The following is a 55,317-nucleotide window of genomic DNA, read 5'->3' as shown; positions in this document are numbered from 1 at the left end:
GGCCACCGCCGCCAAGGTCCGATCCAGCCGGGCCGGATCCCGAGGCCACGCCTGGATTTCCAGCAGATTGTCCGCCGGCAGCAAGCCGACGGCACCCCGCAGGGCTTCGCTTAATTCCGGGGGCAGACCATCGAGCTTCTGCTTTTCAAACTCCCGGGCACGCCGGAGAACGGACTGGATATCCCGGTTGCTTTCGTCCCACTTCTGCCGGACTTCCCGAAGATCGAGGGTCAACCGGTCTTTTTTGAGCGTGACATCGAGGTTTTCCTTCTCGTATCTTTTGGCGGACAGGATGTCCCGGCACCCTTGCTGGTCGTCGAGCAGGGTCTTCCGCTGGGTCTCCAACGTCAATAGCGTCTCTTCGTTGGTCTGGATGCGCTCCCGCAAAGGATCGGCTTTTTCGATCTCCGTTTCCTGCCGGGCACTCAGGGAAACCCATTCGAGCAGGCGCATCCGTTCCTGGGCTGATTCGATCTTCGCGCACAGCCCATCGATCTCGGTCAACTCGCCGATGCGTTCCTTGACGGATCGGGTTTTTTCTTCGATATCCCGGTAATTCTGCAAGGACGCCCGCAGCTCCTGAACCTGCAAGTCGTCCCGCTCCAGCATGTAGGTGCGAATGAACTCACTCGGATCGCTGATTTTCTCCAGCCGCAGGGCGGCGCGGAGAGCTTTGATGACGTCCCGGTGGTTGTTCGGGACCGTCGGATCGGCGCTCAGGACGGCGCAGACATCGCGCACGAAGCTGTCGGCCGAGTGGGCGAAACGAACATCCGGACAAGCCCTTTCCAACCGGTCCTTGACCTGATTCCACGGCAGGGATACCAGTCCACCGGGGCCGGGTCCAAGAAACAAGTCCTTGCCGCCGACCAAACCGGGCGCGATGAAACGGCCCTCGATCCGATCATCCGGCTCGGAAAGCGAAGCCGAAATCGCCACGCCGATACAGGTGGTCTCCTGTCTCTCGTCATCGTAGAAATTCAGGGCCAGGTAGCAGTTGGCCGATGGGCGGGGCGGGACATTGGGATCGCCGAGAAACCCGAGAACATATTCCCGGAGCTTCCGGGACGACTGCTCGTTGCTCCCCCGGTTCAGAACCAGCAGGTTTTTGTTCCCGCCGGTCAAGACGGTCTGGACGGCATCAAGGAAAGCCGATTTCCCGGCACCGTTTTCGCCGACCACCGCCACGTTCCCGAGGATAGGAACATCCTCGGCTTCAAACCGATACCACTGGACCAGAACCACCCTACTCAGTTTCTTCATCATCCCCCCCGGCAGTCAGGGTTTCCGGCTCTTCCGGCCCCCCGTGCGCATAGTCTTCCAACGCTTCGAGATACCCCGCCGAAACGATCTCACGGATCGCCGGGCGCACCGTAATCAGGACTTCCCGGTCATCCGTCGTGGTGAAATCCACGAGTCCTTGCCGGGAAAACCCTGAAAGCATCTCCTTGAGTTTCCCTAACGGCGGCAGGGGAACCCCCGCATGTTGTTGGTAAAAATCATCCAGTTGCCGGTTGTCGATCTGGGCTTGTCCCCCTTCCTCCACCCGGAACTCCCGCAAGGCGTTTTCGTAGATGACCCGCAGGGAAAGCAACAGCACCGTATTGGCGGCGTCCAGCACCGCCGGCAGGGCGTTCCCCCGAGGGAGTATCCCCACGAAACCGGTACGGACATCCACCAGAAAATCCAGGTTCAGGGCGTCGAACAGATTGCGGAAATATTCCTGACAGCGCACCGCCAGGGTGTACGCCCCCTTGTCGCGGGTCCTGTCCGCATACAGGAACTGGCGTTTCAGTAAGACTTCCGCGGCCCGCCGGAGTTCATCCGGCTCTGGGCCACCTTCCTTGCCGGTCAGTTTTTCAAGTTCATGAAGCATCGGTCCCTCACTTTTTTGCGATCACGAAGTCCGGCCCTTCGAGCCAGTCGTTTTCCAAGGTCTCGCCGGTCAACCGGACCTCGAATTTTTTCAGCACCCCCTTATGCCGGGTCATCAGGGGGATGAAGGTAAACGCCACGGCATCTTCCACGGTTTCGATCCGGAGTTCCCCGGCAGTCACCCGGTCCTTCCCGTCCATCTGGGCTTCCAAATATTTCCGGACACCCTCGGGAGACATCCGGCGGCGCCGGAGATAGGTCATCCGCGCCTCCCGGAGTTTCTTGGCTTCCTCGCTGACCTCGGCCTTTTCCGGGATGTCCACGGGAGCCGGCACCCGCCGTTTTTTGCGTTTGTGCAAGCTCTTGAGGCTCAAAAGCTTGACCTGGACACACCGGGTCGCCGGGGTTTCTTCCGTCTCCATCGCCGCCAGCCGGCGAATCAGATCGAGGCTGCGCGTGGTGATCTCGGGGACCGAACAGTCAAGATACCGAACCATCTCGGCCACCCGAGATTCCAGGCGGCTCCGGTAGCTGTCGATCGCCGCCAGCCGTCGGTCGACCGATTCGAATATTCGCTGGACCACCCGGATATCGTGCTGGACCACATCGGCGGCCTTGGCCGACGAAAGGTTTTTATCTTCGGCATACACCTTCGCCAACGCCTCCCGACAGGCGGGGGAGTGTTCGATCATCACCAGATTGCGAATCACGTTCGCTCGATGCCGGAAGGGGTTATCCTCGGATTGCAGGGTCTTGTAGTCGGAGATCAGCAGGTTTTCGACAAAATCATCGAAAAAGGAGGTCAGGGCAACCCGGGGATCGCGGTGCCGGGCGATGGTTTCCTGAAAACCCCGCATCCCGGCCAACATGTTCCGCAGGTGCCGGGTAAAATCCCGGGCGGCCCGGACCACTTCGATAAAAGCGCGGGCATGATCGTTCGGCGCATTGGCGATCGCCTCAAGTTGCAAATTGATCGACGCCACGGCGCCGCCGTAGTTCTTCCGCTCGCCCAGGGTGATTACCATCAGGGCATCCAGCAGGGTGCTGGCGTCCGGCGGCATCTGGACATTGATGTTATATCCGTCCGGCTCCTCTTCGAGCCAGCCGGTGTCCCGCAACCGCCGATAGACGTAGTTCGCCGCCCGCTGCGGGCTGTCGGCGTCCCCTTCCTCGCTATCCTCATCCGCCCGGAGAACCCGGCCTTTCCGGGCCAGCAGTTCTTCGATCTCCCCGATCACCAGCTTGCGCCGGGGAGACAGGCCTTCGTTGGACAGCTCCTCATCCGAGAAGAAGACGTGGAGCATCCGCAGGACGTCCTCGAACACCCGGGCGTTCGGGCCGGCCAGGGGCTTGAAAATGTCGTCGGGAAGATGTTCAAACAGCATGGGCGTTTATCCTTGAAACTGTACCGTACACCTTCTGAGCGATGGTGGTACCAAGGGCATACCAGGTTCGATCCGCCGAATGGATGTCGAACCAATAACATTCCCCCGCTAGGAGGTTCTCACCCGTCAACAGAGAGGGGAATGAGCGAAACCCGACCATCAGATTGCGTTTGGTGAGCGTTTCCAGAAGTTCAATCGCGGTCCCGGTACAATTCACACAATACGAAAAGGCCGGACAATTCGTAATGACCTCGGCAGGCAGGCTGGCAAGCCGATCGAGAACCGGAACCTTGGCGGCACCGGACCCTTCGGAAATCCCGATCACCGACGTCACCTGCCCGTTCTCGCAACAGACGATTTCGGCGGCATATTTCCCGGCGTGTCGCCGGCGATATTCGTCTTCAGCGGCTTGCACGGTGTGGACGTAATCACTCCATATATCCAAAAAATAGATGCGTGCTTCGCGTCGTCCCCACCGGTACATGGTGACGATATAGATTTTGTTCGGCATAGCGATTTGTCCCTTCTAATTTTGCAGACCGGGAGACATAGGGAGACCTTTAGCAAAGGTGCCGGTGACGCTTCCGGTGACGGCGTTTTGGTTCGTCCGTTCAAGCGATAAAGACCCGCGTCCCTCGCGCCTGAAACCAACTCGCGAAGATGCGAATGAAGGGAGTTTCCACGGCAACATTCTCCCCGGCTAATCGACCTTTTCAGACAGGGGAATTCCCAGGGACCGTGCCATTTTTTCGAGCGTTTCCAGTGCCCCTTTGAAGTTGTAGATGAGCAGATTTTCCTCGAAAGCCACCGTCATGTCCGGGCAGAGGCGGTTCAGAATCTCCCGGATCGACGTGAAAAGGGTTTCGGCATCGGTATCGTTCTGGCGCAGATAGTCAGCCAGGGTCTCTATATCCCGGGTCAGTGCCGGGAAATCAATCTCGCCGTGGGCATGAGCGGCGTTTTGCGGAACTTCCTCGGGCAAGGTGGCCAAGGTCTCCAGAACCGGCGCCAGATTTTTTTCCAGCTCACGCAGCGGCGTTTCGATCCCCTCTCCCCCGGCGATCACGGCCAGTTCCAGTTCGCGGGCCGCTTCGCTCACCCCCTTGGCTCCAATATTCCCCGCCACCCCCTTTAAGGTATGGATCAGACGTTGTGCCGTCATGCGTTCCCCGGCATTCAGCGTTTCCCGGATTTTTTCCGCGATCGTGCGATTGTCCCGGTAAAAGTCGTGGAGCAGGGTCCGGTACAGACGCCGTTTGCCAGCTACGCAGCGCAGCCCGGCGGCGGTATCGATATGAACCGAGTCCGGAAGGACGACGGCATCGTCGCTCAGCGTCGCCATGGGTAAGGCTCCCCGCCAGCGATTTCCCAGCCAGGCCGTTAACACCCTGTAGAATTGTTCGGGGTCAATGGGTTTACTGACATGGTCGTTCATTCCGGCGGCCAGGCTCTTTTCCCTGTCGCCGGCCATGGCATGGGCGGTCATGGCGATAATCGGCAGATTGCGCAGAGCGTGGTTGAGGGCGGACCGGTCGCGGATCTGACGGGTGCACTCCAGCCCATCCATCTCCGGCATCTGGATGTCCATGAGAACCAGGTCGAAACTTTCCTGGTCGAGTCGTTCCAGGGCCTAGACGCCGTTATCCGCTACTTCCACTTCCACTCCCGCCGTCGTCAGCAGTTCCCGAGCCACCTGCTGGTTGATGGCGTTGTCCTCGACGACCAGCACCCGGGCGCCGCCCAGGGGAAAACGTCGGGTTTGGGGCGCGGCCGATTCCCGTGGCGAGACCCGGGCGAAGGCATTCATGATGACGTCGAAGAGGGCGGAACGGTTGACCGGTTTAAAGACCAGCCAGTTGATGCCAGCGTGCAAGGCGCGGGCGCGAATATCGTCCCCCTCGCTTGTCGAGGCGAGCAGAACGATCCGCTGTTCCCCGGAAGCTTCCTTGATGTGTCGGGCCAGCTCCAAGCCGTCCATTTCCGGCAGGCTTTCGTCGATCAGGATCAGTTTCGGCGCCGGACTTTCGGCGAAACGGTCCAAGGCCTCGTCGGCCGATGCCGCTTCGTTCACCTCGAAGGTCAGGGATTCGAGAATGAGGCGCAGGGCGTGACGACTGGAGGCGTTGTCGTCGACGAGCAGAATCCGCAATCCTCGCAGATCGGGATCGGGGGAGGTTTTCGGTTCAGCGGCCACCACTCCGAAACTCGCGGTGAAATAGAAGCGGCTGCCTTTGCCCTCTTCGCTTTCGGCGGCGATTTCCCCGCCCATCATCTCCACCAGGCGGCGACTGATGGCCAAGCCCAGACCGGTGCCGCCGAAACGGCGGGTGGTGGTGTTGTCGGCCTGGCTGAAGGGGCGGAAGAGACGGGAAATCTGATCGGCACTCAACCCGATGCCCGTATCCTGTACGGTAAAGCAAAGCACCATATTATCCGCTTCGGCGGAGAGTCGGTCCACGGTCAGCACCACTTCTCCCGACGGAGTGAACTTGACGGCGTTGTCCACCAGGTTGAGCAACACCTGTTCAAGGCGCAACGGGTCGCCGAGAAGATATCGAGGAATTTCTGGAGCGGCGGTAAAGACCAGTTCCAGGCCCTTGCGCTGGGCCTTGGCCGCGGTCAGATCGGCGAGATGTTTGAGAACGTCGTCGAGGGCAAAGGCAACTTGTTCCATGTCGAGCCGACCTGCCTCGATCTTGGAAAAATCGAGAATATCGTCGATTACCCGCATCAGCATCCGTCCTGAGATTTCGATTTTTTCGAGATAATCCCGCTGCCGGATGTCGAGGGGGGTCTGCAGGGTGAGATGGGTCATGCCGAGAATGGCGTTCATCGGCGTGCGGATTTCGTGGCTCATGTTCGCCAGAAATTCCGATTTCGCCTCATTGGCCGCCTCGGCCCGGCGCTCAGCGGCCAGGCGTTCTTCGATCTCGGCGCTGAGGCGAGCGTTCCAGCGTTGCAGGTAGCGGTTGCGCAACAGAAAAAGGGCGATCAGCAGGGTCGTCAGCAGCACGGCGTAGGTTCCCCAGCGGCGGACCTCGGCGGGGCTGATGCCGTAATCGTAGCGCACCGAAAGCCATTTTTGCCGAATCGCATTGTGTTCTTCGGCCGTGATGCTTGCCAAACCCTTATTGAGAATAGTCACGAGTTCCGGCCAGTCCGACCGCACTCCCAGACGCAGATCGTCGCTCCATTGGGAGGCCGGGGCGGCGATTTTGAGGTTGGTCAGGTGGTTGTTTCGGATCAGGTGAGTGGCGACGGCGAGATTGTCGATATAGGCATCGGCCTGGCCCAAGGAAATCATGCGCAAGCCATCGAGCGGGGCGCTGACGGTCCTGACCCTCATTTCGGGGGTCTTTTCGCGTAGATACTGATGAATGGCATAGCTCTCGACGACCACGATCTCCTTATCCCGCAGATCCGCGACCTCGGTGATCAACGGAGCTTCGTCGCGCATGATGACGACCATGGGGAAGGAAAGATAGGGTTGGGTGAAAAGGAGCGCTTCGCGGCGCCGAGGCGTTTCGGCCAGGCAGGAGAGGACATCGAGGGAGCGTTCGCGGGCGCCCGCTTCGACCTGAGCCCAGGTCAGGCCGTAAACGGCATTCATCGAGAGGCCGAGGCGCTCGTTGAGAAGGGCGATGTAGTCCGCCGCTATTCCCCGGTATTCCCCTTGGTCGTCAAAATATTCGAAGGGGAGCCAGGTTGGATCGACCCCCAGACGCAGGTTGCGATGTTCGGCGATCCAGGCCTGTTCGGCGGCGGTCAGACGGATTTCGGGGATGGCTTTGGGGGCGGAAGCGCCATCCTTCGGGGCAATCCAGCCGGTTTCGATCCTCGACAGTTCCCACTCTTCGATCCTGTCGAATCCGGCGTCGACAACTTCCAGCAGCGGCGATCCCTTGACGACTCCGGCGTGCCGGGAATGCGGGTCCATCACCCCGCCCAGGTGCCGAAAGCTGCCCCGTTCCCCCATCCGGTCGAGAAGGGCCATAACGATCGGTGTTTCGTCGAGGAAAAGATCGATCTCCCCTTTGGACACGGCCGCGATCAGGGCTTCGCTATCGGTGTATTCGAATACCTGAAGCGCGGGAAAATGGGTGCGCAGGTGGGATCCGTAGACCGTTCCGGAAATGACCCCGGCCTTGAAGCCCTTGAGATCCTCGCTCCCCTTGAGTCGTCCTAGCCGTTCAGGGTAGAAGATTTCCGCGGTAACCTTGTAAAAAGGCTGGGAAAAATCAATCCAGCGCCCGCGCTCGGACGAGGTGAACAAGCCGCCGTGGATGTCGATCTCTCCCTGTTTCAACGCCTCGAAAAGCTGGGGCCAGGAAGCGAGGCGAAAATCGATGTCGCGGCCGCTCTTTTCCGCCCAGAGCTTCCAGATGTCGACGAACATCCCCGCCGGTTCACCCCGGAAGTTCCGCCCGGAAAAGGGGAGGGCGTCATCCGGCAGGCCGACGATCAGCCAGTCGTCCCCGGTTTCGCCCGGCTCGCTCATCCAGCGCCGAACCACGGCGGCCCGCTCCTGCGGGGTGATGCGCCGCAACCCCTCGTTCACCTGTTGCAGCAGCTCGGTCTTGCCTTGACCCACAGCGGCGCGGAAGTGATTGCTGTACAGGGGAGATGCGGGGTGATGTTCGAACTGGGAGAGCAGCCCGAGGCGACGCAGATGGTGCAGGGCGATGGGCGTATCCTTGATGAAGACGCGGATTTCTCCCCGCGCCGCCGCGTCGAAGAGAGCCTGGTTATCAGAATAGATCGCCAAGGTCACCTCGGGCAGATGCTTGCGCAGGTAGCCGACGGCGAGATCGCCGGCGATGACGCCGACGCGGAAGCCGCTCAGATCCTCAAGAGAAGCGACCTGGGAAACGCTGTGATGGTGAAAGATGTGGGTTTCACTTTCATAGAGCTGATCGGCATAATCAAGGTAGGCGTCCCGCTCTTCACTGTAAAAGACCCCGGCGTGAATATCCGCCTTCCCCTCACGCATCAGGCGCAGGCTGTCATCCCAGCTGGTGATACGGAAATCCACCTTGATGCCGGTTTTTCCTGACCACAGTCGCCAGAAATCGACGAACATGCCGGCGGGTTCTCCCCGTTCGTCCCGAAAGTAGAACGGGGCCGATTCGGCGGTGCAGGCGATGACCAGCGGCTTCGGCACGCCGGCGGCGAAGGCAGACACCCCCTGGATCAGCAGGCAAAAGAGCAGGATACCCCAAAGCCGAATCATCCGCCGTTCTCCGTTCCGGCATCCGGATGCCTGAGGCAGTCCCTGATCTTGGCTTGCAGTTTCTCGGGATCGATCGGTTTCGCGATAAAGTCGGCCGCGCCCGCTTCCAGGCTCTGCGGGCGTTCTTCCTCCGCCGTCAGGCCGGTAATGAAGATCACCGGAATCTGCCGGGTCGCGGGGAACGCCTTGAGCCGGCGGCAGACCTCGTAACCGTCCATTTCGGGCATGACCACGTCCAGCAGGATGAGGTCATGCGGCCGCTCGGCGGCAAGGGCCAGCGCCTCGCGGCCGGAAACGGCGACGCTGATCCGGTATGTGCCACGCAGAAGGCCGCTGAGATGGCGCAGGTTCTGTGGGGCGTCGTCAACGATGAGAATCCTCGGCCGTTCCCCCGGCTCAGAAAACATCACCCGTTTCCGTCGGCGGGGGATTCAGGATCAACCGCTCAATCTTGTCCAAAAGCGTCTGGGCGCGGAAGGGCTTGGCGAGATAATCGTTCATTCCGGCGTCAAGATAAAACTGCCGGTCCCCCACTTGGCCGTGGGCGGTCAGGGCGATGATCGCAACGGCGGGATTCCATTGCTCCCCGGTTGCGGCGCGAATCCGTCGGGTGGCTTCCAGACCGTCCATCTCCGGCATCTGGATATCTATGAGGATCAGATCGAAAGGTTCTTTTTCGAGAATATCCAGAGCCTTGCGGCCATTTTCGGCGACGCGCACGAAACATTTCTGGGATTCCAGAAGAATCTGGAAGAAGCGCCGGTTGGCTTCGTTATCCTCGACGACAAGCACCCGCAAGTCTCTCCAGTTCTTGGCGGGAAGGACAGTGGCGACAGCTCTATCCCGTTCTCTTTCCAGGGGCACGGTGAAGGTGAAACGGCTGCCCCCGGCGGGGACCGACTCCGCCCGGATGCTTCCGCCCATCATCTCCACCAGGCGGCGGGTCATGGCCAACCCGATACCGGTTCCGGCATAACGCCGCGAAAGACTGCTGTCAATCTGGTAAAAGGGTTCAAAAATCTTCTCTCTCTCTTCATCGGGAATCCCGATGCCGGTATCCGTCAGCGAAAAGCGCAGCAGCACCGGTGAGCCGGGCGCCCCGTTGTCGTCGCGCAGGCATTTCAGGTCGATGGCGCCGGCGGGGGTAAATTTCAGGGCGTTGTCGAGGAGATGCGCCAGAATCTGTTTCAGTCGTTCGGCATCCCCGAGAAGCGTCGCCGGGATGCGCGGGTCGATCTTCCAGAAGAAGGAAAGCCCGCGCTTTTCAGCCTTGGCCAGAAACTCCAGACAGAGGGGGAGAAAGATCTTGTGCGGTTCGAACGGAGCCTTTTCCATGGCGATTTTGCCCGTTTCGAAACCGGAGAAATCGAGCAGATCGTTCAACAGCCGCATCAGCTGGGTCGCCGACTCGGAGATGGTTCCCAGGTATTCCCGCTGCCGGGGAGTCGGTTCGCTTTCCAGCAACAGATCGGTCATGCCGAGGATGCTGCTCATCGGCGTCCGAATTTCATGGCTGATATTGGTGATGAACTCCCCTTGGGCGCGGTTTGCCTCCTCGGCCCGGGCGCGGGCCTCGTCCAGTTCCCGGGTCCGTTCGCGAACCAGTTCTTCGAGATGATCCTGATGCCGTTTGAGGCGCAGATGCGTCCGTACCCGGGCCTGGACGACGGCGGGGGCAATCGGCTTGGTGATATAGTCGACAGCGCCCAATTCCAGCCCCTTGGCTTCGTCCTCCGTGTCGTTCAGCACGGTGACGAAGAGAATGGGGATGTCGCACGTTTCGGGAGATTGTTTCAAGCGGCGACAGACCTCGTAACCGTCCATGTCGGGCATCTTGATATCGAGCAGAATCAGGTCGGGATGCTGCGCGGCGGCGACGTCCAGGGCGTCCCTACCGCTGGTGGTGACACTGATCTGGTAGTCGTCGTGCAAGGCATCATTGAGGATTTTCAGAATCGAAGGGCTATCGTCGACAATGAGAATGCGTTGATCCATACGGAAACCTTTTGGGTGTAAAACGACGATTGCGACCAGGACGGAGGTATCTATAAGAAAAGATTAAAGCATCGGGCAAGAAATAGGCAATGTAAAAAAATACGGTAGCAGGCGGCCGGTGCCGCGGAAAAGGGCGGGGATGATGCGGGGAAGGGGAAACTGCCTAGACCCAGGCCCGTGGTGCCGTTCCCGGGCCTGGTCGAAGCTCAGAAATATTCCTGAAGTCCTTGGGCGATCTCTTCGTAGCGGCGGATGTTGGCGAAGAGTTCGTCTTGCGGCAGGGGGCTTCCGCCGGCAAGAACCGCCGTGAATGCGGCGGCGACCTCCCCCGGCACTTCGATATCACGGCAGACCTGACGTTTTTCGATGACCAGCTTCTGGGTGGGGGTCAACTTGACCTCGACGAAAGGATGACGATAGGAGACCGCCGACATCTGCGCCGCTTCACCGTAGCCAACCAGCAGGCGAAACGCCCCCCAGGCGATCAGTGGCAGCAGGTTGGCGCTGAAACTCAGGCGATCCCTGGTGCTGCCAAAGGTCCAGTGTTCGGCGGCGGTGCCCGCCTGCCGAAAGCGTTCGACCTGAGCGGCGATCTCCCCGGCATCGCCCATCAGGGTTAGGGTGCGCAGATAGCCGTTCTCCGTCAGATCCTCGAAGCCCTTCTTGATGAAAAGGGCGTTGCGGCGACGCGCGGCGGCTTTCTGGAAGCGGTTTTTGTAGACAAAGGAGCAATAGTTGACCGACAGATCAATGCCCTGCTCCAAACCATGGCGGAGCAGGCGCAGGGCGGTCAGTTCCGATTCGAGCACCGTCACCTTTTCGCCGTGCAGATAGGTATAGTCGTGCTGGATGAGCTTATTAAAGTTGTAAGGGGTCAGCCGCAGCTGATGCAGGTTGAGATGGCTGACGCCGACCCCCCGCATTTCCACCAGCTTTCCCTTCATCAGGGAAAGCTCCTCAGGGATGGCGGGAACCTCCACCGTCACGTTAGGGATGAATTCCGCCGCCAGGGCCGCTTTTTTCAGCGAATAGTCGGTGGCGCCAATATCGAAACGAATCTCATCGAGACCGACCTCGCGCAACCGTTTCAGCATCTCCCCGTCGAGCAGGGTGCCGTTGGTGTAAAGCCAGATATACAGCCCCGCACCGAAATGGGCACGAGCGGCGGCGATAAAGGATAGGGTGCGGCCGGGGGTCAGCAAGGGTTCGCCGCCGCTGATGCTCATCCCGCGAAAGCCGAAACACTCCAGATAGGCCACGTAATCGCTGGGCCGGCGAAAGCTGACGGTGTTGGTGGTCGGTAGGCCGATTTCGTCTTGGGCGGTCGGGCAGTAGAAACAGTCGCGGTTGCACTTTCCGCTGATAAAAAGGCATGACCAGGTTCCGGCGCCGCACTCGATACAGCCGGGAGAAAGACGGCGGCAGTCGAGCTTGGTCCCCCCGTAACCGCACACCGCGCCGAGTTCCTTCAGTTCGGTCAGCAGGTGCTCGCGCTCGGCGGTGGCGGCGGCGAGTCGGTCCGGGTCGGCGAAGCGCAGCAGGTCATAGCCCTCGCCGTATTCCGCGCGATTTTCTTCGATAAGCTGTCCTTTGCGTTCCTGTGAAAGCCCCATGGAAAAACCCCGAAAGAAAAAGCTGCGGACCAAAAAACCGCCTGCCGGTAGAGCCGGGCAGACGGTTGAAAATCTGATAAACATTAGCATGCTTTCGGTGCGATGGAATAGGAGGAATTCGTTGGAAATGATGTTTTTTATCGTTTCATAAAAGAAATTCCGGAGTCTGTTCAAAACGATCGGTAAACGGATCGTTCCTGTGAAAGAGAACGGACAGGTCGCCGGCCATGCGATGTCTTAAAAAAAATCCGAAGAGACGGCAAAAACTCTTGCCCGTTTGATATTTTGTGTTTATAAATCGAAAAAATAATATATATGGAGGTTCTGCTATGATGATTCGGGTTGTCTATCACGATGGCCGCTATGACATGGTCAAGCGCTGGGCTTTCGAAACCCTGCTGGCGCAGCGGAAAATCCAGGGGTTTCGTCGTGCCGACGGGTGGGTGCGGATTGATCGGGATCCCCTGCGCGGCTTCTCTCGGGGGCATGACTACCAGGGGGAAGAACGTCGTGTGCCGGTGGAATTTCCGGCCTCCATGAGCCGGTGATCATTTCATAAAAAAAGAGAGTTTTCCGCGCCGGAGAGATTTGATCATTCCCCTCCCAGCCTTTGAGAACCCCTCTTTTTCTTTCCTTCAACCGATAATAATCTCGACAAGTTAGGGAGTTACCTCGCTTTCTGGTTGTTTTTGGGGTTGTCAGCGACCTCCGGGCTCTGCTATAAAGTCGCAGTCTCGACTGAAGAGAGGTTCAAAAATAACCGAAAAGAGAGATCGTAGCTGATGACCGACATCCTGTTGCCAGGGTCTCCGAACAACAGTATTTCGCGCCGCATCCTGCTAAAATCCGGATTGATTCTGCTGGCCGGCGCGGCCCTACCCACCGAATCCCTGGCCCGACTGGCCAAAAAATCCCTTCCCGAACGTTCCATTTCCTTCTACAACACGCATACCGGCGAACAGCTCAAGCGCGTGGCCTATTGGGCCGATGGCCGTTATGTTCCCGAAAGTTTGCGGCGAATCAACCACATCTTGCGCGACCACCGTACCGGTGAGGTGCGTAAGATCGATGTCGAACTGCTCGATATGCTCTTTACCATACAGAGCCGTTTGCAGGTTCGGGAACCGTTGCATATCATCTCCGGATACCGCTCCCAGAAGAGCAATGCCCAGTTGCGAAAGAAGTCGAAAGGGGTGGCCAAGAAGAGTTTCCACACCAAGGGTCAGGCTATCGATTTACGTATCCCGGGACGGGATCTGCGCGACGTGCGCAAGGTCGCCCTGGCGATGAAGCAGGGTGGGGTCGGTTTCTACCCCGGCTCGGAGTTCGTCCACATCGATACCGGTCCGTTCCGTTCCTGGTGATTTTCTTTCCATCGTAGAAACAGAACCGCCCGCGTCAGTATTCGACGCGGGCGGTTCTGTTTCATGGCCGAGGATTATCCGGCCGCCGTCGTGCCGAGGTCGAAACGGGCGGTTGGCGTTCGGAAATTTCAGCGGATGTAGGCTTCGGTTACATAGCGACGCATCATGACGTGAGTGTTGAAATAGTAGGCATTCTTGCCGATGGCGTTTTTCATGACCCGAATCCAGCCCGGGCGGTCCTGATAATAGAGGGGCATGATGACCTTTTCAAGTTTGTTGTAGAGGTTTTCCATGTCGTCGGCGCTGTGATTCTCGGTAACCGAGGTTTCCGTCGCCGGCGGGCCGATGGACCAGCCGGTGACCCCTTCGATGTGCCCTTCGATCCACCAGCCGTCGAGGACGCTGAAATTGGGAACGCCGTTGAGCGCCGCCTTCATACCGCTGGTTCCCGAAGCTTCGAGGGGGCGGATCGGGGTATTGAGCCAGAGATCGACCCCGGGGATGAGCTGGAAGGCGACTTCCATGTTGTAATTGGGCAGATAGACGACCTCGATCTTGCCGCGCAACTGCTCGCCGTCGTGGATGATGTGCTCGATCATGCGCTTGCCTGGTTCGTCTTGGGGATGGGCCTTGCCGCCGAAAATCAGCTGGAGCTTGCCGCCGCCGATACGTACCAGCCGCTCCAGATCGCTGAAAATCAGATCGCCCCGCTTGTAGGTGGCCGCGCGCCGGGCAAAGCCGATGGTCAGCAGATCGGGGTTGAGACGGCGCCCGGTCGTCTCTTCAATATACTGGAAGAGAAAGGCTTTGGCACCGCAGTGAGCGTCCCAGACCTCCTCGTCGGGGATGTTGTCGACTCGCACCAGCAGTTCCGGCTCATGCGCCCAGCTGGGGATGTACTTGTTGAAGAGGCTGACGAAGAAGGGCGACGCCCAAGTAAAGGCGTGAATGCCGTTGTTGATGGCGTGGATCTCGAAACCGGGAAAGAGGTTCTGGGAAATCTGCCCGTGTTTTTTCGCTACGCCGTTGACGTAGCTGCTCAGATTGAGGGCGAGCATGGTCATGTTGAGCTCGTTCGCTCCAGCCAGCTCCTTCAGCAGCCCCATGGGCACCGGTTCCCCCAGCACCCGCCGGGCCAGATCATAGGAGAAACGGTCGTGTCCGGCCGCTACCGGCGTGTGGGTGGTAAAGACGCATTGCTCGATGACCCGATGGGTATCCCAGGCGGCGCGCTCGTCCCAGGTACTTTCCAGGGGGTGACGGGCGCGGTCAAGCAGTTCCAGGGTCAGAAAGGCGGCATGCCCTTCGTTCATGTGATATTTCTTGATGGTAAAACCGAGAGCGTCGAGGATGCGGGCGCCGCCGATGCCGAGGACGATCTCCTGTTTGAGCCGGTAGGCGAGGTCGCCGCCGTAGAGATCGTCGGTGATATGGCGGTCGGTTTCGACGTTGCCGGGGATGTCGGTGTCGAGAAAGAGTACGGGAACGACGCCACCGGTGGGGCTTGTGACCCGGTAGAGCCAGGCCTGAACCTTGACATCACGATCCTCGATGGTCACCAGGGTTTTTGCCGGCAGCAGTTCCATGACCGCGCCGGGGTTCCAGACGACCGGGTCTTCATGTTGCCGACCCGCTTCATCCAGGCTCTGGCGAAAATAGCCGTGACGGCTGACCAGGGTCACCGCCACCAGCGGCAGTTTTAAATCGGCGGCGCTTTTGATGGTGTCGCCGGCGAGCACACCGAGCCCGCCGCTATAAGTCGGAATATCGGCGGAGATTCCGATTTCCATGGAAAAATAGGCGATGCGCGGTTCCTGGGTGAAACGCTTCCACGTGTGCATGAGTCCTCCCATCCGTCTGGTCGATAACACTATAATGCTAGCAAAAATCGCCGCCGATGCCAGGTTTTCCCCAGTCTTTTCCAGCGACTTTGGTCTTGAAAAAGGGCGCCGCCTGTGGGAGAGTTCTGCGACGTGCCTCGCTCACCCCGGCCCCGGAGCTCGCGAACCGATTCATGTATCTGGATTTTTACGGCTTTCAGGAAAAACCTTTCACCCTCACGCCGAATCCCCGGTTCGTCTATCTGAGCCGGAATCACCGGGAAGTTCTCGCCCATCTGCTCTATGGCATCGAGGACGGCTGCGGCTTCATCGCTATCACCGGCGAGGTCGGCACCGGCAAGACCACGGTGCTGCGGGCCCTCCTTGAAGATCTCGATAACGACCGCCATCGCCTGGCCTTCATCTTCAATCCCAGCGTCAGCGCCCTCGATCTGCTGCGGGCGATTCAGCGTGAATTCGCCATCGAAGGTCCGGCCGCTGAAGCCGGGGATCTGCTCCATCTGCTCAACGAGTTTCTGCTGCGGCAGCGACGGGAAGGGCGTACCGTGGTTCTGGTCATCGACGAGGCCCAGCATCTCGATCCGGCGGTCCTAGAACAGATCCGCCTTCTTTCCAATCTCGAAACCCAGACCGACAAGCTTATTCAGATCGTCCTCGTCGGCCAGCCCGAACTTGGGGCACTGCTCAGGCGACGCACCATGCGTCAACTCAATCAACGCATCTGTGTGCGCTATCATCTTGGCACCATGGATCTGAAGGACACCTGCGAATATGTGCGTCATCGCCTGCGCGTTGCCGGCGGCGACGAGGAGATCTTCACTCCTGCCGCGCTCAGGAAGATCTACCGCTTTTCGGGGGGATTGCCGCGCCTCATTAACCTGGCCTGCGGCCGAGCACTGCTTTTGGGCTATGCCCGAGAACAGCGGATGATTACTGCGAAGATGGCGGACCAGGCCATCGGCGAGTTGAGCGAGCCGGGGCAGCGTGGGTGGCGGCGACTATGTTTCTGGAGATGGTAAGGCGGCTTTTTGCGGCGGGGTTTTTCAGGAAATCTTGAGCAGAGATAAAAGCGATGAGTTCGATTCTGAAAGCGTTGAAAAAACTTGAAAACGAACGGCATAAGCCGCCGGTCGGGCAGAGCCCTCTATCGCGGGAAATTTTCGAGGGAATGTCTCGGGCGGAAGTGTCCAGTCGTTCCCGTTCACCCTTGCTGCTGGTTCTTATCGCCCTGCTCCTTGCGGGGAGCGGATTGGCTGTGTGGCTGGGGCGGCAGAACCTGCCGGCAGAGCAGCGCATCGTCGAACATGTGCAAACGCCGGTGCCTATGCCCTCCGGCTCTAAAGGATCTTTACCCAGTTTCTTCTCCCCCCTTGAACCGATCAAGGATCCCGAACCGCCTGTTGTCCCGCTCTCACACGAACTTGCGGAGTCATTCCCGTCGGTTCCGCCCAAGGAGGCTTCCGCGCCAGTCCTCGAGGCTTTGCCCCCTGCCGTGGTGAAGTCCTCCGTCCCGCAGCTCCGAACCAAGGAACCGGTCGCAAAAGCCGTGACGACGGCCAAGGCTCCCGTTGTTGAACCACCGCAGGAGGCGGTTTCTTCAGTGGGAAAATCCTCGGTCAGAAACGCTCCTCTAGCAACTCTCGTTGTCAAGGCAAAGCCGGTGCGTCCGGTCGTCCGACAACTCCCGTTTCCCACTCCCGTCCGTGCCACCTCAGCCCCGGTCGCCATCGCTTCCCGCACTCCCGGCTGGGTTCTGCCCGGCGCTGAAAAAGCCCTTCCGCCGGAATTGCGGGTCAGCGAAATTCACTACAAACCTGCCGCCCAGGACCGTCTCGCGGTGGTCAACGACCTGCCGGTGCTCGAAGGGGTAGATATCGACGGCGCGCGGGTCGACCGCATTTTCAAAGATCGCATCCGTTTCGTCTGCAACGGTCGCTATCTCGAAGTCAAAGTAGCGGCGCCCCAACCCTGACTCAACCAACCCCGTTCCCAGCTTCCCTCCACCTCGTTCAGTTACAATTTCTCTGAAAACAGAAAGGGGAGCCGATTGCAGGCTCCCCTTTCTGTTTTCAGACTGAACTGCTTAAAAAAACTACTTGATGTGGCACTCGGAGCACTTGACCGGGCCGGCACCTTTTTCCTGATGGCAGCCTTTGCAGGTGGCATGGGCTTTGTCCTTGCCCATATCGAGGGCGCCGGGCTCGCTTTCGCCGTGGCAGAGGGCACAGTCGAAGGCTTCGGAGTGAACTTTGTGATTGAAAGTGACCTTGCCGTAGGTATTTTCAATGACAATGCTGTCACCGGAAGCGGCTTCGGTAACGGCGGCGGCGGTTTCTGCGGCGGCCTGGGTGGCTTCTGCGGCTTTCTCCTCGACGGCGGTGGCGACTTCGGCAGCCTTTTCCTCGGTGGCGGCTACCGCGCCGGCAACGGCAGCGGCGCCGGCGGCGACGACTTCCTTGCCCGCTTCGGCGGCCTGCTCAACAGCAGCGGCGGGAGCCTCGGCGACTTCGGCGGCCTGCTCGGTCACCGCTTGAGCGGCTTCTTCAGTCGCGGTGGCGACTTCGGCGACTTTTTCCTCGGCCTGGGCGACAACTTCGGCAGTTTTTTCTTCCGCCTGGGCGACAACTTGGGCGGCTTTCTCGGTTACGGCTTCAGTGGCCGGTTCGGCAGCTTTTTCAGGAGCGGCTACCGCAGCCGTTTCCGGTGCCGGCGTTTGGGCCTCCTCTTTTTTACTACAGGCCACAAATGACATGGACGCAACCAATAAACCGACAAGCAGGGCAGTTCTTTTCATCTACTCTCTCCTTTTTTGTCTTGTTAGGGTTGATTTGCAATGGTAGGCATTCTACCATTAAATTTTTTTTGGACAACCGTTTCTTGTCTTGCCAGGGAGAAGCTTAGATCATGGAAATTTTATCGGACGATCAGTGTTTTGTTTGCGGACCTGCCAACTCACATGGGTTGCACGCGGATTTTATCGTGGATAAAGAAGAACATCGCGCTCATTGCACGCTACCTATCCCCAGCAGATTTCAAGGGTGGCAGGGGCTGGTTCATGGGGGAATTCTCGCGGCGCTTCTGGACGAAGCCGGTATATATGCCTGCCGCGCAACCGGCGAGCATTTTGTCACAGCAGAACTGACAGTCAAGTATAAATTACCCGTTCCGGTTGAGACCGAACTTCTTATTTCCGCCGAAGTTCTTGAACAAAAAAGAAAAATCTATTTCGTCCAGGCCCGGATCGAAGCCGGAGGCAAAGTCTTGGCCGAATCGACTTCACGAATTTTTGAGATCTCATCCAAAGGTTGAACCCCTTTTTCAGCCTAGAATAGGAGCCTGCGAGCCGGGATTCATCGTGAAGAGGATCCTTTCGAAAAAAATCCGGCATTTTTTCTTGACTGCCCCGGGCTTCTCTGTTAAAAACAGCTTCCGTTCTTGGGGTGTCGCCAAGCGGTAAGGCAACGGACTCTGACTCCGTCATCCCTAGGTTCGAATCCTAGCACCCCAGCCAAGGATATTCAGCGGTTACCGCTCGAAACAATTTATGCGCTCATCGTCTAGCCCGGCCTAGGACACCGGCCTTTCACGCCGGCGACAGGGGTTCGAATCCCCTTGGGCGTACCACCCTGGAGGTGGAGCTTGTCAAAAGCTCCACCTCTCATTTTTTTTAAGGAGGTAGCCTTGACCGTTGAGGAAGCGGAATGGGAAGCCCGGTGCCGCCGTTGCGGTCGCTGCTGTTTCGAAAAGATCGAATACGAGGGGGTGATCTACTACACGGATATTCCCTGTGAGAAACTCGATCTGCAGACCCGCCTTTGTACCGTTTACCCCGACCGTATCCATGCCCGCCCCGGCTGTACTCCCCTGACCCCCGAAATCGTCCAACTTGGAGTCCTCCCAGCCGACTGCCCCTATGTGGAAGGCGTGAAGGACTATATTGCCCCCAAACTCTTCGGCGAAGCCGAATTGCCCGATCTGGATGGGGAATAGGCACAGATGGAAAAGGCCGGATCGACAAAGATCCGGCCTTTTCCTTTTTTATCCTACCTCGTTGTATTCCCTTTCGCGAAACTTCACTCCCAATTCCTTGGCGATGGCACGGCAGGCGGCGACGTCGATCCCCGGCAGCGTCACCACCGTGGCGATGACCTCGGGGATGTGTGCCGACGCCCGCCGCAAGAACTCTTTGACCCCTGGGTAGGCCCGTTCCCCGAAGGGGGAACGGCAGATCCGCAGATAGGTTTCGCTGTCGGCGGCGTTGAGGGAGACGGAGATCGTGTCGACCAGTCCGGCGAGTTCCGGCAGGATGTCGCGCCCATACACGAGATTGGCCTGACCGTCGCTGTTGACACGGACCTTCACTCCTTGCTGGTGCAGCCAGGCGGCGACTTCCTTGACCAGATCAAGACGCAGCAGGGGCTCGCCGTAACCGCAGAATACCACCTCCGAATATCGGGTTGGATCGCCGATCGCTCGGATGACCTCGGTGAAGTCGGGTTCGTGATCGAGCTTCAGGGCATGTCCCTTGACCACGAATTCCTTGAATTTAGCGCAGAAGGTACAGGCATTGGAACAGCGGTTGGTCAGGTTGAGATAGAGAGAATCGCGGATACGGTAGGCGATCTTGCCGCTCTGGTCGATATCGCCGATGCCGAAGAGCTTGCAGGCGTTGCGACTGGTGATGCGGGCGACATCTTCAAGGCTTAAGCCTTTGATTTCGGCGATCATCGCTGCCGTGTGACGGATGTAGGCCGGTTCATTGCGTTTGCCGCGAAAGGCCTGCGGGGCGAGATAGGGGCAGTCGGTTTCCACCAGCAGATGATCGATGGGGATGGCGCGCACCACCTCGCGAGCCGCATCATTTTTCGGATAGGTGATGGTTCCGGGAAAGGAAAGATAGAAGCCGAGATCGAGACAGGCGCGGGCCATGGTCGTATCGCCGCTGAAACAATGCAGTACGCCGCCCACCTCGGCGGCCCCTTCCTCGCGCAGGATCGCCAGAACTTCGTCGTGGGCATCCCGGTCGTGAACGATGATCGGCTTTTTCACGTGCCGGGCCAAGGCGATCTGGCGGCGGAAGGCAAGGCGCTGCGTATCCCGGGGGGCGCGGTCGCGATAGAAGTCGAGACCGATTTCGCCGACGGCGACAACCTTTTCCGATTGTTGCAACAGCTTCGCCAGGAAGGCGAGTCCCGCGTCATCCGCTTGGGGGGCGTCGTGGGGATGAATGCCTACGGCGGCAAAGACCTGGGCATGGGCCGCGGATAAACGGACGTTGGCCGCGGAGCTCTCCAGGTCGCAGCCGACGCTGAGAATTCGGGAAATGCCCTGCTCTAAGGCGCGCGCTATGACTGCATCCCGGTCCTCGTCGAACTGGGCGTGATCAAGATGGGCGTGGGTGTCGATCAGCAGGGGCAGGGGCTCTGGCATGGTTCTTCTCCAAAAAAGGAATGGGGCGCGGCGCGCCCCATTCCGGACAAGGGGATGGCTGGAACCGGGATTATTCCGTCACGATGCGCGGGAAGAGGGGAGCAGCTTTGGCGACCTGGGTTCCTGGCACCAGTTGTCCCCAGGCGTCGTTACCGTCAAGTCGCAGCTCCTGCCGGGGGATGCCCAGGGTGGCGAGGATCGAGGCACCGGTTTCGGGCATGAAAGGAGCAACCAGCAGGGCAATGATCCGGGTGCCTTCGAGTAGGTTGTACATGACCGTGGCCAGGCGCGGACGCAGGCTCTCCTCCTTGGCCAGGGCCCAGGGGGCGGTTTCGTCGATATACTTGTTGGCGGCGCCGACCAGTTCCCAGATGGCCTGCAAAGCCTTGTTGAAAGCCAGTTCGTTCATCAGTTCGTCGACGGCGGTGATGGCGGCGGGAAAGCGCCGGATGAAGGCATCGTCCACCGCGTCGTCGGTTGCCGGCGCCGGCAGGGTTCCCCCGAAATATTTGCCGAGCATGGCCGTGGAGCGGCTGACCAGATTGCCGAGGTCGTTGGCCAGGTCGGAGTTGATGCGGTTGACCAGGGCGGCGTGGGAAAAGTCGCCGTCGAGGCCGAAGGGGACTTCCCGCAGCAGGAAGTAGCGGATGGCGTCGACACCATACTTGTCGATGAGCATGTTCGGCTCGACGACGTTGCGCAGGCTCTTGCTCATCTTCTGCCCCTCCACCGTCCACCAGCCGTGGGCGAAGACCTTCTTCGGCAGGGGCAACCCGGCGGCGAGGAGGAAGGTCGGCCAGTAGACGGTATGGAAACGGAGAATGTCCTTGCCGATGACATGGGCATCCGCCGGCCAGAACTTGGCGAAATTTCCCTCGGCGTCGTCGGGGAAGCCGAGGGCGGTGATGTAGTTGGTCAGGGCATCGAACCAGACGTAGATGACGTGACGATCGTTGCCCGGCACCGGGATTCCCCAGGAGAAGGTGGTGCGGGAGATGGAAAGATCGCGCAGTCCTTCCTTGAGAAAGCTGATGATCTCATTGCGCCGTCCCCGTGGCTGGATGAAGTCGGGATTGGCCTCAATGTGGTCAAGAAGCGCCTGCTGATATTTGCTCATGCGAAAAAAGTACGATTCTTCCTTGAGCTTTTCCGTGGGACGCCCGCAGTCGGGGCAGGCGCCGTTGATCAGCTGGGTTTCGGTCCAGAAGGTTTCGCAGGGGGTACAGTACCAGTCCTCGTATTCACCGAGAAAGATATCCCCCTTGGCCTCGATGCGCCGGAAGAGTTCGGAAACCCCCTTTTTGTGCCGTTCCTGGGTGGTACGGATGAAGTCGGTGTTGGAGATATTCAGTTTCTCCCACAGGGCCTGAAAGCGTTTGACCACCCGGTCGGCCAACTCCAGCGGCGTTTCCCCGGCGGCGATGGCGGCTTTTTCAACCTTCTGGCCATGTTCGTCGGTGCCGGTGAGAAAAAAGACCTCATAGTTGCGCGCCCGCTTGTAACGGGCAAGAACGTCGCAGGCCAGGGTCGTGTAGGCATGCCCGATATGCGGAACATCGTTCACATAGTAAATGGGCGTGGTAATGTAGAAACGTCTGTCCATGAGGCGTTCTCCTTGGCTTATTTGCGACGGGGGCGGCGCCGGCTGCGACTCCGCTTGCGACTGGTTTTCGCGGCTTCTTCGCCTTCGGCCGGCGGATCCTGGGGCTTGACTTCGGCGGGCGGGGCCGGTTTGGCGGGCTTGGGCGGCGGATTCGCCGGCGCGGCGGCGGATGGGGGGTGACTTTCGCCACGTCCCGACCGGCTGCGTCCCGAGGGGGCCGGGCGATTGCGACGCGAGGTTTCCTCACCCAGAACCGGAGTCGGACCCTTACCCTGTTCAATCTGGTCGGCGGTGACGGAGACGCTGCGGCCATCTTCGAGGCGCACGAGCACCTTCTGGCGCAGCACATCCTGATTGACGACCTCGCCCTTGATCCCGTCGAGCTGAACTTTACGGCCGCACTTGGGCAGGCTTTTCTTGAGTCCGCAGTAGGTATCGAATTCGTAGCTCAGACAGCAGAGCAATCGGCCGCACTGACCGGAAATCTTGGTCGGATTGAGGGCCAGTCCCTGCTCCTTGGCCATGCGCACCGAAACCGGCGTGAATTCGGTGAGAAAAGTACAGCAGCAGAGCTCCCGGCCGCAGATGCCGATACCGCCGATCAACTTGGCCTCGTCGCGTACGCCGATCTGGCGCATCTCGATGCGGGTGTGGAAATGATGCGCCAGATCCTTGACCAGCTCACGGAAGTCGACACGGCCATCGGCGGTAAAATAAAAGATGATTTTCGAACCGTCAAAGAGATACTCGGCTCGCACCAGTTTCATCTCCATGGTCCGCTTCTGGATGCGTTCCTGACAGAAGATGTAAGCCTCCCGCTCCCGGGCGACGTTGGCCTGGGCCATGGCCAGATCGTCGTCGCCGGCGATCCGGATCACGTTTTTGAGATCGGCGGGAAGCTGGTCTTCAGGGCGTTCTTCCGGCGGAGCCACCACCGTGGCCAATGCCCGCCCCCGGTCGGTTTCGACCACAACTCGATCACCCTTGGCCAGTTCGAGATCAAGGGGGTTGAAGAAGTAATGTTTTCCGGCATCGCGGAATTTCAGGGAAACGATTCTCGGCATGGGGTATGCGAACCTTCCGGTTGAATTTTGATCAGGCGGCCAGCCGCATCAGCAGCACTTCCACGGCCAGCTGGCGATTGACGTTGCGTTCCAGGTGACGACGGCCGGCTTCGATGGCGTCGAGCTTGGTCAGGAGTGAGGGGAGACTCTCCCGGGATGCGACTCGCCGGATTTTTTCAGCCAGGTCGATGTTGACCAGTTCATCTTCCGGTCGACCTTGCCGGTAAAGGAGCAGATCCCGGTAAAAGGCCTGAAAGATATCGAGAATCTCGAAGAGCCGGTCCTTTTCCTCGGCCAGGGTGTTCGCCAGTTCGAAGAGGGGGAGAACCCGGCTGGGCGCCAGAGCGGTCAGGGACTTGAGCAGTTCGCGACGCTTTTCCAGGTAGAGATCGCGATCCTTGCCTAGGGCCTTCTTGAAACTCCCCTCGGATAAAGCCGCCAGGATGTGCCCCTGGGTGGGATCGAGTTCCATGCGTTCCAGCAGTACCTCTTTGATCCGTGCCTGGGGCAGGCGGGTAAAAGGGAGACGCTGGCAACGGGAACGGATGGTACTCAGGATGCTTTCGGGGCGGCTGCTGAGCAAGATTAGCAGGGCGTCGCCGCTCGGTTCTTCCAGAGTCTTGAGCAGGGAGTTGGCCGCCGCCGCGTTCATCCGTTCGGCGCCGTCGATCAGGCAGACCTTGCGCGGCCCTTCCAGGGGGCGGAAGGTCAGTTCTTTCTGCAGGGCCCGCACCTGCTCAATCTTGATCGTCTGGCCATCGGCTTCGAGAATATGCAGGTCGGGGTGGTTATGATGGTCAATTTTGCGGCAGGCCGGGCAACGGCCGCAGCCTGTTCCCTCGGCACAAAAGAGGGCGCGGACGAGAGCGGTGGCCATGAGCCGCTTGCCGACCCCCTCGGGTCCTTCGAAGAGATAAGCATGGGCGAGGCGACCGTGAGCAAGAGCCCGCCGGAGAATATCCTTTTGCCGCTCGTGGCCGATAATCTGGCTGAAGGTCATGGTTTCTCGCCCCGTTTCACCAAAAAAGCGTCGAGCATCCCATCGATCCGCTCCGTCACGATTTCGATTTTCCCCGAAGCGTCGACGATACGAAAGCGCTCCTGCTCTTCGGCGAGTTTCCGGTAAGCGGCGCGCACCCGCTCGTGAAAGGCCAGGGTTTCCGCCTCAAAACGTCCTTCGTGGGCGGTTCCGTGCTGATGATTGCGGCCGATAGCGCGGCGCAGTCCTTCTTCCACCGGCAGGTCGAGAAGGAAGGTGAGATCGGGCTGAAGGCCGGCGGTAGCGATCCGGTTTAAGGGTTCGATGATGGCCATCGGCAACTCCCGTCCTCCTCCCTGGTAGGCAAGGGTGGCGTCGCTGAAACGGTCGCAGAGCACCCAGGTGCCCCGACGCAGGGCCGGAAGGATGACTTCCTCCACATGCTGGGCGCGGGCCGCCGCGTAGAGGAGGAGTTCCGCCCGGGGAACCAAGGCGGCGTTGGCCGGATTGAGGAGAATCCGGCGAATGGCGTCGGAAATGGCGCAACCGCCCGGCTCACGGGTCGCCAGTACCGGGATCCTCCGGGCGGCCAGACGCGCCGTCAGGGCCGCGATCTGGGTCGATTTGCCGCAGCCTTCGCCGCCCTCGAACGTGATAAAAAAGGCCATCGATTCCAATCTTCCCGTAAAATCGCCGTATTATAGAAAGCTGCCGGGGAAGAATCAAGGGAAACCTGTATTCACGCGGTTTTCCGGAGAATCCCGGGTTGACCTTTGCAAGCGCCCGGTGTAAAACAGCCGCATGCCGAAAACAGTTGCCAATTCAGACTCTTGGGCGCTGATTTATTCCCGCCGTTTTGATGACTTCAGTTTTGGGGAAGACCATCCCTTCAAGGTCGCGCGCTACCGACTGACCTATGAACTCATGCGCATCCTCGGCCTGCTGGAGTTGCCTGGCGTGCGCCAAGTCGAGTGCCCCTTCGCACCGGAGGAGTTGCTGAGCGGTTTTCACGCGCCCGGCTATCTGGCGACACTCAAGGAATTCAGCCGTGACAGCACCCCCCGGGCAAATTTTCGCTATGGTCTGGGAGATGTGGAAAATCCTGTTTTCCAGGGCGTTTACGAGTGGTCGCTGCTCGGTTGCGGCGGGACTCTGGAGGCCGCCCGTCAGGTCGTTGACGAGGGCTGCCGGGTCGCGTTTTCCCTGGCCGGCGGCTATCATCATGCCCACGCCGCCCGCGCTTCCGGATTCAGCTATCTCAACGACGCGGTGATCGCCATTCAGCAACTGGTGCACCGGGGACTGCGGGTTGCCTATGTGGATATAGACGCCCATCATGGCGACGGTGTGCAGGAGGCCTTTTATACCAGTAACCGGGTGCTGACCATCTCTCTGCACGAGTCCGGCGAGAACTTCTTCCCCCAGACCGGCTTCCCTCAGGAACTTGGGGAAGGGGAGGGATACGGCTATTCGGTGAATCTCCCCTTTCGCGCCCACTCCGATGACTTGATTTTCGAACAGGGCTTTCGCAGTGTGGTACTCCCGATGCTGAAGGCTTTTGCCCCCGACGTGCTGGTGACCCAGATGGGCGTCGATACCCTGCGCACCGATCCTCTCAGCCGCCTGGAAATGACCACCGGGGTCATCGAATACGCCGCCCGGGAGTTTCTCGCCACCGGCCTGCCCTGGGTCTGCATCGGCGGCGGCGGCTACGAAAAGCTCAATGTGGCCCGTGCCTGGGCACTGCTCTGGGCCACTATCGTCGGCGTCGAGGTTCCCGACCATCTTCCTGAAGACTTCGTCGCCCTGATTCGTGATCTGGGCTACGCCGACACGCGCTTGCGCGATCTGCCGCACTTGGCCCAACCCAATGATTTCGCCCGCGCCCAAGAGGCTCTGGAAAAGAATCTGCGGATACTTGAACGCAAGCTCTTTCCCCTGCACAGCATTCCCTCTGGAGGTGGGCGATGAATGCCGCTGGCGGCCATCTGCTCGATCCCGACGGCTTTCCCCTTTTCAGCCTGAAGGACATCAACCGCCTTCCTTTCGAGGTGAAGGAGGGGATCTATCGCCGCCTCGTTCCCGAGGCGGTCTTCGAGCGCTTCCCTATCGACCGGGCGACGGGAGCCGGTCCCGACGGACGGAGATCCATCACCACCATCTGTCCCGACGGCATCGGCCTGTTGCGCATCGAGGTCCGACGCGACCCCGGGGACCGCGATTGCCTCTTTTTCGTGGAGGTCGCGGATACTCCTTTCCGGCAGATCGAGCTGAGTTTCTGCCTAATCAACGACCCCGACGGACCCCGCTTCGACATCGACCGCGACGAGCAGGGGCGGGACAACTGTTTCGGCACCTTGCGCCGCAATCGCGACGAAGAGATCAAAGCCATGACCGCCGGCCTTTCTCCCAATCAGGTGCGGCGCGGACTCAAGATGTTTTCCGGTTTTTTTCGCCAATTCGAGGCCTTCGTCGCTTCCCTGGGCGTCGACATCATCGTCGCCGAACCCCTCTCCTACAGCAATGCCATTCGCTATGAACGCTACGGTTTCGACTACGTCACCGGCAAGCAACTGATGCTCTGGATCAATCAGGAATTCCACCCTGGCGGCGAGCTCTTCCGGCGCCTCGACGGCTCGACCCCCTTCCGGCAACCGGGTATGGAAAAGACTGTGCGCGGTCGCAGCTGGGCAATTCACGACGGCATTCTCCCTTGTCCCTGGGATGAGGTAAAAATCTACAAGACCGTCGGCGTGAACGCGGGAATCGACACCTTTCCGGAACGTTTGTTCTGATCGAAAATCTCTCATTCACCACTTTAAGGATTTAGGCCATGTCACCTTATTCCAAAGAACTTTCCCTCGACCCTCAACACTTCACCCTGTGGGCTCCCGAGCGGGGCATGACCGTGCCGGTGGGCCCCGAGCAGACCCCCGTCCCGCTGCCGGTGATTCCGCTGCCGATTCATCCCGAAGCCCTCAAAGAGGGCAATCCTTCCGCCAATGCCATGGGCGAAGGGGTTAACGACTATCTGCGTCAGTTTCCCGACTGCCTGCGCAACCGCCAATACGCTGAACTGTTGCGCGACGCCTATCCTCACTACCTCGCCGACCTCGGCGCACAGATCCTCCTGATCGATCACCGGGAAGTTGACAGTGAATCCATTCGGCAAAAGATTTCCTACATGAAGATTTTGGCCTTGCTCGACCCGGGGAATTCCGGTCTGCGCCTGCGCCTGGGCATCGAATATTACCAGCTTTCCCAGATGTTCAGCGAGTTTGCCGACGCTCGGTCTTCTCTGCTTAAGGCCATGGGCTATCTTCAGGAGGTCCTCAAGGCGGACCCGGAAAATCTTCAGGCGCTTAACGTGCTTGGGCGCATTGATTATCTCTTCGGCGATTATCCCTCAGCCGTCGCCCGCTGGCGGCAGGTTGTCGATAAGCTTCCCCCAGGGGAGGCCCGCGATTCCTTAAGCGAAATGGCGGCGCGCCTGCAGGGTCAAGAGCCGCCGGAAACGCCGCTGATCGACGATTACGAATATATCGGCGCGGCGATGGATTCGTACGGTCAGGGGCATTACGAGGAGGCGGTCACCACCCTCGACATCATCGAAGAACGGGGCCAGTTTACCGCCGAGATTCCCTGCTGCGAGTTCTATCATTTCCTCGGAATGTGCCGCAGTCGGATGGGCAATACCGGCGGCGCCTTCGAGGCGCTGGAAAAGGCGCTGGAGCTCAATCCCGATTATACCGAGGCCCGGGAAGCCATGGACCGGCTGCTGGAGACGGGAAAATCACACTGATCAGTCCCCGCGGCCGGTGTAACCGTCACCGGGGCCGCTTTGAGTTTCAACCCGCCCCATACTGGGATCGGCGCACTTTTTCATTGAAGTGTCTTTGAGTTTGCGAGGAAGCTTTGGGTAACATTCTGCTGTCGCGCCGCCTGCTGGTACTGCTGTGCTTCTTGCTGCTCTGGCCTTGGGGAGTGGCGGCCGAAAAGGGCGGCCGGATCGTGACTCTCTGGCCCCTGCTCGATTATCGCTCTTCCGTCGAGACCGATTATCAGGTCACCCATCTTCTCGGCCCCCTCATCAAGCTGGAGAAGAAAGGCACGGAAGCGGAATTTGCCCTGCGCCCCTTCTTTTATCGTGCCGCCGAGGGGCCGGTCGAGAGTTTTTCGGAGTTGCTCTATCCGCTGCTGACCACGTCCCGTTCGGACGCGGAAACAAACTGGCGCGGCCTGCAGTTTCTCAACTATCGCCGGGCCCCCCAGGCGGAGGAGCAAGCGAGTTCATTGACGTTGTTCCCCTTCCTCTTTTCCCGGCGGGGAGATACCGAGAAGCCGGATTATTTCGCTTTTTTCCCTTTCGGCGGCACCCTGCTGGAACGCTTTGGACGGGATGAAATTCACTTCACGCTTTTTCCCCTCCATGCCCGGACGAAAAAAGACGAAACCTCGACCGAGCATTGGCTGTGGCCTTTTTTTTCCCGCATTCACGGTCCCGACGAGTCGGGCTTCGACTTCTGGCCCCTGTGGGGGGGCAGCCGCAAGGAAGGGGTCTATCGCAAGAGCTACCTGCTCTGGCCGATCTTCTTTTCCGAAGATCTTCATCTCGACGGAGACAACCCTCGGCGGATTCGCGCCGCGTTTCCATTCTATCTTGAAGATGAGTCGCCGGAATTTACCCGGCATACCGTCCTCTGGCCCTTCTTCGGCCATGTTGTTGACCGGCGGCGGAACTACGAGCAATGGGATCTACCCATGCCCCTGGTGCGTATTACCCGGGGGAAGGATCGCCAGGGGCTGCGCCTGCTCCCCTTCTTTGCTGACGAACGCAGTGGCGACCGGCGTAAGCGCTGGTTTCTCTGGCCGCTTTATAAAATCGAAGAAAACCGCTCTGATAACTACCGTTTCCGGCGAGATCAGGTGCTCTTTTTTCTTTATTCCCAACAACAGAAAACCCTGGCTGCCGAGTCCATCCCCGATCGCCGGCGCATCGATCTCTGGCCGCTTGTCTCCTTTCGCCGCGCGAACAACGTCAATCATCTGCATCTGCTTTCCCTGCTGGAGCCGATCTTTCCTGAGCAGCCGGGCATCGAACGGAACTGGGCGCCGCTCTGGCGGCTCTATCAGCGCAAGTGGGATGATTCGGGCAACAGCGTCTCCAGCTTTCTCTGGAATCTCTACTGGCACGAACGGCGCGGCGAGGATCGGGCCATGGAACTCTTTCCCCTCTTTCGCTACACCCGCCAGAGCGACTCGGGGACAGACCTGAGCCTGCTCAAGGGTCTTTTTCGCTACCGCCACGCCGGCGACGGCAAACGCATCAACTTGTTCTATCTCCCCTGGCCCCTGGCCTGGGGGGACAGGATGGAAGCCGGGGTGGGGATATGATCGAGGCGATCGGCCGACAACTGCTGAATCTGGCCCAGACCACCGGCGAGATGGTGCGGCTCTTTGCCCAGACCGTCTATTTCTTTCGCGAGGCGCCCCGTAATCTGCCGGCAATCTTCCGGCAGACCGCCGAAGTCGGCATCGGCACCCTGCCGGTGGCTCTGGTGCTGGCCCTGTTTGTGGGCATGGTGCTGGCGTTGCAGACCGGATCGGAGTTGGCCCTCTACGGTACCCAAGAGGTCATTGGAGCGATTGTCGGTCTTTCCATGGTCAAGGAGCTGGGGCCGGTGATGACCAGTTTGCTGGTCGCCGGGCGGGTCGGCTCGGCGATGGCCGCCGAGGTGGGAGCGATGCAGGTTTACGAGGAGATCGATGCCCTGCGCACCCTGGAAATCAGCCCGGTGCGCTATCTGGCCATGCCCCGTCTGCTTGCCTGCCTGGTGGCGGTCCCTTGCCTGGTGATCTTTGCCATGCTTGTCGGCATCGCCGGAGGGGCCTTCATCAGTGACGTCAATCCCCTGATCAATGTGCCCTACAACGTCTATTACGAAAACATGATCCGGGCCATCGGTTACGAAGAGATTCTCAAGGGGTTGACTAAGGCCACGGTCTTCGGCGGGATTGTCGCTCATGTCGGCTGCTATGTCGGTTTCAAGACCAAAGGCGGGGCACGCGGCATCGGCCAGTCGACGACACGTGCCGTGGTCATGTCCTTTGTCATGATTCTGGTGGCCGATTACTTCCTCAGCCGGCTGATGATGTGAGGTGCCAAGAGATGTTCAGCGGACTGTTCGCCGACTGGTTTGTTCCCGAGCCGCACGGAGTTGCCAACTATGCCGAGCCGCGCGGGGTTGCCCTACGCATCGAGGGGCTGAGCAAAGCCTTCGACGGCCAAGTGGTGTTGCGCGACATCAGCCTCGATATCGCGGCGGGAGAGACCTTTTCCATCATCGGCCCTTCGGGCACCGGCAAGAGCGTGCTGCTCAAACATATCGTGCGCCTGATCGAGCCCGATACGGGGAGTATCCGCATCGACGGCGAGGATATTTACGACGCCGGTAAAGGCGCTTTGAGTTATCGCTACAGCATGGTCTTCCAGACCTCGGCGCTCTTCAATTCCTTGACCGTGGGGGAGAATGTCGGGCTCTGGTTGCGGGAGAAGCGGGTCTGCCCGGAGGAGCGCATCCGCGCCATCGTCGCCGAAAAACTCGCCCTGGTCGGACTGGAAGGCCATGAGGACAAATCCATATCGGAGCTTTCCGGGGGGATGAAAAAACGGGTGGCCATCGCTCGTTCCCTGGCGATGAATCCCGATCTGATTCTTTACGACGAGCCGACCGCCGAACTCGATCCGGTCACTTCCGACGAACTGGCCCAGGTGATCATGGACCTCAAGGTCAAAGTCAACCTCACCACGGTCATCGTCACCCACGACCTGAGCTTCGCTCTCTACCTTTCCGACCGCATCGCCATGATCGACGGGGGGGAGATCGTTGCGGTCGGTACGCCGGATGAAATCAAAAACAGTCAAAACCCCGTGGTGCGGAAATTTCTCTACACCACCACCAAGGGAATCAAAGGGGAATTCTGATCATGGCTATGTCGACGGAAAAACGGGTAGGAATCTTCTTTCTGCTGACCCTCTGCGTTCTCGCGGTGATGATCGAGCTGGCCGAGGACTGGCGCCCTTTCAGTAAGCAGAAGGAATATCACACCTTTTTTCGCACGGCGGTGGGTCTCAAGCTGGGTGATCCGGTGCGTATGGCCGGCGTCGAAGTCGGTAAAATCCTTAACATTTCCCTCGCCGACTCGCGGGTGCGCATCGATTTCTTCGTTACCGAAGCAACCGATCTGCGCGAGGATTCCGTCGCCGAAATCCGCCAGACCAATCTCTTGGGCGGACAGTTTCTCGGCCTGGAATTCGGCTCGCCGCAGAGTTCCGCCCTGCCCGAGGGCAGTGCCTTGCCTTCGGTGGAACGGGCCAATATCGACCAGTTGATTACCAGTTTCGACCGCAATCAGGAACGGGTTTTCGGCCAGATCGGCTCCCTGATGGAACAGAGCCGCGATTCCATCGTCAACGCCTCGAACCGGCTGGAAAGCATCTTGATGAAAATCGACGAGGGAAGCGGCAGCCTCGGCCGCATGGTCAATCACCCCGGGCTCTATGACGATTTCAGCGGCTCGTTGAGCGAACTCAAGACGCTTCTTGAAGGGTTGCGCAACGGTGAAGGCACCTTTGGGCGGCTCCTTACCGATGCGACCCTGCACGATGACGCGGTTCGGGTGGTGGCTGACTTGCGCGAAATCACCGACGGTCTGAAAAACGGGGAAGGGACACTTGGCCGCCTGCTCACCGACAAGCAGCTCTATGAACGAGCCAACGCCGCCGTCGCTGATCTCGGCGAGGTCGCGAAAAAGGCCAACAACGGCACCGGTTCCCTGGGCAAACTGGTCAATGACGAGGCCCTCTACCAGGAAGTTCTGGCGAGCGTCGAGCGCATCAACAGCATTGCCGCCAAGATCGATCGCGGCGAGGGGAGCCTGGGGCGGCTGGTTAACGAGGATAGCCTCTACCGGGATGCCGTCACCACCTTGCGCAAGGTGGAAAAAGCCATGGACGGCATGAGTGACGCGGGGCCGGTGTCCGCTCTGGGAACGGTGGTCGGTACCTTGTTCTAAACTGAGTAAAAATGCCCAGGCGCTTTGTGCCTGGGCATTTTTACTCAGTTTGGGGAATGATCTACGGCGAAAGGTTTCTTTCGGCTGTGTCAGTCGCGGCGCAGCTCGGTTATATCCCCCGAAGCGGTTGCGCGAAATGGCGGACCCGTTTTACCGGTGCGGGGTCAGGCCGATGGAAGTCCCCGGGCTTTAGCCTTTTACGCAAGGGGGGTGAGTTTTCATGTTTCTTGCATAAACAAAATTTTTTTGCTGTTCCCGTTTATTGGAGATTCCATCGTGATCGCTCGATTGCTGCTGCCGGCCTGTCTGCTCGGTATTGTCGGATGTTCCGATCTGCACCACCTGCGGAACGACAATCCGCTGCTGCCCGTTCGCGAATACGAACAGATGATCGTCGGTCGCCTCGACGCCGATTACGTCGGGGATGAAAACTGCCTCGGAAAATGTCATTCCCATCAGCCGATCCACGACGATTTCCGCCGGTCCGTGCATGGCGAACAGATTGCCAGCGATACCGGCCTGCCGCTGGTCAACTGCGAGTCCTGCCACGGGCCGGGGAGCCTGACGATCAAGAATGTCGGCTCGAACAAAAAGGACAAGTGCAAATTCGACACCCTGTTGCAACTGGATCAGCTCCCCGCCCAAGCCCAGTCCCTCATCTGCCTCAAGTGCCACTCGGCATCTTCGACTCCGGTTCTTACCTACTGGAACGCCGGCCCTCACGCTAATAACGATGTCAGTTGCTTCGACTGCCACGCCCTGCATCTCGGACCCCAGCAAAAGGTTGGCCGCAAGGAGATGGACGCCATGTGCTTCACATGCCATCCCGAGGTACGGGCGGAATTCGCCCAGTTTTCCCACCATCCGGTTCCCGAGCACAGGATGGCCTGCATCGATTGCCATGAACCCCATGGCTCGGCTCAGGATCACCTGCTGCGCGGCCTCACCCGCAAGGACACCTGCACCCGCTGCCACATGGAATATCAAGGCCCCTTCGTCTTTGAACATGCCGATCTCAACGAAAACTGCGGCAACTGTCACGTATCTCACGGCTCTCCGAATCGGCCGTTGCTGAAGAGTTCCCAGCCCTTTCTCTGTATGCAATGTCATTCCGGCCATCTTGGCGAGTACATGCCGACCCTGGAAGAGGGGAATACCGCCATGAAAGGGGCCTTTTACACCCGCTGTACCGATTGTCATTCGTCCATTCACGGCACCGATGTCCCGTCGTCCCGGGGCCGGGGCACCTTCATCGCCCGCTGATCGAGAATGCGACAGGAGTTTGTTGTGAAGATCATCAGATCAGTTTTTCTTCTGACCTGGAGCCTTCTGTTCTGCTGCCTTGCCGAGCAGCCGACTTTGGCGGCAGAAGCCGGAGGGAGCAACCTGACCTTACGCTCCTCACGGATTTCTCTGGGCTATCGCGCGGTCGATGTCCAGGATCATGCCCGCCGTGCCGCCCAATACACCCTCTTCGATTCGGGCGCGACGGTGGCGACGGAGTTCAAGTATCTCAATCCCAGCCTGCGTTTTATGATCGAAGGGGAGTACATCAACGACAGCGATTATCGGCTGGAAACCGATCTCGATTATCGCGGACTGGTGCGGCTGGATGCGTCCACGGAAAAGCTCTACCATCACCTCGACTATTTCTCCTACGATCGCCCCGATGCCGTCGGCACCACCCAGAGCGCAGCGGGCCTTGATCAGGTTGAGGTCCGCTTCAACGACCGTTCCCCCGGGGAGCAGGCCGCCCTCGAAGTCGGCATCGACAAGGTCCATCTCCGGGCCAAGCTTCCCCTTTATTCCTTACACATGAACCTCGGTTACTGGCGTTTGCAACGCTCCGGGCACAAGCAGCTCCGTTATCTGAACGAAGACTGCAGCGCCTGCCATCTGGAAACCAAGAGGCAGCAGGTCGACCGGGTCACCGAGGAAGTCACCCTGGGGCTGGATGCCCATGCCGGTTATGTCAATGTCGCTGTCGAGCAGCTCTTTCGCGAGTTTCGCGATCGTGAATCCGCTCCCTTCGATAGCTTCGGCGTCATCGGGGAAGACGGTGACGATTACCGTCTCGCCGGGAACTATCGGCACGATGCCGTTCCCGACTCCCGCCTGACCGCGACAACCCTTAAAGTCAGCACCTCCCCGGCGGGCGGCTTCAACGCCGCAGCCGGCTACACCATCGGCAAAAAGGAAAATCTCTCCCGCCTGGCCGATGTCTCACCGGTGGAGGCGGAAACGGATTTCCACAAGGCTTCAGCCGATCTCACTCTGGTTCCCCGACCCGAACTCACCCTCAATTTCCGTTACCGCATGCTTGACCAGGAAAGCAGCAGTTCCACGCAACTTTTGGTCGGAGGAGTGCCCGGGACCGATACCGTCGCCACCCGCCAGAATATGGATCTGGATCGGGCGAGTTATTTCGGCAAGCTCGCCTGGCGCCCCTTCAGCCTGGTGACGCTGATGGGAGAATTTGAACATCGCGATGTCCATCGCGACCGCACCGGAGAGTTTGCTGATTCCACCGATCCTTATTACGATCCCCTGTGGGAATTGCCCGAAGACGAAGGGGTCAACCGCTTCCGCGCCAGTCTTATCACCCGCCCCCTCGGCGACCCGCGACTGAAGTTCACCGGCTGGTATGAGTTTCAGACCTCCGATGCTCCTGCCTACGGCGCTTCCCTGGAAGAACGCCATCGTTTCTACGCCGGAGCCGCCTGGAATCCTTCGGAGCGCTTCGGCGCCACCGCCAACATCCGTCTGACCGACGGCCACAGCAGCAACTTCGAACGCTCCAACTGGAACAATTTTCTCGATCGCCGGGAAAGACAGGAAACGGTCACCGCCGGGTTCTGGACTCAGCTCACCGATACCGTCAACGCCAATCTGTATTACGGATTTCTCCGTTCCGAACTGCGCCAGGATCTGACCTACGGATTCGGCGCCGAGGACGACAACAGCCTTTGGGATACCAATATCGATTATCGGCAGCGCGTTCACACTCTGACCTTGTCCACCAACTGGCAGCTGCGCGAGTGTCTGCGCACTCTGTTTGAGGCCCGCTATATTCGTTCCCGGGCCTATTTCACGCCCGGATTCCCGCCGGAAACCCTCCCCCAAGTCGGCGATGTCGATGCCGCCGACCTGCGTTCGTTAAGCGAACTGGACATTGTGCAGATGGGTTTGGGACTGGAGCTGGAATGGACCCCGGCGGCGGGCTGGAACTGTTCGGCCCATTTTTCTCATGATGATTATGAAGACCGGAACAGCAACAATTTTGATGGAGCGGCGCAGTTGTATATGGTCAGCGTCGCCCGCTCCTGGTAGGCCACGACCCTGATCAAGGTCTTTTTTGTGCGGATAACTTACGCTTTTTCACGATTGTTCCTCTGTTGCCTGCTGCTGGCTCCGGCGCTTTTCGTTACCGACGCCGGCCCCGCCTGGGCCGAGGAGAAATCCTTTGTCGCGGTGATCATCACCGGCGATCTGGAGCGTTATCGTCTGGCCCACGAAGCCTTTCTCGACAGAGTACGGCAAGCGGGGTTGGAGCAGAAGCTGGAGGTCTATGTACAGACGCCCAATCCCGATGCCATGTCTTGGACCAACAGCATCCGCAAGGCGGTGGGGATCGATGCCGACGTCATCGTTACCTACGGTGCCCCGGCGACGCTGGTCGCCCGCAAAGAGGCGCGGGGGACGCCGATTCTCTTCGGGGATGTTTACGATCCGGCGGCGTTGGGCATTCTTTCCGGCAAGGGGGGGGAACTGGCGGGGGTCAGCGGGAAAACCCCCCTCGAAACCCTGGTCAAGGCCTTTCAGGAAATCTTTCCGGTGCAGACCATCGGCGTTCTCTTCTCCTCGGCCGATGCCGGTTCGGTTCTGCAAGTGCGTCGCCTCGACGAGATTATTTCCCGCGGGGGAGTGTCGCTGGTGCCCACGGATATCGCCGCTCCCGGAGAGATCAATGGGGCACTGGCGGCCATGAGCGGTTCCGTCGACAGTCTCTTTGTCGCCGACAGCGCCGTTCTTCACCTGAGTCTCGACGAGATCATGGCTTTTGCCACCCGGAACAATCTGCCGGTGATTTCCCAAATCCCCTGCCTCTGCGATCATGGCGCCCTGGTTTCCCTGGCGGCCGATCCCCGGGAGCAGGGGGAGATGGTGGCGTCTTTGCTTGGCCGGCTCCTTTCCGGCTCCTCTCCGGCGGCGCTGGAGATGCAGACGCCGCGTCGGGTCTCTCTGGTCATCAACCTGCAGGTCGCGCGGCGGCTCAATCTCAAGGTTCCTTTCCAGACCCTCGGCATGGCCACCCGGGTTATCCGCTAGACGCCGATGAAAAATGCCTCTTTTGCCCGGTGTCCCGGCATTTTTACCGTATACGGAATTCGCGCGCACATTCCCGTTGACAAGCTTCTCGCAATGCTGATTTAATTCCGGCTTGGCGCGGTTCGCCCCAACTCCGTGGCTTAAAATGATCGGATACCACACCCCAGGAGGACCATAATGAATCCATTGGCAGTCGAACTCAACGAGCAGCTTGCCCAACACAATCCCTATGTTCTCGAAATGCTCTCCGACCTTGGCAAGAACCTCTTCTTCCCCAAGGGAATTCTCACCCAGTCGGCCGAAGCCAAGGATAAAGCGCACAAATACAATGCCACCATCGGCATCGCCACGGAAAAAGGCGGCCCGATGTTCCTCCAGTGCATTCAGGACAAACTCTCCGCCTTCGACCCCAAGGACATCTATCCTTACGCGCCTCCGGCCGGCAAGCCCGAACTCCGGACCCTGTGGCGGGAGAAGATGCTGCGCGAGAACCCCAGCATGCAAGGGAAACACTTCAGCAATCCCATCGTCACCAACGCCCTGACCCATGGCCTCTCCATTGTCGGCGACATGTTTCTCGGCGTTGGCGATCATCTGGTTCTGCCCGACATGCTTTGGGGTAACTACAACCTGACCTTCGGCACCTGCAATGGCGCCATTGTCAAGAAGTTTCCGACCTTCACCGCCACCGGCGGCTATGACGTCGCTGCCTTCAAGGCCGTGCTGATCAATACCGCCGCCGAGAAGGGCAAGGCCGTGGTGCTGCTCAACTTCCCCAACAACCCCAGTGGCTACACCCCGACCGTCGCCGAAGGGGACGCCATCGTTGCCGCCATCAAGGAAGTCGCCGAGTCCGGCTGCAATATCGTCGTCATCACCGACGATGCCTACTTCGGCCTCTTCTACGAAAACAGCATGAAAGAGTCGCTCTTCGGCAAACTGGCCAATCTGCATCCGCGTATCCTCGCCATCAAGCTCGACGGCGCCACTAAGGAAGAATTTGTCTGGGGCTTCCGCACCGGGTTCATCACCTTCGCCGACGGCAAGAGCGGCGAGAACGCGCCGGTCATGGCCGCCCTCGAAAAGAAAACCATGGGCATCATCCGCGCCAAGATCTCCAACTGTCCGCATCCCTCCCAGACCTTCGTCATTGAGGCGCTGCGTTCGCCCAAATTCCTGGAGCAGAAGGAAGAGAAGTTCCAGGTCATGAAGGGCCGCGCGCTTAAGACCAAGGCCGTGCTCAACAGCGGCAAGTACGCCAAATCCTGGGATTACTACCCCTTCAACTCCGGCTACTTCATGTGCCTCAAGCTCAAGACCGTTGATGCCGAGAAGTTGCGCGTGCATCTTCTCGACAAGTACGGGGTCGGCACCATCTCCATCAACAAGACCGACCTGCGCATCGCCTTCTCCTGCATCGCCGAGGAGAACATCCAGGAACTCTTCGACCTCATTCATCAAGGCGTGCTCGATCTGGCCTGATTCGCTTCCGTTCCGTAAGGCCCGCTTCGGCGGGCCTTTTTTTTACATGGACATCCTTCACGCCCAACTTGTCGCCGCCCGTATCCTGCCCGATCTTGTCGACGTCCTTTCCGGGCGTCCCTGTTGGCTGGTCGGCGGAGCCCTGCGCGATGCCCTGCGCGGCGAAGTTTCCAAGGATTTCGACCTGGCGACGCCGGACATTCCCACAATCATTGCCCAAGCCTTTGCCATGCGCATCGGCGGGCACTGGTTTCTCATGGATTCCCATCGTCATCAGAGCCGCGTGATCGTCCCTCGTGAGGCGGGGGGCTGGATCTTCGATTTCGCTCCCTTGCGCGCCGCGACCTTGCACGAGGATCTGCGCCTGCGGGATTTCACCGCCAACGCCGTCGCCTGGCCGCTTTCTGCTGCCGTGACCAAGGCGGACCTCATCGATCCCCTCGGCGGCAGGAGCGACATCGAAAGCGGCCTGCTGGGCGCCTGCTCCCCCGGCGTCTTTCACGACGACCCCCTGCGGGTGCTGCGAGGGGTTCGTCTTGCCGCCACCCTCGGGATGGAGATTGAAAGCGAAACCTTCGCGCTTATGAATGAGGCCGCGCCGAAACTGGCGGCAGTCGCCGCCGAACGCATCCAAGGGGAACTGGGTTTGATTTTCGCCGCACCGAAGGTAGGGGAGAGCCTCGCCCGGCTACATGCTCTTGGTGCACCACTGCTACTTTTCGGTCCGAGCACGGCTTGGGGCTCGTGGGAGGCGGGCGCAAACCTGGTAGCGCGGATCTCCGCCGGGCTCGAACATGGGGCGGGGGAGCTGCTCGCGGAATTTTCCGAAGGGGAGGGGGAGGAGAGCTGGAGCGCCGCCGCTCTGCTCAAGCTGGCGGCACTCCTTGCTGGTTACCGGCCCTCGGTCGATGTCGGAGAACGACTACGTCTGAGTCGGCGCACGGGCAACCTTCTTCGCCGGTTGCGGGAATTGCCGCCGGAAACCCTAGACGAACTGCGGACCTTGCGAGACGGCGGCCCGCGCCGGCGCGCCCTCTGGGTCGAACAGTTGGGGATCGAGCCGGTGCTTGGGCTGACCTGGCTTCTCTGCCAGACCGATGACCCGTGCCGCTGGCTGGAAGAGGCCCGGCGGGCGCTCAAGGACTATTGCGATCATCTCCATCATGGCCGTATTCCCGACCTGATCGACGGTGCCTGGCTGCGGGAACGGCTGGGTATAGACGAGGGCCGGATGGTCGGCGACTGCCTGCGCACCTTACGCGCGGCGGAGCTTTCCGGTCGCGTCAAAACCCCGAAGGAAGCCCGTAAGTTTCTTGAATCATTGGCCGAAAAAAACATTGACAAAGAAATCGATCCCCCCTAGAATGCACCTCCATTGCGGGAATAACTCAGTGGTAGAGTGTCAGCTTCCCAAGCTGAAGGTCGCGGGTTCGAATCCCGTTTCCCGCTCCAAAATTCATAAAGGGGCCAGGCAATTCGTCTGGCCCTCTTTGTATTGGGAAACCACAAGACCACTTCTAAGTTTGGCTACCATATCGAGTTACAGGTAAGATTAGTAAAGCTTGCAACAGGATGCACCCATGACCGCCAAAGTCGAAATTTTCAAAGTCCGCTGTCCGCGCTGCGGGGCGCGGGTGAGTTGGGCCGGGAATGAGAACCGGCCCTTTTGTTCGGAAAAGTGCCGGTTGATCGATCTTGGCCGCTGGGCCGACGAGGAATATCGCATCGCCGGGCAATCGGCCGCGACGGTCGACGATGATGATTCGGAAACATATTGAAAACTGAAGGATAAAATCATGTATCGCCTGAAAATTCATACCCATTTCGCCGCCGCGCACAATCTCATCAACTATCAGGGAGATTGCGAGAACCTGCACGGTCACAACTGGAAAGTGGAAGTGACGGTGACCGCCCGGGAACTGGACAAGGCCGGACTCGGCATCGATTTCAAGATCCTCAAACGCGAGACCAAGGCCGTGCTCGATCTGCTCGATCACAAGTATCTCAACGAGATCGAGCCTTTTGTGAACAACAGCCCATCCTCGGAAAACATCGCCCGCTTTCTCTTTGAAAAGCTCTCTCCGCGGTTGAATACCGATAATGTGACGGTCTACGAAGTCAACGTCTGGGAATCAGAATATGCCTGCGCCAGTTACCTCGCCGACTGAAGCAGCACTGATCGAGGTCTTCTCCTCCATCCAGGGGGAGGGGCTGATGGTCGGCTGTCGGCAGATCTTCGTGCGTCTGGCCGGCTGCAATCTCGCTTGCGCCTATTGTGATACTCCCTTTGCGCCGACGGCCGATTGTCGGGTGGAAAAATCTCCTGGTTCGGGAACCATTCGCAAGATGGCTAATCCGGTCTCGCTGGAGTCGCTTCTCACCATCCTCCAGGATTGGCTGCGGCAAATGCCCGGTGCGCATCATTCCCTGAGTCTCACCGGCGGGGAACCGCTGCTGCACGGCGAGTTGCTCAAGGGCTGGCTACCCGAGCTGACGCGGCTGCTGCCGGTGCATCTGGAGACCAACGGCACCCTGCCCGAAGCCCTGGCACCGCTGTTGCCGCATCTGGCTTTCGTTTCCATGGATCTCAAACTGGCGTCAGTAACCGGCTTTCCGACCCCTTGGGAAATCCATCGAAACTTTCTCGAAGTCGCCCGTAAAATGCCGGGACAGGCCAAGGCGGTGGTGGGCCCCGAAACCACCGCCGGGAAGATCGAGACCGCCGCCCGACTGCTGCGCGAAACGGCACCGGAATGGCCGTTGGTCCTGCAGGCGCTGACGATCGACGGCAAGGTAGCTGTTGCCGGCCGCAATCTGCTTGCCCTGCAAGCGGCGGCGGCGCGGATTCATCCGTCCGTGCGGGTCATTCCTCAGACCCACCGGCTGCTCGGGGTTTTGTAGGAAAGGGAAAAGGATGATTATCGAAGAGCTGACCATGCCCGAGTTCATCGCCGGGCTGGAAAAGACCCGCACCGTGCTCATTCCCTTCGGTGCCACCGAGGAACACGGGCCGCATCTGCCCCTCTCGACCGATACCTTGCACGCCGTGGAGGTCGGACGCAAGTTGGCGACGCGCCGCCCCATCTTCATCGCGCCGCCGATTCCCTACGGGGTCTGCCGGTCGACCTCGTGCCATCCCGGCACCCTCTCCATTCGCACCGAAACCCTCAAGGCGCTCGCCTTTGATATCGTATCTTCCCTTTATGGTCAGGGGTTGCGCCACTTCGTGCTGCTCACCGGCCATGCCGGCGGCACCCATCTATCGGCATTGATCGACGTCGGCGAGGAGTTGCTGGTCCGTTTTGCCGACTGTCGTGTCGCGGTCTTGACCGAGTATATGTTGGCGTCACGGGAGGGGAGGGGGTTGATCGAGACGGAAGGGGATTCTCACGCCGGGGAGATCGAGACGTCGCGGATTCTGCACAGCCACCCGCAACTGGTGAAGGGGACGGCGGCGCAGGAGTTTCCGGCGTTCCCCCCCGGGATTCTGGTGCGGGACAAACACCGTTGCTGGCCCGGTGGCGTCTGGGGTGATCCGGGAAAGGCGAGCGCGGAGAAGGGGGCGCAGCTGGAGGGACTGGTGGTCGCGGCCCTCGGGCGCCTCATTGACCAGCTGGAAACGATGGAAGATTATTGAAAAACGTCGCGATTCAGGCGGCGCCGATGGCCCGGTTCAGTTCGGTCAGCAGGGCCTCGACGTCGACCGCGTGCACGCCCGCTCCATGCCCCACCTCTTCGAATGCGGCGATCTGACATTCGTTGCAGTTGAGTCCGAAACGCTTGAAGACCGCAATTGTTCCCGGATGCTGCCGCATCACTTCTTCAATCAGCATATCCTTGGTAATCATCGCTAACTCCTTTACGCCAAACGTCCGTGCTTGCGGTCAAGCGCCCGCTTGACTACCGGCGGGACGAAGGGGTCGATCGGCCCGTTGTGATTGGCCATTTCCTTGACGATGGAGGAACTGAGGTAACCGTAGGGGACCGAAGTCATCATGAACAGGGTGTCGATCTTGTCGTTGACCGAGTGGTTCATCTGGGCGATCTGGAATTCGTATTCGAAGTCGGAAACCGCTCGCAGGCCCCGCAGGATGACCCGCGCCCCCTTACGGGCGACGTAGTCGATGAGCAATCCCTGGAAGGTATCAACCTTGAGTCGAGGGTTGGGGCCGAGGGCTTCGCGGATCATATCCAGGCGTTCGTCGATGGTGAAGAGGGCGTTCTTTTCCGAATTGCGGGCGACCGCGACGATCAGGGTGTCGAAGACTTCCAGGCCGCGATGGATGATGTCGATATGGCCGTTGGTGATGGGATCGAAGGAGCCGGGATAGACGGCGATATGTTCGCGCATAGCGGTTATTCCTCGGGTTCCGGATAGCTGTAAAGATGAATGCGGGTGATACCGTAGGTGCGCTCATCGACCCGGGCCAGCGGTGCGAAGGTTTCGGCGAGAATTTCGCTTTTGCCCGTTTCCGCGCAGAGTACGCCGTTGGGAGCAAGGAAACGATTGGCGGCGAGGGTGCGCAGCAGACTCGGCAGAAGATCGCGGCCATAAGGTGGGTCGAGGAAGATCAGGTCGAAGGGCTTGTCTTTTTCCAGAAGAGACAGGGCGTTTCCGGCTTCGGCGCGCACCAGGGTGGCCCGGTTTTCCAGACCGCAGGCGCGCACATTGGCGGGGATTACCAGGCCGGCATCCCGGCCGGCATCCACCAGCCAGGCGTGAGCGGCCCCCCGGCTCAAAGCTTCGATGGCGAGGGCGCCGGTGCCGGCGAAGAGGTCGAGCACTTTCATCCCTTCCAAGGGGCCGAGGCGGCTGTAGAGCATGCTGAAGATCGCTCCACGCACCTTATCGGGGGTCGGACGAATGGCGTCACCGGCAAAAGTCGTCAGGCGTTTTCCTCTTGCCGTCCCGCTGATGATGCGCATGCGCAAATCCGTTTTCCGTGATTAACCCGTTAAAAAATCATAAGTTCCGGAAAAAGCTAGCACGATCCCCCAGCAAGGTCAAGAACTTAGCCGCCTTTTCACCTTGACGGGGGCAGGAGGGAAGGGGTTAAATAATGTTCTTTGAATCTTTCCAAATCTTTCCAAGGAGTCGGCCATGGAACGTCCCGATCTCGCCCCCTATGCCGCGCGCGGTTCCCAGAGCCGCGGGCGTCGTCATCTTGAGCCGTTCAAGGATGATCGTCCTCCCTTTGAAAGAGACCGGGATCGTATCATCCACTGTGCTGCCTTTCGCCGCCTCGAATACAAAACCCAGGTCTTCGTCAATCACGAAGGAGATTACTACCGCACGCGCCTGACCCATTCCCTGGAGGTGGCGCAGATCGGCCGGGGCATCGCCCGGCGCCTGCGTCTTAACGAAGATCTGGTCGAGGCGCTCTCCTTGGCTCATGACCTTGGCCACACCCCTTTCGGCCATACCGGCGAGCAGGTGTTGAACCGACTGATGGCGGATTCCGGCGGCTTCGAACACAACCATCAATCGCTGCGGGTGGTCGAGGTTCTTGAAGAACGCTATCCCGGGTTCACCGGCTTGAATCTCTGCTGGGAAACCCGCGAAGGGATCATCAAGCATTCCACCGATTACGACCAGGCCGCCGACGTAGCCGTTGCCGACTACGACCCCCGCCTGCGTCCCACACTGGAAGCGCAGATCATCGATCTCGCTGATGAAATCGCCTACAACAACCACGATATCGACGACGGCCTGAAGGCGGGCTATATCGGCCTGGAGGAGTTGGATGAATTGACCCTCTGGCGGGAAACCTGGGGGAAGGTGGAGAGGAAATTCCCCGGCCTTGATCGCCAACGGCATATCCACCAGACCATCAGCCATCTCATCGGCATACTGATCGATGATCTGGTGCGAACGACCGAGGACAATCTGCGCCATTACGGCATCATGACCCTGGATGAAGTTCGCCGGCAGCCTCGCCAGCTGGTTCGGCTGAGTGATGAAATTCGTCTGAAAAACAATGAATTGAAGATCTTTCTGCGCAACAAGCTCTATCGTCATTACAAAGTGGAACGGATGCGGGTCAAGGCCGAGCGCATCCTTGAATCGCTCTTCGACAACTACCGCCGCCATCCGACCCTGCTGCCTTACGAAATTCAGGACCGGTTCCCCGTGCACGGCATGGAGCGCTCCATCTGCGATTATGTCGCGGGCATGACCGATCGTTTTGCCATGGATGAATATATTCGTTTCCACGAACCCTATGAGCGGGCTTGAAACGATCCGGCCTGTTGATTGCGGATAATTAAAATTGTTCTTCCCCGTTCCGGGGCCTCCAGTAAAAATATGTCATTTCATGTGGTTATCCATTTTTTTTGTGGTGCGGAACATGGTCAGGGGAGTTCGATCTTGTGCTCTTCCGACGGGCGATAAAGCAGGAACGTTCTACCGAGAATCTGCGCCACCGCCGCGCCGCTCTCCTTCGCCAGAAGTGCCGCGACCTCTTTGCGGTCCAACACACAGCCTTCCTGAATCTTCACCTTGATCAATTCATGTACCCTTAGGGCTTCCTCCAGGGAGGCAAGCAGAGACGGGGTAATTTCTTCTTTGCCGATCATCACCACCGGATTGAGATGATGGCCCAGAGCCTTAAGAAAACGTCTCTGTTTGCTGGTCAGTTCGGTCATCGGCGAACTCCTTTCATGATGCAAGTGGTGGGGCATTATACGTGAACCCCCGGTTCGCGCAATCCTTTTGGCGGTCACTTCCTTTCGCATAATTGCGAAATTTATAAAACTGTTTTTATTTTATTGAAAAGAACCTAGGCAATTTTCATAACCATCTAAAATATAAATAAATATTTGGTTCTATTATTATGTTTGTGGCCTCCCGAAAGGGGATGTGATGGAAATTGTGTTATCTTGGTTTGCATTTCTGCAAATCCATCCCGCCCTGAAAAACTCTCATTTTTGGTTTAGACATTTGTTAACATGCTGGGATAATTACATAATAAAAAAATTAGAAATAAACTAAAACAATGGTATATGAATTGCTCCTGATATGGGACAACGCCTTATCCTCAGCGTCCATCCAGGAGGTTCCCATGCTCAATACATCCCATCTCAGCCGTGCCGGCCTGATTTTCGCCAACGAAACAAATATCACATCCTCCGGCCTCTTCGGTTTCGGTCTCTGTGCCATTCTCGTCAATCTTTTCGCCGCCGGTCATTTTCCCGTAGCTCCGGCGATCTTGGCGATGGGCGTCGGCTACGGCGGCATTTCGCAGATTGTCGTCGGCCTTATGGAATGGCAAAAACAGAATGTCTTCGGTGCGATAACGTTCGTCTCCTTCGGTCTTTTCTGGCTGTCGCTGGTGGGCCTGATAGTTCTTCCCGAAGTCGGTTATGGCACCTTGCCGCAGAGGGAGATCCTTGCGGCCTATCTTTTCTTCTGGGGAGCCTTTGCCGGGCTGTTGCTGGCAAACGCGGTCAAAATCAGCCGCGCCGTACGCTGGATGTTCCTTCTTCTGCTCGGCTACTTTGGTCTCTTCTTTTTCGGCGAAGTAAGCGCATCTCCGGTGCTCTTCCGCCTCGCCTGCTACTTTGGCCTGGCCAGCGGCGGCGCCGCTCTTTATGAAGGAGCGAATCTCCTCATCCGGCAGATTGTTGAACGCTCCTCCGGTCGCTAGGGGGTAACCTCCTGGTTTCAAGTTTTGATCTCTTGCCCATACCCAATTCAGTACAATACAAAGGAGGTTACCCATGAAAAAAACCATCAACGGAATTTCCCTGGCCTATGAGGATATCGGCACGGGTCCCGCGGTTGTACTCGTTCACGGCTTCCCCCTCGACCGGCGTATGTGGCAACCGCAGACGACGGAGTTGGCCCGGGCGGGCTATCGCGTGATCGTTCCCGATCTGCGCGGTTTCGGTCAAAGCCAGGTTCCGTCCAAGGGTTGGACCTTGAGCCATTTGGCCGCCGATCTGGCCGGGCTTCTCAGTTATCTTGGAATTGGGCGCGCCGTCTTCTGCGGATTCGCCATGGGCGGTTCGGTTCTGCTGCAACTTTTGGAAAGGCACCCCGATAAGGTTGCCGGCGCCTGTTTCGTGTCGAGCCGTGTCCGCTGCGACGACATTCTCGAGAAGGTCCGGCGTTCGGAACTAGTTGACAAACTATCAACGGGAAATCGGGAGGAAGTTCTGGCGGTGCTGACCGGCGAGTTGCTGGGGGAAGGGGGAGGGCAACGTCATCCCGAACTGGCCGTCACCCTGCGGGACTGGCTGGAACTGGTCGATACCCGCAGCCTGATCTGGGGCTTGCAGGCCATCCGCGACCGTAAAAATCACCCCCTCGGAATCCGCAAGTTCTTCCAGCCGATCTTGGTGATATCCGGCAGCCGCGATACGCTGATCGCTCCGGAGCATGGCGAGCAGTTGGCCAAGGGGGTGCCTCTCGGGGTCGCCTACGAACTTGCCGATTCGGGGCATCTGGTCAATCTCGAGCAGCCTGAGAAGTTCAACGCTTGTCTGCTTGACTTCCTTGGCGATATTCGCCAAAAACGCTGCAAACAGGCGGAACTGAAACAGGTAGCCTGATTCATTAAAAAACCCTCAACTTTCACGGAGGGTTTTTTTAGTGGCTTGCGAGCTGCCGGGCGATGGCCTGCATCACCCGCTCGACGATCAGGAGGTGAGTCTCCTTGCAATCCTCCAGCGCGAAGAGATCGGAAAAATCGAGGGAGGGGCCGAAAACCACCCGCGCCTTCTGGCCGAATCCCGGAAACTTCCAGTGATTCAGTCCGCTCAGGGCGGTGGGGATGACCTGGGGTCGGACTTCGTAGATAAGTTTGCCGACGCCGCGATTGCCCGCACCGAGTTCGCCGTCGCGATGGCGGGTGCCCTCGGGAAAGAGCATGACCTTTTCCGTGCGCAGCATTTCGTTCAGGGTTTTGCCGGCGCGCACGTCCCGTCCGCGCTTGACCGGGAAAGCGCCCCAGGAGCGAAAGATTCGGCTCCAGAAGGGATGCCGGAAGAGCTCCTCCTTGGCCGGCGCCCAGACCATCTGCAAGGGATGATGTTTAATCACCGCCCAGGGAAGAAAGACCGTTTCATAGCCGGAGATATGATTGGACGCCAGTAAAACGCCGCCCGTGCTGGGGATATGCTCGCCCCCGATTATCTCAAAACGGTTTAAGAATGAAGCGTAAATGCCGATGACATAAGCAGAAAAGGTTACCCAAACTCGTCTTGCCAAGGAAATGTTCACCGCGCCCTCCATCCTTTCCTCATAAGTTTCAATCGCCTCCGCGCCCAAATCCGTTGGCCATTCGCCCGGATTCCGTTGTATATACCATTGGCCCGCCGAAACGACAACCCTGCGCCCATGCCACGGAGTCCCTCTTGCCTTGGATTGTCCTTGCTGTTTTCACAGCCCTTTTGTCCTGGTTGTCCCTGACCCCGGCTCCGCCGAAAATCGATCATGCACTTTTCGGCTGGGACAAGTTCCAACATGCCCTGGCCTATGCTTTTCTGCCCCTCGCGGCCGGCCGGGCCTTTCATCGCCTGCCTTTCTCAATTTACGCCGCCTGGCTGGCGGCGGCGGTTTACGCGATGCTGGTCGGAGGCGGGCTGGAAGTGCTGCAGGGGCTTTCCCGAACGGGCCGTTTCGCCGACTGGGCCGACCTGGCGGCAGATCTTCTCGGTATCCTGCTTGTCTTGATCCCGCTGGGATTTTGGCACATGCGGACTAAGCGGCGGTAACCGCGACGATCGCCTCGTAGGCAACATCGGCCAGCTGCCCGAGTTCCAACGTTTCAATGGTCAAAGGCGGCATGAAGTAGACGACGTTCCCGAGAGGACGCAACAGCGCCCCCTTTTCCAGCGCTCGGCGATAAACAGCGTAACCGCGCCGTTCCTGCCAAGGGTAGGGGGTTTTCCCTGTTTTGTCCCGGACCATTTCGATGGCGGCGACCAACCCCTGCTGCCGGAACTCACCGACCTGGGGCAGGGCCTCGAAGCGATCTTTCTGGCTAGCCAGAAACGCCATCTTCGGGACCATCCCTTCGAGGATTCTTTCCTCCTTGAAAATATTCAGAACCTCACAGGCCAGGGCGCAGGCGAGGGGATTGCCCGAATAGCTGTGGGAATGAAGAAAGGCCTTGAGAGTGGAGTAGTCATCGTAGAAGGCGTCGTAGAGGTTCCGGCCGGTCAAGACGACGGCGAGGGGCATATAGCCTCCGGTGATCCCCTTGGAGAGACAGAGCAGGTCGGGACTGACCGCGGCGTGTTCGTTGGCGAAGAGGCGGCCGGTGCGGCCGAAGCCAACGGCGATTTCGTCGGCGATGTAGTGAATCTGCCAACGGTCGCAAAGTTCCCGAAGTTTTTTCAGATAGATCGGCGGATAGATGCGCATGCCCGCCGCGCACTGGATCAGCGGTTCGATAATAACGGCGGCGATCTTCCGGTGGTGTTCGGCGACCGTCTCTTCCATGGCGGTGAAGCACTCGGCGTCGCAGTTGTTCCGGTTGCGGCCATAAGGGCAGCGGTAGCAGTCGGGCCCTTGAACCTGAAAGCCGTCGAGGAGGAGGGGCTGGTAGATATCCTTGTACAGGCCGCAGCCGCCCACGGAGAGGGCGCCGAGGGTTTCGCCGTGATAGGCCTCGCTGATGGAGACGAACCGGGTTTTGTCCGCATGTCCCGTCTGCCGCCAATACTGGAAGCTCATCTTCAGCGCGGCTTCCACGGCGGCCGAGCCGTTGTCGGTGAAAAAGACCTTCTCCAGCCCCGGCGGCGCTACTTCACAGAGGCGGGCGGCCAAGGTCACGGCCGGCTCGTGGGTGAAGCCGGCGAAGATATGATGAGCAACTTTCCCCGCCTGTTCGCCGAGGGCGCGGTTGAGCCGGGGATGGTTATGGCCGAAGAGATTTACCCACCAGCTGGAAACCCCATCAATATAGCTTTTGCCGTCAACATCGAAAAGATAGACCCCTTCCGCCCGGGCGATGGGGATCGGCGGCAGGGCTTCGTGATCCTTTTCCTGGGTACAGGGGTGCCAGACGTGGCGCCGGTCAAGGCGCAGGAGTTCAGCCTTCTCCATGGTCAGACATCGAGCCCGGAGAGAAGCCAGTGCAGGGTCGGCACCCGCTCCAGCTGGTCGGCTAGGGACTCGGCCTGCTCGTGCGGGGAACCCGAAACCTGCCCGAGAACCGCCAGCAGGTCGCCGGATGCGACCTCGACCAAGGCGTTAGGCGCCTGGGCCTCGGCTTCGTCAGGAGTTGGCGGCATGTTGTTGACGATGTAGCCGGCCAGGGGAATTTCCAGAGAGCGCGCGGCATGCATGGTCAGCAGGGTGTGGTTGATGGTTCCGAGCTTCGGAAGGCAAACGGTGAGCAGGGGATAGCCCAGGGACTTGACCAGATCGAGCAGCAGGACCGCTCCCGAAAGGGGGACCATAAGGCCGCCGGCGCCTTCGATGAGCAGATAGTCGTGACGCTCGGCGAGGGTACGGGCCGCTTCGAGCAGGTCACCGAAGATGATGCGCCCGCCTTCCTTCTTCGCTGCCAAGGAAGGGGCCAGCGGCGCGCGCAGACGGTAAGGGGAGATCAGGTCGATCTCGTCATGGCTGTCGGCGGCCCATTGTAGCAGTTGACCGTCAGCGCCGAGTCCGGCGGGATCACTCACGCCCGTCTCCACCGGTTTCATCACCCCCACGTCATAGCCCCGCCGGCGTAGAAAAAGCGCCAAAGCAGCGGTCACCAGGGTCTTGCCGACCCCCGTATCGGTGCCGGTAACGAAAAGGCCTTTCTTAGTACGTGTCTCGCTCATCAAATTCCATCTCCAGATCGCGGAACATACGCAAGTCGTCTTCGACGTTGCGTCCGCTGGTGGTCAGGTAGTTGCCGATCATGACGCCGTCGGCGCCGGCCAAAAATATCCAGGATTGCAGGTCGCGCAGGTTATGCTCCCGCCCGCCGCAGATCCTGATGGCGGTCTTCGGCAGCAGATAGCGGAAGAGGGCGACGGCGCGCAGGCAGTCGAGAGGGCTCACTTGCTCACTCCCTGCCAACGGCGTACCGGGAATCGGGTGGAGAAAGTTGAGCGGAACCGAATCGACCTCCAGTTCGCGCAGGGTCAGAGCCAGTTCCAGCCGCTGCTCCGGCGACTCCCCGAGGCCGAGAATTCCGCCGCAGCATACCCGCATTCCCGCCGCCTTGGCAACCCTCACCGTGGCGATGTCCTCCTCATAGTCATGGGTGGTGCAGATCCACGGAAAGAAGGAGCGGGCGGTTTCCAGATTATGATGATAGGTAACGCAGCCCGCTTCACGCAGGGCGCGAGCGGTTTCCTCATCGAGGATGCCGAGGGAGGCGGAAGGGTGGATGCTGGTCGTCGCGCGAATCTCACGGATCGCCGCGAGGAGTTCGTCAAATTCCCGACCGGCCGTGACCCGGCTGCCGCTGGTGACGATGCCGAAGCAATGGGCGCCCAGGGTATCCGCTTTTCGCGCTTCCGCCACGATTTCCGCCGCGTTTTTCAAGGGATAGACCGGGGCCTCGGTCCGGTGATGAGACGATTGGGCACAAAAGGCGCAGTTTTCGGAGCAGCGTCCCGACTTGGCGTTGATGATGACGCAGGCGCGTACCCTGCGACCGAAACGCCGCTCACGCAAAAATTGCGCTCCGGCAAGGATAAAACCGAGGTTTGCACCCTGCGCGGCGAGGATACCGAGGGCCTCTTCACGACCGAGAACTTCCCCTCGCAGGGCTTTATCAAGGATGATCCGATGACTGGGTTCCATAATTGGCTCCTTTGAATTGGAGCGTGATTATAGGCAGTTCGGGTCGATTGTCAACCATTTCAACAACGGTGGTTCACGATTCGGCTCTAACCTTGACCCAAAATATGGAATAAATTTACCCAATTCGTATTGACAGCAATTTTCAGTAATGATAAAACGCTATTTTATTTAATTGTTATCCGGAGTTTTTCATGGTCAAAAAACTGATTGGTAAGAAACTCAAATCCACCCGTTTGAAGAACGAGATGACCATTCAGGACTTGGCGGATCGGTCGCGCGTCTCCTCAAACATGATTTCCCGGATCGAACGCGGCCTGACGGTCCCTTCCGTCGAAATCCTGATGAAACTGGCCAATGCTTTCGGCATGAGCATCAACTTTTTCGTCGAGGAAGCAGAAAAAGGATCAACCGTCGTTTTCACCAGAGCCGGGCAGGGGGAGCCGATCTTTTTCTTCGAGGATAAGCATCAGATCACCAGTCTGACCCAAGGCATCCGCGACCCGAATTTCGCGGTGTTTTACGATGCCCTGGAAAAAGATTGCAGCAGCGGCGAGGGGGGAATGATCCATAACGGCGAAGAATTCGCTCTGGTCCTCGAAGGACGCTTGCAGTTCATGGTCAATGGCGACGCTTATGTGCTGGAAAAGGGGGATTCCCTGGTCTTCAAGGCATCTCTGCCCCACACTTGGAAGAATGTCCACGATGGCCAGACGATCGTGATGTGGGTGGTTTCGCCGGCGCCGAACCTGGCGCAATGAGTCGGACCGTGAACAAGGCCGTCCCCGGAAGGAAAACGCCATGAAAATCAAGAAGATCGTCGGAAAAAAGCTGAAAAACATCCGTCTCAAGCGGGATCTCACCATTCAGGAACTGGCCGAACGCTCCAAGGTTTCTTCAAACATGATTTCCCGGATCGAGCGGGGCTTGACGATCCCCTCGGTAGAGATCCTGATGAAGCTGGCAGCGGTTTTCGATAAAAGCATCAACTACTTCGTCGAGGAGGTGACGACCACCAATGAGATCGTCTATACCTCGTCGGGGCAGCGGGACAAGACGGTTTACGACGATGAGCATAACATGCAGACCGAGTCCTTCACTTCGGGCCTGCGCGATCCCCAATTCATGTCCTTTTACTGCACGGTAAAAAAAGGAGGGACAAGCGGCTCCCAGAAAATGTATCATCCGGGTGATGAACTGATCTATGTCCTCGAAGGCACCCTGGAAATCACGATCGCCGGAGAGCGTTACCTGCTTCGTCCCGGAGACAGCATCTCCTTCAAATCCCACTTACCCCACCGCTGGGACAACATCGGCGAGCAGGACGCCAAGGTCATCTGGACTCTTTCCCCCTTCACCACCATCTAAAACGTGAAAGGCCCCGTTCATGGGCTTGCTGAGCCGCTTCTTCTCTCCCAAAAATCCCCTTGAAAATCTTCGCCGCCTGGCCCGTGATGAACGTTGGGCCGATCTCTTGCGTCTCGGCGAGGCCCCCGACGAAGACCTCGCTCTCGAAATCCGGGACGAATGGCATGCCCTGCTGACTCTCGCCGGTGACCGGCTGGCGGAACTCAATCTCGCCGAGGGAGAAGCTTGCTTAAATATCGGCGACCGGGAACGGGCTTTGGAACATTTTCAACTGGCTGCCGAGCATGGTCGTTCCGAAGTTTTGCGGGAGGATGCGCGACGTCGTCTGACCGAACTCTCTCTTCCGTCCCCTTCGCGTCCACCAAGTTCCGAGACATCCGCCTGCTGCCCTTCGGGATGCGCTGCTTCCCTCGGGAAAGCGCCGGGAGAGGCGGAAGCGCCCGACCTGGAGACCCGGTTGGAACTGGTGCTTTCCAACTACCCACCGGAACTAGCCGAGTTGTACCGGCAGGTCGGCACCGCCTTTCGCCGAGCCTTTCTTGCCGCTCACGACGGGCGCGACGGTGAGGCACTGGCGGGTTTCGATGCGTTGCCCGCTGAAGAACAGGATGCCTCTTTCCATTTCGAACGGGGCGCCCTGCTCGCCCGGATGGGAGATGTCGCCGCCGGACGTTGGAATCTGGAAAAGGCGGTGGCCCTGAATCCTGCCCATGTTTTGGCTCTGGAAACCCTGGTGCGCCTCGATTTTCTCGAAAAGCGTCCGCAAAAGGCGGAAGAACGCCTTACGCGGATGCTTGCGGCGCAACTGGTGCCGGCCTTCTGCCATGGCTGCCTAGCCCGTTTGCGGGCGGCGGAAGGAGATTTTTCCGCCGCATTGCTTCATGGTGAGGAAGCCCTGCGGGAAGGGCCGGTGGAGATGGACGTCCTGCTTCTGCTCGCGTCTCTTTACGAGCGGGAAGGCCGGTTCACGGAAGCGGAAAATCTGTTGCGGCGGCTTCCCGGTTCGGGTTGCGGCGGCGCCTCTCATGTTCTGCTCGCCGAATTCTGGCTGCGGCGAGGAGAGTCCTTAAAGAAAGCGCTGGAATCATTCCGTGCCGAAGCTCGTCGCGATCCCGGTAATCCCCGCTGGCAACTGCGCATGGCTCAGGTCTGCGCAGCCTTGGGCTGGCTGAAAGACGGTCGTCCTTGGCTGGATCGACTGCCCGCCTTGGATGACTTGCCTTCCGAATTGCGCCAAGAGGCCGGCGAAGTGCTCGCCCTCTACGGTAAGTAGCTGATAATTCATAACCTCCTATTGACAGCGGGGTGATGGTAAGTATATTGTTAGAAAAATTGCAGGTTCGGTAAGAACTTGCACAGGGGAAGGGCAAGTTCGCAGGGTTCATACCTTTAGGAGGTACCATGAACAAGTCGGAACTGGTGGAAAGCCTGGCCAACAAGAAGAATCTGACTTACAAGAAGGCCGAGGAAATCGTCAATCTTATTTTCGATTCCATGACCCAGGCTCTCGTCGAGGGGGGGCGCATCGAAATCCGCGGTTTTGGTAGTTTCGTGGTCAAGGATTACAAATCGTACATGGGCCGCAATCCCAAGACCGGCGAAGTGATTCAGGTGCTGCCCAAGAAGCTTCCCTTTTTCAAGGTCGGTAAGGAACTGCGCGAGCGGGTCAATCATTCCTAGCGTCGCACCCTTTCTCTTCCCCCCATCCGCAGAAAAATCCGAACCGGGGTCGTAAACCCCGGTTTTTTCTTGGGATATGTGGTGAGCACGTTGCGTTCGGTGTCCACCCAGTGATATTTTTAGTAGAAATCCCGTTTTTTCTTTCACCGCCAATTCTTGATCCGGGACTTCATGAAACGCTTGCCGCTTATCCTGCTTGTTGCCCATCCGCTCATCGGCCTACCGTTTAGACCTGTCTTGGCCAATTCCACCCAATATGGCGATATCGGCCTTCTTTCGCAGCCTTCCGCGGAAACCCTCCATGTCGACAATATCGGCATCGGCCTCTGGGGTGATCATGTCTGATCTGAATCTATTGCCGCTTAAGGCGAGCGCCCTTTTCGCCGGCATGACCGAAGGGGAAATCCTTTCCCTGAATCTTCTTTTTCAAGAAAAGCCGGTTCCCGCCGGGAAGACCGTTTTTATCGAAAACATGCCCGGCGAATCCCTCTACCTGATTCGCGAGGGAACCATCCGTATTTCCAAAATGCTCGCTGAAGGGGATGAACAAACCCTGGTCGTCCTTGCCGCCGAAGACACCTTCGGCGAGATGGCGGTGCTGGACAGCGCTCCCCGTTCCGCCACCGCCCGGGTGATCGAGGATGCCCGGTTGCTGGCTATCGGCCGGGAGCCTTTCGAACGTTTCTGTGACAACCATCCCGCCTTGGGGCTGAAACTGCTGCGCAACATCAGCCGCATTTTCGCCCGACGGGTGCGTGAAGAGCATGAGGAGTTTCGTGCCCTGTTTCATCTCGTCGCCGGGCGCAAAGAGACCTGAACCGGAACCGTACAGAGGATTGCCGCTGGAGTCTGGTTGCGGGGTATTCCCCTGAACCGTGGCGCGGGAATTTGCCGGCTCGCACCCCTGTTTAATATTTGTTCAGAACAGCCCGGAAACATCCTAATGAGCGTTCTGGACGATCTTTCCCTGGTTCTCAAGACGCAGATCACCCATTTAATCTTTTCCGCCATCGATCTCAACCTGTCGGATTCCTTGAAATTGTGCGGGCATCTGCACGATTCCGTCTTGGGCGGAGTCGCCGATTTTACGATCCCTTTTCCATTGAAAAAAAGTGATGCCTCCTTTATGATGCCACCGCAAAAAGAGAAGATCCGACAAATAGTTTAAATCATTAGATTATTTGCAATTTTTTTCTTGCGCCGGGACGTAATCTATGGTATATTCCTCAACAATTCCAATGCCTTGCGAGGG

General features: G+C 58.9%; 57 protein-coding genes and 3 tRNA genes (1 of these 60 only partly in view). 36 read left to right on the top strand and 24 right to left on the bottom strand.

From position 1 onward, the window contains the following. The 9 genes from RBR25_RS03040 to RBR25_RS03000 all read right to left on the bottom strand — a co-directional run. A protein-coding gene (locus RBR25_RS03040; protein WP_432818052.1) for an SbcC/MukB-like Walker B domain-containing protein crosses the window boundary here: on the bottom strand, positions 1–1,266 show its start. Its footprint begins 2,121 nt before the window's first position; 1,266 of the gene's 3,387 nt are visible here — the first part of the coding sequence; its start codon is at positions 1,264–1,266; the stop codon falls past the left edge of the window. Beyond that, the gene (locus RBR25_RS03035) at positions 1,247–1,876 is read right to left on the bottom strand and encodes a DUF4194 domain-containing protein (RefSeq protein WP_432818051.1); all 630 of its coding nucleotides are present in this window, start codon (positions 1,874–1,876) and stop codon (positions 1,247–1,249) included. Before RBR25_RS03035 ends, RBR25_RS03040 begins: the two co-directional genes overlap by 20 nt. 7 nt (positions 1,877–1,883) lie before the next feature. Next, on the bottom strand, positions 1,884–3,260 hold the full coding sequence (locus RBR25_RS03030; protein WP_432818050.1) for a Wadjet anti-phage system protein JetA family protein: 1,377 nt from the start codon (positions 3,258–3,260) through the stop codon (positions 1,884–1,886). Further along, complete coding sequence (locus RBR25_RS03025; RefSeq protein WP_432818049.1) at positions 3,250–3,771, bottom strand: hypothetical protein; 522 nt, start codon at positions 3,769–3,771, stop codon at positions 3,250–3,252. The genes RBR25_RS03030 and RBR25_RS03025 overlap by 11 nt, the downstream gene beginning before the upstream one ends. A 189-nt stretch (positions 3,772–3,960) precedes the next feature. After that, complete coding sequence (locus tag RBR25_RS03020; RefSeq protein WP_432818133.1) at positions 3,961–4,887, bottom strand: response regulator; 927 nt, start codon at positions 4,885–4,887, stop codon at positions 3,961–3,963. A gap of 3 nt (positions 4,888–4,890) precedes the next feature. Then, entirely contained in the window at positions 4,891–8,490 is a 3,600-nt protein-coding gene (locus RBR25_RS03015) for a transporter substrate-binding domain-containing protein (RefSeq protein WP_432818048.1), read from the bottom strand. Further along, entirely contained in the window at positions 8,487–8,897 is a 411-nt protein-coding gene (locus RBR25_RS03010) for a response regulator (protein ID WP_432818047.1), read from the bottom strand. Before RBR25_RS03010 ends, RBR25_RS03015 begins: the two co-directional genes overlap by 4 nt. Next, the gene (locus RBR25_RS03005; protein WP_432818046.1) at positions 8,887–10,485 is read right to left on the bottom strand and encodes a response regulator; all 1,599 of its coding nucleotides are present in this window, start codon (positions 10,483–10,485) and stop codon (positions 8,887–8,889) included. The genes RBR25_RS03010 and RBR25_RS03005 overlap by 11 nt, the downstream gene beginning before the upstream one ends. Before the next feature lie 206 nt (positions 10,486–10,691). After that, positions 10,692–12,098 (bottom strand): radical SAM protein, encoded by a 1,407-nt coding sequence (locus RBR25_RS03000; protein WP_432818045.1) that lies wholly within the window; start codon positions 12,096–12,098, stop codon positions 10,692–10,694. Between the two features lie 329 nt (positions 12,099–12,427). On the opposite strand from RBR25_RS03000, the gene RBR25_RS02995 reads away from it, so the two are divergent. Both RBR25_RS02995 and RBR25_RS02990 read left to right on the top strand, forming a co-directional pair. Beyond that, the gene (locus RBR25_RS02995) at positions 12,428–12,646 is read left to right on the top strand and encodes a GSU3473 family protein (protein ID WP_432818044.1); all 219 of its coding nucleotides are present in this window, start codon (positions 12,428–12,430) and stop codon (positions 12,644–12,646) included. A gap of 234 nt (positions 12,647–12,880) precedes the next feature. Continuing rightward, positions 12,881–13,462: a DUF882 domain-containing protein gene (locus RBR25_RS02990; protein ID WP_432818043.1), complete on the top strand. Its 582-nt coding sequence runs from the start codon at positions 12,881–12,883 to the stop codon at positions 13,460–13,462. Between the two features lie 128 nt (positions 13,463–13,590). Here the strand turns inward: RBR25_RS02990 and glgP are convergent, their stop codons facing one another. Beyond that, entirely contained in the window at positions 13,591–15,303 is a 1,713-nt protein-coding gene (gene glgP, locus RBR25_RS02985; protein ID WP_432818042.1) for an alpha-glucan family phosphorylase, read from the bottom strand. Positions 15,304–15,476: 173 nt separating this feature from the next. Here glgP and RBR25_RS02980 point away from each other — a divergent pair, with 173 nt between their 5' ends. Together RBR25_RS02980 and RBR25_RS02975 are read left to right on the top strand one after the other, a co-directional pair. Continuing rightward, positions 15,477–16,322, top strand: coding sequence for an ExeA family protein (locus RBR25_RS02980; protein ID WP_432818041.1), 846 nt, complete (start codon positions 15,477–15,479; stop codon positions 16,320–16,322). Positions 16,323–16,375: 53 nt separating this feature from the next. Beyond that, positions 16,376–17,275: a hypothetical protein gene (locus tag RBR25_RS02975; protein WP_432818040.1), complete on the top strand. Its 900-nt coding sequence runs from the start codon at positions 16,376–16,378 to the stop codon at positions 17,273–17,275. A 120-nt stretch (positions 17,276–17,395) separates the two neighbouring features. Here RBR25_RS02975 and RBR25_RS02970 read toward each other — a convergent pair whose 3' ends face one another. Then, positions 17,396–18,097, bottom strand: a complete 702-nt coding sequence (locus RBR25_RS02970) for a cytochrome c3 family protein (protein ID WP_432818039.1) — start codon at positions 18,095–18,097, stop codon at positions 17,396–17,398. 110 nt (positions 18,098–18,207) lie between these two features. Here RBR25_RS02970 and RBR25_RS02965 point away from each other — a divergent pair, with 110 nt between their 5' ends. The 4 genes from RBR25_RS02965 to RBR25_RS02950 all read left to right on the top strand — a co-directional run bounded on the left by RBR25_RS02965 (position 18,208) and on the right by RBR25_RS02950 (position 19,293). Next, entirely contained in the window at positions 18,208–18,612 is a 405-nt protein-coding gene (locus RBR25_RS02965) for a PaaI family thioesterase (protein ID WP_432818038.1), read from the top strand. Positions 18,613–18,739: 127 nt separating this feature from the next. Beyond that, positions 18,740–18,814, top strand: a tRNA-Gln gene (locus RBR25_RS02960). A gap of 35 nt (positions 18,815–18,849) precedes the next feature. After that, positions 18,850–18,927: transfer RNA gene (locus tag RBR25_RS02955), tRNA-Glu, on the top strand. 57 nt (positions 18,928–18,984) lie between these two features. Beyond that, entirely contained in the window at positions 18,985–19,293 is a 309-nt protein-coding gene (locus RBR25_RS02950) for a hypothetical protein (protein WP_432818037.1), read from the top strand. A 48-nt stretch (positions 19,294–19,341) separates the two neighbouring features. On the opposite strand, the gene RBR25_RS02945 is transcribed toward RBR25_RS02950, so the two are convergent. From RBR25_RS02945 to tmk, 5 genes are all read right to left on the bottom strand, one after another. Then, positions 19,342–20,733, bottom strand: a complete 1,392-nt coding sequence (locus RBR25_RS02945; protein WP_432818036.1) for a TatD family hydrolase — start codon at positions 20,731–20,733, stop codon at positions 19,342–19,344. 70 nt (positions 20,734–20,803) lie between these two features. Beyond that, positions 20,804–22,336, bottom strand: a complete 1,533-nt coding sequence (gene metG, locus RBR25_RS02940; RefSeq protein WP_432818035.1) for a methionine--tRNA ligase — start codon at positions 22,334–22,336, stop codon at positions 20,804–20,806. Between the two features lie 17 nt (positions 22,337–22,353). Next, the gene (locus RBR25_RS02935; RefSeq protein WP_432818034.1) at positions 22,354–23,400 is read right to left on the bottom strand and encodes a PSP1 domain-containing protein; all 1,047 of its coding nucleotides are present in this window, start codon (positions 23,398–23,400) and stop codon (positions 22,354–22,356) included. A 31-nt stretch (positions 23,401–23,431) separates the two neighbouring features. Next, the gene (gene holB, locus RBR25_RS02930; RefSeq protein WP_432818033.1) at positions 23,432–24,400 is read right to left on the bottom strand and encodes a DNA polymerase III subunit delta'; all 969 of its coding nucleotides are present in this window, start codon (positions 24,398–24,400) and stop codon (positions 23,432–23,434) included. Next, positions 24,397–25,047 (bottom strand): dTMP kinase, encoded by a 651-nt coding sequence (gene tmk / locus RBR25_RS02925; protein ID WP_432818032.1) that lies wholly within the window; start codon positions 25,045–25,047, stop codon positions 24,397–24,399. The genes holB and tmk overlap by 4 nt, the downstream gene beginning before the upstream one ends. Positions 25,048–25,180: 133 nt before the next feature. Here tmk and RBR25_RS02920 point away from each other — a divergent pair, with 133 nt between their 5' ends. The 17 genes from RBR25_RS02920 to RBR25_RS02840 all read left to right on the top strand — a co-directional run bounded on the left by RBR25_RS02920 (position 25,181) and on the right by RBR25_RS02840 (position 41,903). Beyond that, positions 25,181–26,350, top strand: coding sequence for an acetoin utilization protein AcuC (locus RBR25_RS02920; RefSeq protein WP_432818031.1), 1,170 nt, complete (start codon positions 25,181–25,183; stop codon positions 26,348–26,350). After that, on the top strand, positions 26,347–27,174 hold the full coding sequence (locus tag RBR25_RS02915; RefSeq protein WP_432818030.1) for a hypothetical protein: 828 nt from the start codon (positions 26,347–26,349) through the stop codon (positions 27,172–27,174). Before RBR25_RS02920 ends, RBR25_RS02915 begins: the two co-directional genes overlap by 4 nt. Before the next feature lie 38 nt (positions 27,175–27,212). Further along, positions 27,213–28,181 (top strand): hypothetical protein, encoded by a 969-nt coding sequence (locus tag RBR25_RS02910; RefSeq protein WP_432818029.1) that lies wholly within the window; start codon positions 27,213–27,215, stop codon positions 28,179–28,181. 113 nt (positions 28,182–28,294) lie between these two features. Beyond that, complete coding sequence (locus tag RBR25_RS02905) at positions 28,295–29,773, top strand: hypothetical protein (protein WP_432818028.1); 1,479 nt, start codon at positions 28,295–28,297, stop codon at positions 29,771–29,773. Then, positions 29,770–30,537 carry an MlaE family ABC transporter permease gene (locus tag RBR25_RS02900; protein ID WP_432818027.1) on the top strand — a complete coding sequence of 256 codons (768 nt, stop codon included), beginning with the start codon at positions 29,770–29,772 and terminating at the stop codon, positions 30,535–30,537. The genes RBR25_RS02905 and RBR25_RS02900 overlap by 4 nt, the downstream gene beginning before the upstream one ends. A gap of 11 nt (positions 30,538–30,548) precedes the next feature. Beyond that, positions 30,549–31,364 carry an ABC transporter ATP-binding protein gene (locus tag RBR25_RS02895; protein WP_432818026.1) on the top strand — a complete coding sequence of 272 codons (816 nt, stop codon included), beginning with the start codon at positions 30,549–30,551 and terminating at the stop codon, positions 31,362–31,364. 2 nt (positions 31,365–31,366) lie between these two features. Beyond that, complete coding sequence (locus RBR25_RS02890) at positions 31,367–32,455, top strand: MlaD family protein (protein ID WP_432818025.1); 1,089 nt, start codon at positions 31,367–31,369, stop codon at positions 32,453–32,455. Between the two features lie 276 nt (positions 32,456–32,731). Then, on the top strand, positions 32,732–33,718 hold the full coding sequence (locus RBR25_RS02885) for a DmsE family decaheme c-type cytochrome (RefSeq protein ID WP_432818024.1): 987 nt from the start codon (positions 32,732–32,734) through the stop codon (positions 33,716–33,718). Between the two features lie 24 nt (positions 33,719–33,742). After that, positions 33,743–35,785, top strand: coding sequence for a hypothetical protein (locus RBR25_RS02880; protein ID WP_432818023.1), 2,043 nt, complete (start codon positions 33,743–33,745; stop codon positions 35,783–35,785). Between the two features lie 27 nt (positions 35,786–35,812). Further along, positions 35,813–36,784, top strand: a complete 972-nt coding sequence (locus RBR25_RS02875) for an ABC transporter substrate-binding protein (RefSeq protein ID WP_432818022.1) — start codon at positions 35,813–35,815, stop codon at positions 36,782–36,784. Between the two features lie 177 nt (positions 36,785–36,961). After that, positions 36,962–38,266 (top strand): aminotransferase class I/II-fold pyridoxal phosphate-dependent enzyme, encoded by a 1,305-nt coding sequence (locus RBR25_RS02870; RefSeq protein ID WP_432818021.1) that lies wholly within the window; start codon positions 36,962–36,964, stop codon positions 38,264–38,266. A gap of 46 nt (positions 38,267–38,312) precedes the next feature. Further along, on the top strand, positions 38,313–39,629 hold the full coding sequence (locus RBR25_RS02865; RefSeq protein WP_432818020.1) for a hypothetical protein: 1,317 nt from the start codon (positions 38,313–38,315) through the stop codon (positions 39,627–39,629). 14 nt (positions 39,630–39,643) lie between these two features. Beyond that, positions 39,644–39,718 (top strand) — tRNA-Gly (locus RBR25_RS02860). Positions 39,719–39,846: 128 nt separating this feature from the next. Continuing rightward, positions 39,847–40,044, top strand: coding sequence for a DNA gyrase inhibitor YacG (locus RBR25_RS02855; protein ID WP_432818019.1), 198 nt, complete (start codon positions 39,847–39,849; stop codon positions 40,042–40,044). A gap of 18 nt (positions 40,045–40,062) precedes the next feature. Continuing rightward, a complete protein-coding gene (gene queD / locus RBR25_RS02850) occupies positions 40,063–40,434 on the top strand; it encodes a 6-carboxytetrahydropterin synthase QueD (RefSeq protein ID WP_432818018.1) in 372 nt (123 codons plus the stop codon). Then, positions 40,406–41,167, top strand: a complete 762-nt coding sequence (locus RBR25_RS02845; RefSeq protein WP_432818017.1) for a 7-carboxy-7-deazaguanine synthase QueE — start codon at positions 40,406–40,408, stop codon at positions 41,165–41,167. Before queD ends, RBR25_RS02845 begins: the two co-directional genes overlap by 29 nt. A 13-nt stretch (positions 41,168–41,180) precedes the next feature. Continuing rightward, positions 41,181–41,903, top strand: coding sequence for a creatininase family protein (locus tag RBR25_RS02840; RefSeq protein ID WP_432818016.1), 723 nt, complete (start codon positions 41,181–41,183; stop codon positions 41,901–41,903). A gap of 13 nt (positions 41,904–41,916) precedes the next feature. On the opposite strand, the gene RBR25_RS02835 is transcribed toward RBR25_RS02840, so the two are convergent. From RBR25_RS02835 to rsmD, 3 genes are read right to left on the bottom strand one after another with little or no spacing between them, the layout of a single operon-like run. After that, on the bottom strand, positions 41,917–42,114 hold the full coding sequence (locus RBR25_RS02835) for a DUF1858 domain-containing protein (RefSeq protein WP_432818015.1): 198 nt from the start codon (positions 42,112–42,114) through the stop codon (positions 41,917–41,919). Positions 42,115–42,125: 11 nt separating this feature from the next. Then, positions 42,126–42,617: a pantetheine-phosphate adenylyltransferase gene (gene coaD, locus RBR25_RS02830; protein WP_432818014.1), complete on the bottom strand. Its 492-nt coding sequence runs from the start codon at positions 42,615–42,617 to the stop codon at positions 42,126–42,128. A 5-nt stretch (positions 42,618–42,622) separates the two neighbouring features. Next, a complete protein-coding gene (gene rsmD / locus RBR25_RS02825; protein ID WP_432818013.1) occupies positions 42,623–43,192 on the bottom strand; it encodes a 16S rRNA (guanine(966)-N(2))-methyltransferase RsmD in 570 nt (189 codons plus the stop codon). A 175-nt stretch (positions 43,193–43,367) separates the two neighbouring features. Between rsmD and RBR25_RS02820 the strand changes: the two genes are divergently transcribed. Then, on the top strand, positions 43,368–44,501 hold the full coding sequence (locus RBR25_RS02820; RefSeq protein WP_432818012.1) for a deoxyguanosinetriphosphate triphosphohydrolase: 1,134 nt from the start codon (positions 43,368–43,370) through the stop codon (positions 44,499–44,501). Between the two features lie 116 nt (positions 44,502–44,617). Here the strand turns inward: RBR25_RS02820 and yhbY are convergent, their stop codons facing one another. Then, complete coding sequence (gene yhbY / locus RBR25_RS02815; protein WP_432818011.1) at positions 44,618–44,911, bottom strand: ribosome assembly RNA-binding protein YhbY; 294 nt, start codon at positions 44,909–44,911, stop codon at positions 44,618–44,620. A 416-nt stretch (positions 44,912–45,327) separates the two neighbouring features. Between yhbY and RBR25_RS02810 the strand changes: the two genes are divergently transcribed. Next, a complete protein-coding gene (locus RBR25_RS02810) occupies positions 45,328–45,912 on the top strand; it encodes an acetate uptake transporter (RefSeq protein ID WP_432818010.1) in 585 nt (194 codons plus the stop codon). Positions 45,913–45,985: 73 nt separating this feature from the next. Continuing rightward, positions 45,986–46,819 carry an alpha/beta fold hydrolase gene (locus RBR25_RS02805; protein ID WP_432818009.1) on the top strand — a complete coding sequence of 278 codons (834 nt, stop codon included), beginning with the start codon at positions 45,986–45,988 and terminating at the stop codon, positions 46,817–46,819. A gap of 37 nt (positions 46,820–46,856) precedes the next feature. On the opposite strand, the gene RBR25_RS02800 is transcribed toward RBR25_RS02805, so the two are convergent. Beyond that, positions 46,857–47,489: a lysophospholipid acyltransferase family protein gene (locus tag RBR25_RS02800; RefSeq protein WP_432818008.1), complete on the bottom strand. Its 633-nt coding sequence runs from the start codon at positions 47,487–47,489 to the stop codon at positions 46,857–46,859. 134 nt (positions 47,490–47,623) lie between these two features. Here RBR25_RS02800 and RBR25_RS02795 point away from each other — a divergent pair, with 134 nt between their 5' ends. After that, a complete protein-coding gene (locus tag RBR25_RS02795; protein WP_432818007.1) occupies positions 47,624–47,983 on the top strand; it encodes a VanZ family protein in 360 nt (119 codons plus the stop codon). Here RBR25_RS02795 and bioA read toward each other — a convergent pair. From bioA to bioB, 3 genes are read right to left on the bottom strand one after another with little or no spacing between them, the layout of a single operon-like run. Next, the gene (gene bioA / locus RBR25_RS02790; protein WP_432818006.1) at positions 47,970–49,319 is read right to left on the bottom strand and encodes an adenosylmethionine--8-amino-7-oxononanoate transaminase; all 1,350 of its coding nucleotides are present in this window, start codon (positions 49,317–49,319) and stop codon (positions 47,970–47,972) included. The two genes, RBR25_RS02795 and bioA, sit on opposite strands and share 14 nt — an antisense overlap. A gap of 2 nt (positions 49,320–49,321) precedes the next feature. Continuing rightward, positions 49,322–50,047, bottom strand: a complete 726-nt coding sequence (bioD, locus tag RBR25_RS02785) for a dethiobiotin synthase (protein ID WP_432818005.1) — start codon at positions 50,045–50,047, stop codon at positions 49,322–49,324. Then, a complete protein-coding gene (bioB, locus tag RBR25_RS02780; RefSeq protein WP_432818004.1) occupies positions 50,028–51,020 on the bottom strand; it encodes a biotin synthase BioB in 993 nt (330 codons plus the stop codon). Before bioB ends, bioD begins: the two co-directional genes overlap by 20 nt. A 191-nt stretch (positions 51,021–51,211) precedes the next feature. Here bioB and RBR25_RS02775 point away from each other — a divergent pair, with 191 nt between their 5' ends. From RBR25_RS02775 to RBR25_RS02745, 7 genes are all read left to right on the top strand, one after another. Beyond that, positions 51,212–51,778: a helix-turn-helix domain-containing protein gene (locus tag RBR25_RS02775; protein WP_432818003.1), complete on the top strand. Its 567-nt coding sequence runs from the start codon at positions 51,212–51,214 to the stop codon at positions 51,776–51,778. 40 nt (positions 51,779–51,818) lie between these two features. Beyond that, positions 51,819–52,385, top strand: coding sequence for a helix-turn-helix domain-containing protein (locus tag RBR25_RS02770; protein ID WP_432818002.1), 567 nt, complete (start codon positions 51,819–51,821; stop codon positions 52,383–52,385). 19 nt (positions 52,386–52,404) lie between these two features. After that, positions 52,405–53,658 (top strand): tetratricopeptide repeat protein, encoded by a 1,254-nt coding sequence (locus RBR25_RS02765; protein ID WP_432818001.1) that lies wholly within the window; start codon positions 52,405–52,407, stop codon positions 53,656–53,658. A 128-nt stretch (positions 53,659–53,786) separates the two neighbouring features. Continuing rightward, positions 53,787–54,065 (top strand): HU family DNA-binding protein, encoded by a 279-nt coding sequence (locus RBR25_RS02760; protein WP_432818000.1) that lies wholly within the window; start codon positions 53,787–53,789, stop codon positions 54,063–54,065. Between the two features lie 171 nt (positions 54,066–54,236). Beyond that, positions 54,237–54,410, top strand: a complete 174-nt coding sequence (locus tag RBR25_RS02755) for a hypothetical protein (protein WP_432817999.1) — start codon at positions 54,237–54,239, stop codon at positions 54,408–54,410. Next, positions 54,403–54,882 carry a cyclic nucleotide-binding domain-containing protein gene (locus RBR25_RS02750; protein ID WP_432817998.1) on the top strand — a complete coding sequence of 160 codons (480 nt, stop codon included), beginning with the start codon at positions 54,403–54,405 and terminating at the stop codon, positions 54,880–54,882. Before RBR25_RS02755 ends, RBR25_RS02750 begins: the two co-directional genes overlap by 8 nt. Before the next feature lie 126 nt (positions 54,883–55,008). Then, positions 55,009–55,233 (top strand): hypothetical protein, encoded by a 225-nt coding sequence (locus RBR25_RS02745; RefSeq protein ID WP_432817997.1) that lies wholly within the window; start codon positions 55,009–55,011, stop codon positions 55,231–55,233. Positions 55,234–55,317 lie beyond the last annotated feature (84 nt).

It is taken from the genome of Trichloromonas sp. (genome assembly GCF_034006665.1).
Taxonomy (GTDB): Bacteria; Desulfobacterota; Desulfuromonadia; order Desulfuromonadales; family Trichloromonadaceae; genus Trichloromonas.
This window is presented reverse-complemented; position numbering and strand designations above follow the sequence as displayed.

Bases quoted from the DNA above. Each gene is read 5' to 3' on its own strand.
- RBR25_RS02820 (WP_432818012.1), top strand. From the start codon at position 43,368: ATGGAACGTCCCGATCTCGCCCCCTATGCCGCGCGCGGTTCCCAGAGC.
- RBR25_RS02900 (WP_432818027.1), top strand. From the start codon at position 29,770: ATGATCGAGGCGATCGGCCGACAACTGCTGAATCTGGCCCAGACCACC.
- coaD (WP_432818014.1), bottom strand. From the start codon at position 42,617: ATGCGCGAACATATCGCCGTCTATCCCGGCTCCTTCGATCCCATCACC.
- RBR25_RS02865 (WP_432818020.1), top strand. From the start codon at position 38,313: ATGGACATCCTTCACGCCCAACTTGTCGCCGCCCGTATCCTGCCCGAT.
- RBR25_RS02990 (WP_432818043.1), top strand. From the start codon at position 12,881: ATGACCGACATCCTGTTGCCAGGGTCTCCGAACAACAGTATTTCGCGC.
- RBR25_RS03015 (WP_432818048.1), bottom strand. From the start codon at position 8,490: ATGATTCGGCTTTGGGGTATCCTGCTCTTTTGCCTGCTGATCCAGGGG.
- RBR25_RS03000 (WP_432818045.1), bottom strand. From the start codon at position 12,098: ATGGGGCTTTCACAGGAACGCAAAGGACAGCTTATCGAAGAAAATCGC.
- bioD (WP_432818005.1), bottom strand. From the start codon at position 50,047: ATGAGCGAGACACGTACTAAGAAAGGCCTTTTCGTTACCGGCACCGAT.
- glgP (WP_432818042.1), bottom strand. From the start codon at position 15,303: ATGCACACGTGGAAGCGTTTCACCCAGGAACCGCGCATCGCCTATTTT.
- RBR25_RS03010 (WP_432818047.1), bottom strand. From the start codon at position 8,897: ATGTTTTCTGAGCCGGGGGAACGGCCGAGGATTCTCATCGTTGACGAC.
- RBR25_RS02805 (WP_432818009.1), top strand. From the start codon at position 45,986: ATGAAAAAAACCATCAACGGAATTTCCCTGGCCTATGAGGATATCGGC.
- RBR25_RS02855 (WP_432818019.1), top strand. From the start codon at position 39,847: ATGACCGCCAAAGTCGAAATTTTCAAAGTCCGCTGTCCGCGCTGCGGG.
- RBR25_RS02945 (WP_432818036.1), bottom strand. From the start codon at position 20,733: ATGCCAGAGCCCCTGCCCCTGCTGATCGACACCCACGCCCATCTTGAT.
- RBR25_RS02755 (WP_432817999.1), top strand. From the start codon at position 54,237: ATGAAACGCTTGCCGCTTATCCTGCTTGTTGCCCATCCGCTCATCGGC.
- RBR25_RS02765 (WP_432818001.1), top strand. From the start codon at position 52,405: ATGGGCTTGCTGAGCCGCTTCTTCTCTCCCAAAAATCCCCTTGAAAAT.
- holB (WP_432818033.1), bottom strand. From the start codon at position 24,400: ATGACCTTCAGCCAGATTATCGGCCACGAGCGGCAAAAGGATATTCTC.
- RBR25_RS02835 (WP_432818015.1), bottom strand. From the start codon at position 42,114: ATGATTACCAAGGATATGCTGATTGAAGAAGTGATGCGGCAGCATCCG.
- bioB (WP_432818004.1), bottom strand. From the start codon at position 51,020: ATGGAACCCAGTCATCGGATCATCCTTGATAAAGCCCTGCGAGGGGAA.
- queD (WP_432818018.1), top strand. From the start codon at position 40,063: ATGTATCGCCTGAAAATTCATACCCATTTCGCCGCCGCGCACAATCTC.
- RBR25_RS02920 (WP_432818031.1), top strand. From the start codon at position 25,181: ATGCCGAAAACAGTTGCCAATTCAGACTCTTGGGCGCTGATTTATTCC.
- RBR25_RS02840 (WP_432818016.1), top strand. From the start codon at position 41,181: ATGATTATCGAAGAGCTGACCATGCCCGAGTTCATCGCCGGGCTGGAA.
- RBR25_RS02970 (WP_432818039.1), bottom strand. From the start codon at position 18,097: ATGAAAAGAACTGCCCTGCTTGTCGGTTTATTGGTTGCGTCCATGTCA.
- rsmD (WP_432818013.1), bottom strand. From the start codon at position 43,192: ATGCGCATCATCAGCGGGACGGCAAGAGGAAAACGCCTGACGACTTTT.
- RBR25_RS03025 (WP_432818049.1), bottom strand. From the start codon at position 3,771: ATGCCGAACAAAATCTATATCGTCACCATGTACCGGTGGGGACGACGC.
- RBR25_RS02870 (WP_432818021.1), top strand. From the start codon at position 36,962: ATGAATCCATTGGCAGTCGAACTCAACGAGCAGCTTGCCCAACACAAT.
- RBR25_RS03030 (WP_432818050.1), bottom strand. From the start codon at position 3,260: ATGCTGTTTGAACATCTTCCCGACGACATTTTCAAGCCCCTGGCCGGC.
- RBR25_RS02995 (WP_432818044.1), top strand. From the start codon at position 12,428: ATGATGATTCGGGTTGTCTATCACGATGGCCGCTATGACATGGTCAAG.
- RBR25_RS02750 (WP_432817998.1), top strand. From the start codon at position 54,403: ATGTCTGATCTGAATCTATTGCCGCTTAAGGCGAGCGCCCTTTTCGCC.
- RBR25_RS02980 (WP_432818041.1), top strand. From the start codon at position 15,477: ATGTATCTGGATTTTTACGGCTTTCAGGAAAAACCTTTCACCCTCACG.
- RBR25_RS02915 (WP_432818030.1), top strand. From the start codon at position 26,347: ATGAATGCCGCTGGCGGCCATCTGCTCGATCCCGACGGCTTTCCCCTT.
- RBR25_RS02910 (WP_432818029.1), top strand. From the start codon at position 27,213: ATGTCACCTTATTCCAAAGAACTTTCCCTCGACCCTCAACACTTCACC.
- metG (WP_432818035.1), bottom strand. From the start codon at position 22,336: ATGGACAGACGTTTCTACATTACCACGCCCATTTACTATGTGAACGAT.
- RBR25_RS02935 (WP_432818034.1), bottom strand. From the start codon at position 23,400: ATGCCGAGAATCGTTTCCCTGAAATTCCGCGATGCCGGAAAACATTAC.
- RBR25_RS02890 (WP_432818025.1), top strand. From the start codon at position 31,367: ATGGCTATGTCGACGGAAAAACGGGTAGGAATCTTCTTTCTGCTGACC.
- RBR25_RS02770 (WP_432818002.1), top strand. From the start codon at position 51,819: ATGAAAATCAAGAAGATCGTCGGAAAAAAGCTGAAAAACATCCGTCTC.
- RBR25_RS03035 (WP_432818051.1), bottom strand. From the start codon at position 1,876: ATGCTTCATGAACTTGAAAAACTGACCGGCAAGGAAGGTGGCCCAGAG.
- RBR25_RS02760 (WP_432818000.1), top strand. From the start codon at position 53,787: ATGAACAAGTCGGAACTGGTGGAAAGCCTGGCCAACAAGAAGAATCTG.
- RBR25_RS02745 (WP_432817997.1), top strand. From the start codon at position 55,009: ATGAGCGTTCTGGACGATCTTTCCCTGGTTCTCAAGACGCAGATCACC.
- RBR25_RS02975 (WP_432818040.1), top strand. From the start codon at position 16,376: ATGAGTTCGATTCTGAAAGCGTTGAAAAAACTTGAAAACGAACGGCAT.
- RBR25_RS02810 (WP_432818010.1), top strand. From the start codon at position 45,328: ATGCTCAATACATCCCATCTCAGCCGTGCCGGCCTGATTTTCGCCAAC.
- RBR25_RS02775 (WP_432818003.1), top strand. From the start codon at position 51,212: ATGGTCAAAAAACTGATTGGTAAGAAACTCAAATCCACCCGTTTGAAG.
- bioA (WP_432818006.1), bottom strand. From the start codon at position 49,319: ATGGAGAAGGCTGAACTCCTGCGCCTTGACCGGCGCCACGTCTGGCAC.
- RBR25_RS02845 (WP_432818017.1), top strand. From the start codon at position 40,406: ATGCCTGCGCCAGTTACCTCGCCGACTGAAGCAGCACTGATCGAGGTC.
- RBR25_RS02965 (WP_432818038.1), top strand. From the start codon at position 18,208: ATGGAAATTTTATCGGACGATCAGTGTTTTGTTTGCGGACCTGCCAAC.
- yhbY (WP_432818011.1), bottom strand. From the start codon at position 44,911: ATGACCGAACTGACCAGCAAACAGAGACGTTTTCTTAAGGCTCTGGGC.
- tmk (WP_432818032.1), bottom strand. From the start codon at position 25,047: ATGGCCTTTTTTATCACGTTCGAGGGCGGCGAAGGCTGCGGCAAATCG.
- RBR25_RS02895 (WP_432818026.1), top strand. From the start codon at position 30,549: ATGTTCAGCGGACTGTTCGCCGACTGGTTTGTTCCCGAGCCGCACGGA.
- RBR25_RS03005 (WP_432818046.1), bottom strand. From the start codon at position 10,485: ATGGATCAACGCATTCTCATTGTCGACGATAGCCCTTCGATTCTGAAA.